Genomic DNA, 57671 nt, shown 5'->3' with positions numbered 1-57671 from the left:
ACGAAGGCTGAACGACAAAACCCGGCATTGCTGCCGGGCTTCAACTCGAACTCGCCAGCCTTGTTAAGGGTTCAGCTCGCAATCTGCAGATTGACGGCCTTCGGGCCCTTGCCGCGGCGATCCGGCTCCGTGTCGAAGCTTACCTTCTGGTTTTCCGTCAGACCGGCCAGGCCAGAGGCCTGAACGGCAGAAATGTGAACGAAGATATCGGCGCCGCCCCGGTCCGGCTTGATGAAGCCGAAGCCTTTGTCGGTATTGAAGAATTTTACAGTGCCAGTCTCTGCCATGCGTCAGGTCCTTTTCTCTCTGCCCGCCATCCACACGGGCAGCATCATAGCATTGCCCCCTTGCGGGAGGTGTTGGCAGGCAATTCTTGAAATTTGAGAAAAAGGTCCCCTCTACCTCGGCCTGTTCCAGGCAGGAGTTTCTCCCGCCATTTTCGGAACCGGCTGACCGGAATATTAGCGTTCCCGGCGCGCAAATACTTAAGGACTTCCCATGCTCGCAAAATGCCCGAACGCGCTGAGAGTGCTGCGTTTAAAGGATTTTGGCAAGCGAAAGTTTTTTAACGTGTCGTTCCGGGCACACCCCTGTAGATCTCCAATTTGCGCAAAAACGCAAAATTTCCTTCGTCGACAGGGAATGATTAACGTTTTATATCGTCTGCAATATAAGTTCCGAGCAGATTTTCCCAAAAATGCAACGCCAGCGCGTCTCCCGCATCGAATAATTTTTTTTCCGATGGGTGACTCGCCCATATCTGGACGGGTGATCACGCGGCTGGCAGGCGCCGCCGGGTGAACCCGGGCACGAGCTCGACCACAAGCATAGCGATAAACATTAGCGCGCAACCTGCATAACCTGTTGCCGGCATCGTTTCGCCGAGCAGCAGGGCTGCAAGTGAGGCACCGAAGAGCGCTTCGGAAGAAAGAAAGATCGCTGCCTGCGAGGGCGTCGTGTAGCGCTGGCCGATCACCTGCAGCACGAAAGCCACGCCGGAGGAGAAGATACCGACATAAAGGATCTCCGGCGCCGCGGCCTGTATCGCCGAAAGGCTGACCGGTTCGACGGCTGCGGCAACGGCCAGCGCACAGATCGCGGTGACGGCGAATTGCACGGCGGAGAGCGCGAGCGGCCTTCCGGTCTCCGAAACGGTCGTGCCGGCAAGGGTGATCTGGATCGCCCAGAAGACGGCGCAGACGACGGTCAGCAGATCGCCAGGCGCCATCGCCGAGAGATGGCCGCCGGACAGAAGGTAGATGCCGGTGATCGCCATCAGCGCGCCCGGCCAGATGATCCAATGCGGAGCACGGCGCAGGAAGAACACGGCGATCAGCGGCACGAAAACGACGTAGAGGCCGGTGATGAAGCTGGAATTCGTCACCGTCGTCGTCTGCAGTCCGACCTGCTGCGTGGCTGCACCGCCGAAAAGGGCAAGGCCGATCAGGATGTAGAGCTTGGCATGGCGCGCGCTTGTCTTCTCCGTTGCCTTGCGCGCTTCGAAAAGGACAAAAGGCAGCACGGCCAGGGTGGCGACGGCAAAGCGCAGGCCGATGAACCAGAAGGGGCCGATCGCCTTCATCGCCGTCGACTGCGCGACGAAGCCGCCGCCCCAGATGGCGGCTGCAAGCAATAGGAGGAGGTTCGCCTGAACGCGCGTCATGTCGTCCTCAATGGGGAAGGGAGATGTGCCCAAGCGGTTAGCAGTTGCGTTTCCTTTCGGCAAGGGTGAAGACTTCGTGTCGGTTGACGGAGATGAATGCATGCGACACGAGGAACGGAAGCCGGCCGGCGATGCGGCGGCGCCTAGTACGGCAGGTTATTCCGGCACGCCGCTTGTCAGGAAACTCGGCCTTGCACACGGGCAGACCGCCGCTCTTCTCGGCATTCCGGAAACGATCGGTGACATCTATGGCTTCGACGGTTTTGCTTCGGTCGTCCGCGTGCTTCCCGAGACGCCTCAGCGTGCGTTTGACTATGTGCATCTGTTTACGACCGAACGGCCGGCGCTGGAGGCTGTTGCGCCAGCGCTTTTCCGTGTCTTGAGGCGGGACGGCATGGTCTGGATATCCTGGCCGAAGAAGAGTTCACGCGTGCCGACTGACATCACGGAGGACGTAGTGCGGGCGGTTCTGCTCCCAACCGGTCTGGTCGACGTCAAGGTCTGCGCCGTCGACGAGATCTGGTCCGGGCTGAAGTTCGTCATCCGCAAGGAGCTGCGCGGCGCGTTGTGATCGCTCAGCCGTTACGGGCTTGCGCTCTTGAGACCCTGAGCAGCGCGCCGTTATCCTCGTCCGTCACCATCAGCAGCGCACCGTCGGGTGCGATGACAACGTCGCGGATGCGGCCGTATTCGCCCTCGAACAGGCGCTCTTCGGCAACAAAGGCGCCGCTATCGTCACGCTGCATGCGCGAGAGCAGCTGGAACTTCAGCGCCGCGACGAGGAAATTGCCGTCCCATTCCGGGAACATGGCGCCGCGATAGACGGCGAGCGCGCCGGGCGCAATTGAAGGATCCCAATAATGCAGCGGCTGTTCCAGCCCTTCCTTGGCGGTGCCTTCGCCGATTTCGGCGCCCGAATAGTCGCGGCCATAGGTGATGATCGGCCAGCCGTAATTCTTGCCGGCCTCGGGCTGGTTGATCTCGTCGCCGCCGCGCGCGCCGTGCTCTGCGGTATAGAGCTTGCCATCCTTGGCGTCGAAGGTGATGCCCTGCGGGTTGCGGTGGCCTTTCGACCAGATTTCCGGCAGCGCCTTGCCGCCGTCTTTGAACGGATTATCGGCAGGGATGCTACCGTCGGCATTGATGTGGATGATCGAGCCGGCATCGTCTTGCCAGTCTTGCGAGCGGTCGCGGTCGCCACGGTCGCCGACGCTGATGAACAGCGAACCGTCGCGGGCAATCGCGATGCGCGAACCGTACTGGATGTTGCCTGGCGTGAAGCGCCGCATGGTGAAAACAGGCGTCACGGCATGGAGCGTCTTTTCGTCAGTTGAAAGCGTGGCGCTGAAGGCCTCGGTGCCGGAGCCCTGGCTGTTGGCGATGGCGGCGGTGAAATAGAGTTTTCTGGATGTCGCAAAGTCCGGAGCGAGCGCCACGTCCATCAGGCCTCCCTGGCCACGGGCGCTGACCTTGGGCACGCCGCCGATCGGGTCTGAAATCTTGCCGTCGCGGACGATGCGCATGCGGCCAGGCCGCTCGGTCACGAGATAGGCCCCGTCGGGCAAGACCTCGACCGCCCAGGGATGTTCGAGGTCGTCGGCGAGCTTGTCGACCCGCACCACGAGATCCTGAGTCTTGATGGTGTCGGCTGCATCCGCCGATACGGTGCCGAACAGGACCAGTGCTGTGGCGAAATGGAGGGCGGATATTCTCTTCATCTTGCTTCCCTGCGGTCTCTCCAGGCTGAACGTGGAGTGGGCAGGGGAGGGCTTCAACCCTCATTCGACCTGCAGTAACGGCTTTGTGTTTACCGGTTGAACCGATCCCGTCGCCTGGTCATCGACCAATTCTGCCTCAAGGATGTAGCGCAGCGGCCCCTGTTCGGTGGCATTGAAGGGCCAGCAGGTGGTCAGCACCAGGCGGCGGCCATCGGAGGAGGGATCGATGCCGTTGGCATCCCACGGGGCGATGCGGCCCTCGCCGGCCTTGAAGGTCAATAGTTTGCCGTCGCGGCGAGTGACCTCGATCATATCGCCGGGCCTTATATACTGCAGCCAGCGGAAGTGCGTGTCGCGATGGGCGGCGATGACGGAGGTGCCTTCCTCGCCCGGTTGGGGCGTGTTGGCGAGCCAGGCCGGACCGAAGGCGAGAGCCTCGCCGGAGGCGCCGGAGAGCACGATCGCCTCCTTGCCGAGGCGCGGGGCGCGCACCTTGGCCTCGGTGGTAAAATCCGCCCAGGGCCAGGGTTTTGTTTCTTCGCCCCGCAATTCGGCAGCGAAGGCGCGTTTCAGCAGAACCTGGGAAAGCTCTGCCTTCGCCTTCAGCAGGAAGCCGTCGCCGATCAGCGCCAGACCATAGAGGGCAAGGCCGGCGATGGCAAAGGCAATTGCTTTTTCGATCGAGGAAAGGCGCCAGAGGAAGAAACCACCCTTCTTCTGGCGCATTTTCGGCCGATCATAGGCCGTGGCGGCGGCCATGGCGAGTTCCAGATAGGTCGGAAGCGGCTCGAATTCGGCCGCTTCCTCATTCTGGCTTGCGGAGAGCCTAGAGACCATTTCGCTTGACCCCGACCGCAATAATGCCCTTGAGGCGTCGCCGCCACACGGCAAGCCCGCTTGCCGCCGTCAGCGCCACGAGCAGCATGGTCAGACCGCGGATGATCTGCTCGTCGGCGCGCGTCGCCGTCTGCGGCAGGTTCACGGTCGTGCTTTTTTGCGCGATCATGGTGGCCGCCTTGGCGGTCGGGGCTGCGGCCATCATGTTTGCGATCTCAGGCGACGCGGCGAGCTCCCGTGTTTCGGCCGCAGCCTGCACCGATCCGGGGTTTCCTGTCGGCGTAGCCGAGCCATGGCGCTCCGTGCCGCCAAGAGGAGCAGGGGTTTCGCCGAGGACCTTATCAAAGTCCCAACCTTCCGGCAGGTTGAGCGGCAGCTTGGTTGAGCCGAGTGGCTGGTCGACCGGACGAGACGGAGTGACGTCGACGGCAACCAGGCTGGTGACGCGAGAGACGAGATGATGGGTGAGCGCCACGGTCTCGATATCCTTGTCGAGCGCGGCCGGATCCTGACGTTCATAGGCGCGCGCCTCGAAATCGTCGATCTTGCGCCGCGCCCAGAGCTTGGAAATGCCGTTGCCGTTGGCGGCATTGGCGATATCCATTTCGACGCGCCACGGCTGGTCGCCTGTCTTGCCGATGATCTGCAGCTTGCCGGCGGGCTGATCGTGAGGCACCTGCGCGGTCAGCACGACCGGCTCGCCGCTGTAGAGGTCCGGCATCGGGTTCGGCGTGATATCCTCGGCCTCGATGCCTTCGAAGGTGGCGGTGATATCGGTCATGGTTGGGTTCTGCAGCTTAGCGAAAAGCTCGCCCATGCGGCTTGCCACCTGATCGGTCGAGCCGATCGCCGTGAAGGTGCCGCGGCCGACTTCGGCGGCCTTGGTCATGAAATAGGTGTTCGGTGCCGAGCCGATGCCGACGGTGAAGACGCGGGCATCGGCTCGATTCGCGGTGATTTCCTCAAAAAGCTGCTGTTCGTTGCCGATCGCACCATCCGTCAGGAATATGACCTGGCGCAACGCTCCGCTTGCGACCGGTCCCTGGTTGCGCAGCGCAGCCTGCAAGGCAGGCAGCATTTCCGTGCCGCCGTCAGCGGTCAGGCCTCTGACATAGGCGATCGCCTTTTCGCGATTGTCAGGGGTGGCTGCGACGAGACCCTTGAAATAATCGGTCATCGTATCGTCGAAACGGATGACGTTGAAGCGGTCGTCTGGGTTCAGCTTGGCAATGGCAAGCGCCAGGCTCTGCCTTGCCTGCTCGATCGACGGGCCGGACATCGAGCCGGAATTGTCGATGACGAAGACCACCTCGCGTTTTGCCGGCGGCGCTGCCGTATCCGGGGCCGTGGGTGGGGTGACGAAGGCGAGCAGATAGGTCTTACCATCAATCACTTCGCGGAAGAGACCGGCACTCGGCATCTTGCCGGGAGCGGCCTTCCAGGTGAGCTCAAAATCCTTATCGGCGGGAACGGTGTCCGCCTTCAGGCTGATCGTCCTCGCCTGGTCGCCGTCCTGGCTGATATCGACCGCGTGGAACGAGGATTTGACGTCGCCAAGCGCGAAGCCGGCTTTCAGGTTGACTGTCAGCGCGACTGGATTGATCTTGGCGTTCTCACGCGGATCAAGCACGGAGGCTTCGATCTTGTCCCGGTTTTCCACGGGGTCGCGCGGCGTGGCAAAACCGGCGCCGTTGTTGAACTCGACGGTCTGGACGATCGGTGCCGGATTGTAACGCGGGGCGACGACCATCGGGAAGCGCAGCGAGAACTCGCCGCCCGACTGGTGGATCGTCTGCTGGTATTCGATCTGGACGACGATGGTTTCGCCGGGACCGATATTGGCGACCTGGTTGGTGAAGATGTTCGGCCGCTGCTGTTCGAGCAACGCCGTCTTCTTGCCCTCGGCCTTGGCCTGCTCGTAGATCTCACGGGCTTCCTGGCGCGGCTTGATCTGGCCTTCGATAAAACGTTCGCCGATCTGCATTTTCAGCGCGTCGACGGCGGAATTATCCGGCAACGGGAAAACGTAGGTGCCCTCGACCCAGCCCTGGCTCGGATTTTGAAAGCGCTGCGTCACCTTTACCCTGGCGATCGGGCCGGAGACATCGATGGCGACATCGGTCTTCAGCCGCGGCGCTTCGACATAGAAGCCCGGCTCCTTCGACGGAAAGAGCAGCGAGCCGCTGTTAACGTCGTTCGGCCGGACAAGAGCCGCGAGTTGGCCGGATGCCGGCTGTGCATCGGCGCGAGCGGCGGAGGCAAGCCCCAGCATCGCGGTGATGCAGGCGGCAAAAGCGGTGATGGCAACGAGACATGAAATGGAGATCCGACGCATGCGCATGCGCCTGATGGCAAACTCATCTTCCAGAAACATTGGCATACCCTCAATAACCAATTTCGGATGCCGGATGATGCGGCTTCGATCTCGGCGCGCTCGCGACGGAATTGCGGCGTGGTGCGGCATTTGTTGCGGCTTATTCATGGCAATGGCCGAATTCGACGATGCCACTGATTTCAGGGGATAAATCCGGACGACCTCAGAGATTGATTCAAGATCTCCGCATGGTGTTTCAACCACGTGACATAGGCCTCTCCGAAGGGGGCGGCGTGCTGGACGGGCGGTGCGGCGAACCGATCAATAAGAATCATGCCACCATGACGCCTTTCCGCTTGAAATGCCGTCATACATTGGACATAGAGCTAACCGCAGAACTCCGGTCCCGGCTTTCTGCCCGTTTCAACCATTAGGACCGTTATCATGGCTTTCCTTGCCGATGCTCTTTCCCGTGTGAAGCCTTCAGCCACCATCGCCGTCTCCCAGAAAGCGCGCGAGCTGAAAGCAAAAGGACGTGACGTCATTGGTCTCGGCGCAGGTGAGCCGGATTTCGATACGCCCGATAATATCAAGACGGCCGCCATCGACGCGATCAACCGCGGCGAAACGAAGTACACGCCGGTCTCCGGCATTCCCGAGCTGCGCAAGGCGATCGCCGCCAAGTTCAAGCGCGAGAACGGCCTCGACTATTCCTGGGAGCAGACGATCGTCGGCACCGGCGGCAAGCAGATCCTTTTCAACGCCTTCATGGCAACGCTGAATCCCGGCGACGAAGTCGTCATCCCGGCGCCTTACTGGGTTTCTTATCCTGAGATGGTGGCGCTGTGCGGCGGCACGCCGGTTTTCGTTTCGGCCACCCAGGAGCATAACTTCAAGCTCCAGGCGGCCGATCTCGAAAAGGCGATCACGCCGAAGACCAAGTGGTTCATCTTCAACTCGCCGTCCAACCCGACGGGGGCGGCCTATACGCAGGACGAGCTGAAGGCGCTGACGGATGTGCTGATGAAGCATCCGCAGGTCTGGGTGCTGACCGACGACATGTACGAGCACCTGACCTATGGCGACTTCAAGTTCGTCACGCCTGTGGAAGTCGAGCCGAAGCTTTACGACCGCACGCTGACGATGAACGGCGTCTCCAAGGCCTATGCGATGACCGGCTGGCGCATCGGCTATGCGGCCGGTCCGATCCAGCTCATCAAGGCCATGGACATGATCCAGGGGCAGCAGACCTCGGGTGCGACGTCGATCGCCCAGTGGGCGGCTGTCGAAGCGCTGAACGGCACGCAGGACTTCATCCCTGAAAACAAGAAGATCTTCGAAGGCCGTCGCGATCTCGTCGTTTCGATGCTGAACCAGGCCAAGGGCATTGTCTGCCCGGTGCCGGAAGGCGCCTTCTATGTCTATCCGTCCTGCGCCGGCCTGATCGGCAAGACGGCGCCGTCGGGCAAGGTCATCGAGACGGACGAGGATTTCGTTTCCGAGCTTCTGGAAACGGAAGGTGTTGCCGTCGTTCACGGTTCGGCCTTCGGTCTTGGCCCGAACTTCCGCATCTCCTACGCGACTTCGGAAGAGCTGCTCGAGGAAGCCTGCCGCCGCATCCAGCGCTTCTGCGGCGCTTGCAAGTAAGCGGCTTACTGTAACGCCGATTGAGGGCCTGCCGGTGACGGCCGGCCTTTTTCAATTGCTCTGACATTGACGATGTAGCCGCATGTAGCTACATTTGCCATCATGAAAACCGTCTCGATCCGCGATGCGAAGAACCGCCTGACCGAACTCGCCCGTGAGGTTGAGGAAGGTGAAACCATTGTCGTGACACGCAACGGCCGGCCGGTGTTCGATCTCGTGCCGCATCAAAAACGCGGCGGTTTGAACCTGGAGGCCGGCGAAGCCTATCTTCGTTCCAAGGGTATCACGCGCACGGAGATGTATATCGCCGACGACTTCGACGATCCTTTGCCGGAAGATTTTCTTCTCAAGCCGCTGCCGTGATCATGCGTCTGCTGCTTGACACGCACATGGTGATTGCAGTTGCCCAGAAGAAACTGGCGGAGCGTTTTCCGCGTGCCGAGCAGGTGCTTTCGGACGGTGCCGCCATCGGTTTCGTCAGCGTCGCCAGCCTCTGGGAAATTGCCATCAAGACAAGGCTTGGAAAATTGCAGCCCGGATTGCCGCTCGAGACCATTCCCGTTTATCTCGGGGAGACCGGGCTGACGATCCTGCCCATCGATATCGCGCACGTCATCACCGCCGCCAACCCCGAGCCGGAGACGCGCGATCCCTTCGATCGCTTGCTGCTTGCGCAATGCAAGGTCGAGGGGCTGCAGCTTGCGACAGTGGACCGGCTGCTCGTCGATCATCCATTGGCGCTGCGGCTCTAAGTTCACGTTCCGATTCAATATGCTCCTCATCTGAATCCGCTTTGCCTTGCAACTCGTTGAAATCCGATTCAAAACGTGACGCAGAGCGACGGTCCGGCGGGTGATCTGCGGTTGCGGGTTGGCATCAAACCAACTAGATATCCGGCATCAAGTTTAAATTGCCGCTTCGGGGGGGCTGGGATTTTGCAGCAGAGTGCCGTGATCGTCTGTTCGGATGTCAACATGCTGCCGGCCGCCTGCTGCACCCTGCTTTCGGTCAAGCGCAATCTCTCAGGTTCCACTGTTGAGTTCCTGCTTCTCGGCATCGACCTCAAGTCGAACGAGATCGCCGAGGTCGGAAATTTCGCGCGGCTGCACGACATGGGGATCAGGGTGCTGCCCTACAATACGCCGGATACGGCGCTGCAAGCGCGGGGTCGCTGGTCGGGGGCGACGCTGGCGCGGCTCTACATGGATCTGTACATTCCCGATCATGTCGAGCGGCTGCTCTATCTCGATGCCGATGTGCTTACGGTTGCGCCGGTCGACGATCTCTTCGCGATGGATCTGCGGGGCAAGGCGCTTGCTGCGGTCGACGACTATGTCATGGCCTTTCCCGAGAAGGCCGGGGCGCGGCAGCGCAAGATCGGCATGGGCCATGGCGGCCGCTACTTCAATGCCGGCGTACTGCTGTTCGACTGGTCCGTCTGCCGGGCGAGGGGGCTTTTCGCCAGGACCCGGGAAATCTTCGAGGAGCGGTCGCATCTGTTCGAGAACAATGACCAGGATGCGTTGAACGTCACGTTCGACCGCGACTGGCTGGTGCTCGATCCGCGCTGGAATACACAGACGGGCCTGCTGCCTTTCGTCGATCGGCCGGCCATCTTTCATTTCACCGGCCGGAAAAAGCCGTGGCAGGCCACCGTGCCCTGGGTGCACCGGCGGATGGCCAATCGTTATGCCGAAGATCTTCGCAACACACCCTGGGCGTCTTTCTGCAGGCAACCGTCGATGACGGACCGAGTGGCGGGCTTCCTCTCGCATGTGGGAAAGCAGATCGGCGGGCTGACGCGGCTTGCCCGGATGCGCGCCTATTTCAGCAACAGCTAGTCGGGCGGACCGCGTCGTCCTTGGAAAGTGCATGTGAGCCGATATGGAAGCAATCCCTAGCGATAACAAGGCTACGACCGCTCCGGACGGAGGCTTCAATTTCTTGACGCCGGAAGCGTGGAAGACGCTGTTGTCGGGCTATTCCCATGTCGTGCTGGTCGCAAACAGCGAGGCGGTCGATCTCGAACGGCTGCGGGGCGAATTGCCTGAGACGGTGCTCTACGTCTTCTTCAACAAGGTCTATAAGGTGCTCGACGAACCCTTCGTCGGCCATTCCATGCTGGTTGCCCGCAGCGACGTAATGGGCGCCCATATCGTCCATCGGCGCGAAGCGGCGGATGTCTTGCGCTTCTTTGGCGGCGACGATTTCCTCGGCGTCGTCAACATCCGGGTCTCCGTCGAGGAAAATCTCAGCGAAAAGAGCTGCTTCGAAGGCGCTGAGGCCCGTCACCTTGATCTGACACAAATGCTCGCCGATCTCTATCCGATCGGCAAGATCGCGACGAGCGGCTTTGCGGTAGCGCTGTGGCTCGCCGATCTGCAGCTGCCGGGCAATATCCTGCTTGCCGGCTTTTCGGCGAAGCGGAGCGAGAAGTGGAAGGTGTTCGACGTGCACGATTGGACGTTCGAGCAGATCTTCCTGCGTCTCTTTGCGCGCATGGGGTCGATCTCCATGGTGGGCGGCGTCGATGCCAGCCCCTATTCGGCGCTCGCCAAACGGTTTCCTGAGGTGCCGCCGGTCGAGATCGCGATGACTGCGGCCGAGGTCTTGTCGGAGCGGCTCGACAATACGAACAGCCAGATCGACAGGCTGATGTCCGTCACCAAATTCATCCGCGCCGTCGACAATTTCTTTCGGCGGTTCAAACCGAAAACCCGCAAGCAGCGTTTTCTCGATAAGTCGAAGGGATGACTGTCGCAGGCCTTTGCTTACAGGCGTGGGTGGCCAAAAACGCTGTTTCCGATACCAATCAATTCATCTCTCTATACTGGCGATCGAGGTGGACAATGGAACAACAGAACGTCCGAATTTTCGTGGGATTCGATCCCAAGGAAGTGGTTGCCTACCACGTTCTCGTGCAGAGCATCATCGAGAAGTCGTCGATCCCGGTCGAGTTCTCGCCCATTGCGCTCTCCAATCTTGGCGGGATTTTCACCCGCCAGCGCAACGCGCTGCAATCCACGGAGTTCTCCTTCTCGCGTTTCCTGACGCCCTATCTGAGCGGTTACGAGGGCTGGAGCATCTTCATGGATTGCGACATGCTGATGCGTGCCGATATCGCCGAGCTTTGGGCATTGCGCGACGAGCGTTACGCCGTCATGTGCGTCAAACATGATTACCAGCCGAAGATCGACACCAAGTTCCTCGGGCAGGCACAGACCAAGTACGAAAAGAAGAACTGGTCGAGCTTCATCCTCTTCAACAATGACGAATGCCGCGCACTGACGCCCGACTACGTCAATACCGCGACCGGGCTGCAACTGCATCAGTTCAAATGGCTGGAGAATGAAGAGCTCATCGGCGAATTGCCGGTGACGTGGAATTACCTCGTCAATGAATACAACTACCGCGAAGACGCCAAGAACGTCCATTTCACCGATGGCGGGCCGTATTTCGAGGAATACAAGAACGACGATTACGCCGAGGAATGGTTCGCAGCCCGCGAACGCCTGCTCTTTGCCCAACAGCCCGCCTAAACAGCCTGTTCTTGCCCTTCCCCCGCGGGGGCGGGAGCCTTCAGAGCCCCAGCGCCGTCAGCATGACGAAGGTGGCGAAGAGGATGAAATGCGTCATGCCCTCGATAGCGTTGGTCTCGCCGTCGTTGAGGTTGATCGCGGCGGCAATCAGCGTGACCGCCACCATCACCGTCTGCACCGGGGTCATCGCCATGATGAAGGGCTGGCCGGTATAGAGCGCGATCGCTTCCATCACGGGCACGGTCAAGATGACCGTCGACAGCGAGGCGCCCATGGCGATGTTGACCGTCGCCTGCATGCGGTTCCTGAGTGCCGCCCTTAATGCGGTCAGGATCTCGGGTGCGGCCGAAATCGCTGCGACGACCACGGCGGTCACGGCGATCGGCGCGCCGCTATCGCGCAGGCCTTCGGTCATGAAGGCCGCCATGAACTCCGCCAGCAGGCCGATAATGACGACGCCGACGAGAATGGTGGCGATCGAGATCGCGGCCGACTCGTCGGCGCCATGCTCGTCGGGACTTTCCTTCTTTCGTTCGGAGCGCGGGTAACTGTAGCTGAAGAAATAGCTGTGCTGGCCAACCTGCATGCGCAGGAAGAGGCCGTAAAGCGCGATCATCGCGGCGATGGTGAAGGCGGAATAATAGTGCCATTTGTCGCTGGGCACGAATTCCGGCACAATCATCGAGATGCCCATCGCGGTGAGGATCATCACGCCGTAGGTCTTGCCGGAATTGTCGTTATAGGGCTGTTCGCCGTGCTTGAGGCCGCCGAGCAGGGCGGCCAAGCCGAGAATGCCGTTGATATCGAGCATCAGGGCCGAATAGATCGTGTCGCGCACCAGCGTCGGCGAGCTTTCGCCACTCATCATGATGGCGAGGATGATGACTTCGACGGCAACGGCCGAGAGCGTCAGGATCATCGTGCCGTAGGGATCGCCGACCTTGACGGCGAGCAGCTCGGCATGATGGGCAACGCGGATCGAGGCGAGCACGATGGTGCCGACCAGGGCAGCGGCGGCAATCAGCGCGACGCCGCGCCCCATCTCGATCACTGCGTGTTCCAAGAGATAGGCGATCGCTGCAACGACAAGTGCGGCGACCAGAAACTTTTCCTCTTTAAGGCGTGACGCGATCCCCAAGCCTCTGCTCCTGTTCAGATTCATACATTTTATTTAAGTCCCTGATTTCGCCTATCAAGAAAGCCGCGGTCGAGTGCCATTTGCAGTCTTCGGCGTTTAATGGAATACTGAATGTCATCGGGGCCGGAAAGCAGATCGCGGCGTCCTCGAATTCTCGTCAAGCGGCCGCGATGATCCGGATCCTGTCCGGAAGCATGCGAATGCGCAACAAGAAGATGAGGAGACGAATGCATGATCAAGGTGGTCTACGAAGTCGTGCCGCATGACGGCGGCTGGGCCTACAGGCTGGGAGGTGTCTATTCCGAGGCATTCCCGACCCATGCCGAGGCGCTCGAAGCTGCACGCATCGTCGCGGCCGAACAGCAGGTCGGCGGCGATTCCGCCGAGATCAGTTGGCAGGACGAGAACGGCAAATGGCATGAGGAATATGCCGAGGGCGGCGATCGGCCGGAAACCGAGGTGGTGGACGGCTTGTGGAAGGACCGTACAGCCGAAGCCTCGCAAGGCATCTGAAGCTAACCATCGCCCGTCAATGCCCGCGCGACGATCGTATCGACGAATTCGCGCTTATGCGCAGTATAGCGGTCGCCGTCCATCCTGAATTCGACTGCCAGGCTGCGTTTGAGCGCGGCATAATCGGCCGCCGCTTGCGGATGCGCGATGAGATAATCCCGGAAAGCCAGTCTGTTTCGATGCGTGCCGTTGCCGGAAGGGCAAAGGTAGACCCGTTCTGCCGGCACCGAACCTCTCGATAAAAACGCCCAGACATCGTCGTCATAGCGGTTGCCGCGCGGCTCATAGCCTTCGGCCAGAAGCACGCGTGTGGCGTCCTCGATATGCTCGAGGCCGGGAAGAACGATGTCGAGGTCGATAAGCGGCTTGGCCATCATGCCCGGTATGGACGTGCTGCCGATGTGATCGATGGCGAGCGCCTGCGGCAGCAAGGTTAGAAGCTTGCCGCGGATACGCTGAAAGGCTTGCGGCCATCGCGGATCGCAGGGCACGAGTTCAACCGCATGGTGCTTTGTCATTTGCATCCCGCCGGGGTGCGCGTCCGATAAGACGCGTTAAGGAGGTTCTATTGCTTCGAAATTTGCGCATGATTCTTTGCGAAAATCGATTCTGATTTTTGCGATTATGCGCTGGTCGAATATCGGAGATAGTCCTGAAGCCCCTTGACCAATACGTCAAAGGTAGCGCGGCAGCGCGGCGAAGACTTCAGGCTCTCATGCATCGCCACCCACGTGCCGAGCGGTAGGCTGAAGGCATCAGGCAGGATGTGAACCAAGTCGGGATTTTCGCGCGCGAGTCCTGTCTGGCAGATGCCGATGCCAACGCCGGCACGGATCGCCGAAAGCTGGGCGAGGTTGTTGTCGGAGCGGAAGGAGAATTCGATGCCAGGCACCGCATAGCGTTTCATCACCATACGGACATAGGCCGTCTGCCGGTCGAAGCCGATGAGGCGGTGGTTTGCGAGGTCAGCCAAGGTTTGCGGAATGCCGTATCGTTCGAGATAGCGGCGATGGGCGTGAAAGCCGAGCGGGATATCGCCGATGCGGCGCACGACGAGTGCAGTCTGCTGCGGCTCGGCCATGCGCACGGCGATATCGGCCTCGCGGTTCACCAGGTCCTCGATCGTATCGGATGCCGAGAGCTCGATCTGCAATTCGGGATAGGTTTCCTGCAGCGGTCCGAGAATTCCGGGCAGCACTTCGACGGCGATGACCTCACTGGCGCTGATCCTGACCGTTCCAGCCACGCGCTCGCGCTGGCCGGATGCGGTGCGTAAAAGGGCGGCCGTGGTTGCCGCCAGCGTCTCGGCGTAAGGCCTCAGCGCCAGTGCGGCGTCGGTTGGCAGCAGCCCATTCGGCGAGCGGGTGAAGAGTTCGGCGCCGATCGCTAGTTCCAGTGCGTCGACATGGCGGCCTATGGTCGGCTGGGTCAGCCCCAGTTCGCGGGCGGCGGCCGACAGCGATCCCTGTTGGAGCACGGTCAGGAAACTGCGGTAGAAATCCCAGCTCGGTTCGGAGTTCATGTATTTTCGTATAGCAGATGCACTTCTTTCGTCAATTTCGTTTATCTCGCTCTGATGGCATGATCCTCTCATCCAATCGAAGGAGATGATTGTCATGAATAGCGAAATGAAAACGACGGCCCTCGTTCTCGGCGCCACCGGCGGTATCGGCGGCGCGGTTGCCCGCAGGCTGCTTGCGCGCGGCTGGCGCATCCGGGCGCTCAATCGTGATGCCGCCAAGGTGTCGAGGAACGAGCCAGCCTTCGACTGGATGCAGGGCGATGCGATGAATGCCGGCGACGTCCTGAAGGCGGCTGAAGGCGTCGGCCTTATCGTCCATGCCGTCAACCCACCCGGCTACCGCGACTGGGAAACGCTGGTGCTGCCGATGCTCGACAATACCATCGCCGCTGCTCGCGCCGTCGGCGCGCGAATCGTGCTGCCGGGCAACATCTATAATTTTGGTCCCGATGCCCTGCCGACGCCGACGGAAGAAAGCCCGCAGCATCCGACGACGAAGAAGGGGGCGATCCGCGTCGAAATGGAGGAGCGGCTGAAGGCGGCCTCGCAGTCCGGCGCCGGCGCCATCATCGTCAGGGCAGGGGATTTCTTCGGTCCAGGCACGACGGCCAACAGCTGGTTTTCGTCCGGTCTCGTGACCCCAGGCAAGCCCGTCGCCACGATCAGGAACCCGGGTCGGCGAGGCAGCGGTCATCAATGGGCCTACCTGCCAGACATGGCGGAAACCATCGCCCAGCTCATCGAGCGGGCCGATCGGCTGCCGCCTTTCTCCGTCTATCACATGGAGGGCTTTTGGGATGCGGACGGCATGCAGATGGCCGAAGCAATCAAGCGCGTCGCCGGCGGCAAAGCAAAGATCGGCGGCTTTCCCTGGTGGATCGTGCCGCTGGCGGCGCCCTTCGTTCCGGTGATGCGGGAGATCAAGGAGATGCGTTATCTCTGGAAGCTGCCGGTGCGGATGCGGAACACCAGGCTTGTGGCCGAACTCGGCAAGGAGCCGCAGACGCCGATCGACGAAGCGGTCAGGACTTCGCTCGTGGCACTTGGCTGCCTGCCCGATTCGCACCATCAAGCCGCGGCAGACCTTATCGGGCAGCCGTCGCAGAACGCGGGTTAGCTCTCGAGTTCGGCCAGCGCGATCCGGGCGACCGTCAGGGCGGTTTCTGCCTGCTGAATATTCGGATCACCGAGGAACCAGGCGGCGGAAAGGCCGGAATAGGCGGCGATCCATTGGAGCAGCCGCTTCGGTTCCAGCTTCGCGTCCGTTGAGACGATGTCGAGCTGGCGGCGGAAACGGGCAGGATCGGTGATTGTTGGCAGTTCTTCGTTGGCGAAGATATTGGCGAAATCGAAGCCGCGCTCGCCGTACAGCCGCTTCGGATCGATCGCCAGCCAGCCGCGCGCCTCGAAATCGAGAATGTTGCCGTGATGGATGTCGCCGTGGAGGATGGTGACATCACGCTGATCGGCAAGGAGGACGTTGGCGATCGCCGAGCAATCGGCAAACGTGCCGCCATGCTTGCCCGCTGCCGGTTCCAGATCCCGAAACCAGCGGGTGAGAGGGATGGGATCGGGAGGTGGTTTTTCGCGCGGCGCATGCAGCCGTGCCGCCGTGCCGCAGAGGATGCGGCTTGCCTCATCGTCCTCGCCGTTCATTGCCATGGCAAGCAGCGAGCGTTTTCCCGTCGCCCGTTCCAGCAGCACGGCGTCGCCCTCATGGGCGTAGACATAGGCTGCGCCGTCACCGTCCCACCACTGCATCAGAAGAGCGCCGTATCGTTCGTCGATATCTGCCGCGACTTTCAGCATGGCGGGCTTATCCCGCCAGAGGACCGGGAGCAGGCGGCTTGAATGGGTGATGATGGGCTCGCCGTCTGATATTAGCGACCAGCGGTCAAGATAGGGAGCGAACATGGCGGCACCCTACAAAAACCCGTCGAAAATGGAAATCCCGCCTTTCGGCGGGATTCGCGTTCGCGTGTGAAAGCTTCAAGCGACCTTTTCGAGGATGGGATAGTCGATATAGCCCTTGCCGGTGCCGCCGTAGAAGGTCGACTGGTCGGGCGTGTTGAGCGGCAGATTGTGTTCCAGGCGCTCGACGAGATCGGGATTGGCGATGAAGGGCTTACCGAAGGCGACGAGATCGGCGCGGCCGCTTTCGACGGCGTCGATCGCCAGATCGCGATCGTAGCCATTGTTGACCATCCAGTCGGCCTTGCCGCCGGCCTCTTCATAAGTCTGGCGCAGCGCCTTGTAATCGAAGGAGGGATTGTCGCCCTGCTTGTAGTCGCGGTCGCCGCCGGTCTGACCTTCGATGACATGGATATAAGCGAGATCGTATTTGGCCAGGCCTTCGACGACATGGGTGAAGGTCGCCTGCGGATTGGAATCGTAGCTTTCGCCTGACGGCGTCACCGGCGAGATCCGGATCGCCGTGCGGCCCGCGCCGATTTCCTTCACCACGGCGTCGACGACTTCGAAGGTCAGGCGGGTGCGGTTTTCGATCGAGCCGCCATATGCATCAGTACGGTCATTGATACCGTCGCGGATGAACTGGTCGAGCAGGTAGCCGTTGGCGCCGTGGATCTCGACACCGTCGAAGCCGGCGTCGATCGCCGCACGGGCAGCCTTGCGGTAATCCTCGATGATGCCGGGGATTTCGGCGGTATCGAGCGCGCGCGGCTCGGAGGTGTCGGCAAAGCTGCCGGTGCCGTCGGCATTGACCAGGTAGGTTTTGGCTTTGGCAATGCGATTGGTCGCGGAAACTGGCTTGCCATCGTTCGGCTGCAGCGTCGTGTGCGAGATGCGGCCGACATGCCACATCTGGACGACGATCTTGCCACCGGCTGCGTGAACGGCGTCGGTGACGCGCTTCCAGCCGTCGAGAGCCTCTTTGCTGTAGAGACCAGGCACGTTGGCATATCCCTGGCCCTGATGGGTGATCGCGGTTGCTTCGGTGATGATCAGGCCTGCTGTGGCGCGCTGGCGGTAGTATTCGACGTTGAGGTCGTTAGGAACTGCGCCCGGCGAGCGGTTGCGGGTGAGCGGCGCCATGACGACGCGGTTCTTGACTGATATGTCGCCGACTTTCGCGGGTTCGAAAAGCTTGGCCATGATGGTCCTTTCTTTTGCGGGAGGATCACTCGGCAGGGGCGAGGGCGGCCCGGCCCCTGGCGGAGAGATAGGTGAGCGCCGTCGCGCCGAGGCCGATCAGGGCCATCAAGGCTGCGGCGAGCGGAACGCGGGTGAGATCGAAGCCGGCGTCGATGACGAGGCCGCCCACCCAGGCGCCGAGCGCATTTCCGGTGTTGAAGGCGCCGATGTTGATCGTGGAGACGAGATTCGGCGCATCCTTGCCGTAGCCGACGACGCCGACCTGAAGCGCCGGCACGGCGGCAAAGCTTGCCATCGCCCAAAGGAAGAGGGTGATTTCGGCCGGGATGAAGAAGCGGCTCGTATAGCTGAAGGCGATCGAAGTGATGGCGATCGCGGCGAAGACGCCGGCAAGCGTTGCGCCGAGCCGCCAATCGGCAAGCTTGCCGCCGACGAGGTTGCCGATGGTCAGCCCAAGGCCGATCAGGAACAGCGTCCAGGTGACGCCTTCCGGCGACACGCCGGTGATGTCGCGTAGCAGCGGCGCGATATAGGTGAAGAGGGCGAACATAGAGGCGGCGAAGAAAACGGTGGTGGAGAGCGCCAGCCACAGGCGGCCATTCCGCAGGGCTGCGATCTCACGCAGAATGCTGCCGTTTTCTTGCTGCCTATCCTTGGGCAGGATGACGATCAGGCCTGATATGGTGACGATGCCGATGACAGTGACGATGACAAAGGTGGCGCGCCAGCCATAGGCTTGGCCGATCGCGGTGCCGAGCGGCACGCCGAGAACATTGGCAAGCGTCAGGCCGGTAAACATCAGCGCGACGGCGCGGGCCTTTCGGTCTTCGGCAACGAGGCCGGCGGCGACCACCGAGCCGATGCCGAAGAAGGCGCCGTGGCAAAGTGCCGTCACGACACGGGCGATCATCAGCACCCAATAGTCGCTCGCCAGTGCGCAAAGCAGGTTGCCGGCGATGAAGAAGGCCATCAGCGCAATCAGGGCGGTGCGGCGCTTCAGCTTCGCGGTCGAAATCGCCATCACAGGTGCCCCGATCGCGACCGCAAGGGCATAACCGGTCACCAGCCATCCGGCCTGCGGGATGCTGACCGAGAGATCGGCGGCAACCTCCGGCAACAGACCCATGATGACGAATTCGGTGGTGCCTATCGCAAACGAGCTCAAGGCAAGAACGAGGAGGGCGAGAGGCATTCTAGAGGTCCTGCGTCAGCTGCTTGAGGAAGGCGGCGATGGTTTCTTCGTTGCGCTTGTAAAAGATCCACTGGCCGACGCGTTTGGTGGTGACGAGGCCGGCGCGATGCAGCGTGCCGAGATGGGCCGAGACCGTCGACTGCGACAGGCCGCAGCGCTCGAACTGGCTGGCGCAGACGCCCATTTCAAAAGGATGCTCCTGCGAGGGGAAATGCTCCTCGGGATTTTTCAGCCAGTTCAGAATGTCCATCCGGGTCGGATGGGCGAGCGCCTTGATAATTTCGTCTTTATCCATCGTGGTTCGCCGAATTATAAATCGTTTCTGACCGATATATCAATCGTCTGACTTCGATATGCAAATCACGGAGGCGTGAGGCGTTGAGTTTTATTGAATGAGCAAATTTTGGGCAAAAAAAGAGGGCCACTGGAAAACCAGGGCCCTTATAATTGTGAAGGTCAAAAAACCTCCAGAGGGGAACAGCTAATGCGGTGGTACTGGGAGAGAAACCACAAGGTGCATCAGCTGAGGTCGATATGGTGCTTCCTTGAGCAGGTTTCAATGCTTTTTTGTGCATGTCTGCTATGCGCCGCACAAATTTTTTGCGGTGCGGCATTTCGTTGAGGAAGAAAGGCAAAAAAAGAGGGCCACTGGAAAACCAGGGCCCTTATAAGTGTGAAGGTCAAAAACCTCCAGAGGGGAACAGCTAATGCGGTGGAACTGGGAGGAAAAGCCACCATGTGCATCAGCTATGTGCGATATGGTGGTTTAATGGGCAAACGGCAACCCTCATTTGTGCATGCCAGTCATGCGTGTTCTGCATAGTCGGCAATTCTTCAATAAAACCAAGCTTAAAAGTTCCAGTTTCTGGCCTTGCTGACGATGAAATCGCGGAAGGCCTTCAGCTTGGCGGCGTTCTTGATCTCGTCGGGATAGCAGAAATACGTGTCGAAGGAAGGGACGTCGGCGTTGATCGCCAGTTGAATCAGGCCTGGGTCGCGGCCGACGATGTAATCCGGCAGGCAGGCGACGCCAATGCCGAGCAGGGCAGCGCGTTTGATCGAGGTCTGGCTGTTGATCTGCAGATGCGGAATACGCTTGTTGTCGGACGAGCGACCGGCGACCTCAAGCCAGTTGACGTCGAGCAGGTAGCTTGGCGCCGGCTCGCCGAAGGTGATGATGCGGTGACTGTCGAGATCCTCGACCTTTTGCGGCTCGCCATGACGATTGATGTAGGACGGGGCCGCATAGACGTGCATGTGCACGGTGAAGAGTTTGCGCTGGATGAGGTCGGATTGCTGCGGCTGGCGCAGGCGGATGGCGCAGTCGGCATGACGCATGTTCACATCCACTTCCTCGTTGTCGAGGATCAGCTGGATCTGCACATCGGGATAAAGCTGCAGGAATTCCTGGATCTTGTCGGTCAGCCAGCCCTGGCCGAGGCCGACCGTCGTCGTGACGCGCAGCTTGCCGGATGGCGTCTCGGTCGTCTCGGTGAGCTGCATCTTCACGGTTTCGAGCTTCAGCAGCACGTCATGGGCGGTGCGGTAAAGCAACTCGCCCTGTTCCGTCAGAATCAGGCCGCGTGCATGGCGGTGAAACAGCTTGGTGCCGACATCCTGCTCCAGGGCGCTGACCTGGCGGCTGATGGCGGATTGGGACAGATGCAGTTTATCCGCCGCATGCGTGAACGAACCCGCCTCGGCAGCTGCGTGAAAAATACGCAGCTTGTCCCAATCCAATGGCATTCCCCCACCCCTCATGCCGATCTTACTCCGCGGCCACGGCGACGGGCATGTGGCCCGTCAAGTATCGCTCGGCTTCAAGTGCAGCCATGCACCCCAAGCCGGCGGCAGTGATCGCCTGGCGGAATGTGTCATCCGTCACGTCGCCTGCTGCATAGACCCCCTCCAGGCTGGTCGCGGTCGAATCCGGCGCAGTCCAGAGATAACCATTGTCCTTCAGCTTCAGCTTGTCTTTGAAGAGCTCGGTTGCCGGCGCATGGCCGATCGCGACGAAGACGCCATCGATCGCCACTTCGGTGATCGTGCCGGTTCTGACATCGCGCAGGCGCGCGCCGGATACGGATTGCGGCATCGGCGGCTTGGCCGGCGTGCCGGTAATCTCGCCCACTTCGGTATTCCACAGCACCTTGACATTGTCCTTGGAGAACAGGCGTTCCTGCAGAATCTTCTCGGCTCGGAAGAAGTCGCGGCGGTGCACTAATGTCACCGACTTGGCGATGTTGGAGAGATAGAGCGCCTCCTCGACGGCGCTGTTGCCGCCGCCAACCACAATCACATCCTTGTTGCGATAGAAGAAACCGTCGCAGGTGGCGCAGGCCGAAACGCCAAAGCCCTGGAAATGCTGCTCGCTCTCGATGCCGAGCCATTTGGCCTTGGCGCCGGTGGCAATGATCAGCGTATCGGCGGTCCAGACCTGGCCGCTGTCGGTGCGGGCGACGAAAGGACGCTGGTTCATGTCGACTTCGGTCACGAGGTCGTTGACGATCTCGGCGCCGACATGTTTTGCCTGCTGCAGCATCTGTTCCATCAACCAGGGACCTTGGATCGGATCGGCAAAGCCCGGATAGTTTTCGACATCAGTGGTGATCATCAGCTGGCCGCCCTGTTCGAGACCGGCGATCAAAACCGGTTTCAGCATGGCGCGCGCGGCATAGACCGCGGCGGTATAGCCTGCGGGTCCGGAACCGATGATGAGCACCTTGGTATGGCGGGCGGGCATGTCATTTCCTTTCGACTGGCAGGAGGGCGGCGGCTAATGAGCGATTGCGGCCGTTTCGCGGTCCTGCGCCATTTATGAACGTCCAATGCTTTTATTCAAGGGCAGCCTTGCGTTACCAACAAGGCAAATCGCCCAGATGTGCAAGAATCCGTCATCGGCGTGAAACTTTCTTGCGTATTCCGCGGCTTTATATAGAAGCTCGCCGCGGAGAATTAAAGAAAGGCAATGATGTGGGTCGTGCGGAACTCGACGTCATCGATATAAAGATACTCCGGGAGCTGCAGGCCGACGGCCGCATGACCAATGTGGAGCTTGCCGATCGCGTCGGCATCTCGGCGCCGCCGTGCCTGCGCCGGGTGCGCAAGCTCGAGGAAGCCGGCATCATCGAGGGCTATCACGCGATGCTGAATAGCCCGAAGCTCGGATTCGACCTCGTCGCTTTTTGCATGGTGGGCCTCAAGCATCAGTCGGAAGGCAATCTCAAGGCGTTTGCCGCCGCCACCGCCGAATGGCCGCTGGTGCGCCAGGCCTGGATGGTCTCCGGCGACAGCGATTTCCTGCTGCATTGCGTGGCGGAGAACCTCACCCGCTTTCAGGATTTTGTCATCGAGGTGCTGACGGCGAACGAACATGTCGATACCGTGCGCACCATGCTGACGATCCGGCAGGTGAAGAAGCTGGGACTGGTGGAAGTCTAACGCCACTCGGCAGATCAAACATCATCGACAACTACTTGCGCGAGATATAGCCGCCCCGGTTGATGCCGTGGCGCTGGAGTTTGTCGTAAAACGTCTTTCTCGGAATGCCGAGCGCCTCGATGGTGCGGCGGACGTCGCCGTCATTGGCCGACAGCGCGTCGCGAATGATCTCCGCCTCGTAGCGCTCCAGCCGTTCGGGAAGCGTCGCATCCGTCGGCTGCGGAGGGACCGCTGCCGTTCCACCGCCTTCCACGCCAAGCACGACGCGTTCGGCATAATGCGAGAGTTCGCGGACATTCCCCGGCCATGTGTGCGAGGCGAGATGCTGCCGCACATCCGGGGAAAGCGGCGGGACATCGCGACGGAAACGCTCCGCGGCGCGAGCGGCGAAGTGGGAAAACAGCAGCGGAATGTCGTCGCGGCGTTCTCTCAGCGGCGGAATGGAGATCGTCACGACGTTCAGCCTGTAATAGAGATCCTCGCGAAAATCGCCGCGCACCGAAGGATCCCCGAGGTCGATCTTGGCGGCCGCGACGACGCGAAGATCGACCGGACGCACCTCATTGGTGCCGAGCGGCGTGATCTCGCGCATCTCCAGCACCCTCAGCATCTTGACCTGGGTGGCGGCCGGCATGCTTTCGATCTCGTCGAGGAACAGCGTGCCGCCGCTCGCATGTTCGATGCGGCCCGTGCGGCGCTTCTGGGCGCCGGTAAAGGCGCCGGCCTCGTGGCCGAACAGTTCGCTTTCGATGACGGTTTCGGGCAGGGCGCCACAATTCAGCGCCACGAAATTGCCCTTCCGGCGGTGGCTCCACTGATGCAGGATCTGGGCTACCACTTCCTTGCCGCTGCCCGTTTCGCCTGCGACAAGCACGTCCACATCGGTATCGGCGATGTGGCGAAGGATGTTTCTAAGATTTTCCATGGCAGGCGTCTGGCCGATCAGCGGCAAATTCTCCTGCGCATCTTCGGCTGCTTTCCGCAGCATGCGGTTTTCCAGAACAAGCCGCCGCTTCTCGCTTGCGCGACGCACGCTCTGGACGAGCCGATCGGCTGCGAAGGGCTTGGCGATGAAATCATAGGCGCCGTCCTGGATCGCCTGAACGGCCATGGGAATATCACCGTGGCCGGTCATCAGGATTACCGGCAGGTCGGCATCGACGCTCTGGAGCGTGGCGAAGAGTTGCAGTCCGTCGATCTCCGGCATGCGGATATCGGTGACGACGGGGCCAGCAAAGTCCGCCGACAGATCCGCCAGCGCGGCTTTCGCGCCATCATAGGCGGAAACGGAAAATCCTGCGAGTTCGAGCGTCTGCGCGGTGGCGCGGCGCAGGTCCTCGTCGTCGTCGATCAGCGCAACAGGGGTCGGCGTTTCCATGATCTCAAGCCTTCCTTAGCTGAACGATGAACCGGGTTCCGCTATTGCCGCTTAAAACCTCCATCCGGCCGCCATAGTCGCCGACGATATCCTTGGAGATCACCAGGCCGAGGCCGAGACCGCTTTCCTTCGAGGTATTGAACGGCGTGAACAAGCCCTTCCGAATATCAGGCGGGATGCCGGGACCGTTGTCGTCGACCGTGACCGTTACCATCCCTGCATCGGTGTATGTTCTGACCTCGACGCGACCCTCTCCGGCCTTCGGCGCTACCGCCTCCAGGGCATTCTGAAGCAGATTGATCAGCACCTGCTCGAGACGGATCCGGTTTCCCATCACCTGCAGTTCGGCGGGCGGCAGGTCGATGTCGAGCGTATCCATGCGGCCGGCAAACCGGCTGCGCAACAGCATCACGGCGCCCTCGATGACGTCCTTCAATCCGGTTGGTTCGGCGCTGCCGCGGCCCTTGCGCGCAAAGGTCTTCAATTCATCGGTGATCGAACCTATGCGTTCCGTCAGCGCCGCAATATTTTCGAGATTTTCGCCGGCAGGCGCCGTCTGGCCGCGATCGAGGAAGGTGCGGGCGTTATCGGCATAGGCGCGGATGGTCGCGACCGGCTGGTTGATTTCATGGGCGACGCCGGCGGCCACCTGACCCAGGATGGCCAGCCGGTTGGCCTGCACCAGATCCTGTTGCACTGCCTGCAGCTTCTGTTCCGTGCTCTTGTGGCCGATGATTTCAGCCTGCAGCCGGTCCCGAGCCTGGCTGAGATCCAGCGTCCGCTCGACTACCCGCCGTTCCAGTTCCTCCCGCGCCTGCTGTTCGCTGGAGATCCGCAGGGTGATCATATGGCGGCGGCGCAACAGGAAGGCTGCTCCGGCCAGCAGCGGCAGGAGTATCAGCAATGCCAGCATGCGGGCTTCGCGAATCCCCGCATCGACGGATGACCCCAGCGCCACCAGATGCTGCAAATGCCATCCGGTCGCCGGCACCGACGTTGCGACATCGAGAAACCTGGTTTTCCCGGCATCGCCCGGCATGACGATCTCGACGATATCGAGCCCGTCGCCGAGATTTCGGACCATGTCGAGCGGTAGAGGCTGAAGCGGCGCAGCGCCGAATTGAAGGCTTTCGCGGATCGCCGTCAGCCGGTCTTCGGCGATCCGGCCGATCGTCATGAACCGCCATGACGGGATGCTGGTGATGAGGACAATGCCGCGCTCGTCAACGACGTAGGACGGGGTGCCCGAGGCGTTCCAATCCGCCTCGACGTCGTCGAATTCGACCTTGACCACAACGACGCCCAGCAGGCCATTGCTGCCCGAAATCCGCTGGGAGATATAGAGACCCGGCTTCTTGCTGACCGTGCCGAGCGCGAAGTGCTCGGCCTGTCCTCTTTCGGCCGCCCCCTGAAAATACTCGCGGAAACGATAGTCATTACCGACGAAGCTCGTCGGTTCGCGCCAGTTGCTGGCCGAAACCGCCATGCCGTCCTTGTCGATGACATAGATGACGGCGGCCTTCGTGCCCGCCGTCAGCATTTCCAGCTTCTGACTGAGCCGCTCGAATGTGCCGGCATCGTTTCCCGCTAGCGCCGCGGCGAGAGCCACGTCCTGCGACAGCACGAAGGGAAGCGCTCGGTATTTTTCGAGAACCGTGCGCAGCAAAGCCGCATTCAGCCTCGCATCCATGCGGGCCTGTTCCTCGAGGGCAGCCTCCGCCCGATGCCGGCCGATCTCGCCGCTTACCCACAGGCTGGCCACGACGGCGACAAAGGCGAGCACAGCATAGGCCCACCATGTCCGGCGGATGCGGTGATGCAAGGGTAGAGAAGGCCACAATTTCGGCGACACGGACATGGCAGATTTGTGCATTTTTCTGCACGAAACGCAAACGCATTTGTGCGGATTTCCGCATTTCTTAATTAGTTATCCGTAGTTTGATAAATTTTTTTGTAACGAAATCAATTGTTTGTCTGGTGGCGTAAAACTGGCACGCCGATTGCGAAAGGAATGCCAACAACGGCTGAGCTGTTGGACTTGAAGCGAACGGCTCGGGAGGCCGGAGTTCGTTCCGGACGAGCCATTAGGAGGATATCATGATCGCAGCACCAATCGATGCAGTTGCAGGCAGCAAGGGCAAAAAGCCCTTTTATAGCCATCTTTACGTCCAGGTTCTCGCCGCCATCGCCGCCGGTATCCTGCTCGGCCATTTCTATCCCGAATTCGGCACCCAGCTGAAGCCGCTTGGTGATGCCTTCATCAAGCTCGTCAAGATGATCATCGCCCCGGTCATCTTCCTGACGGTCGCGACCGGCATTGCCGGCATGAGCGACCTGCAGAAGGTCGGCCGCGTCGCAGGCAAGGCGATGCTCTACTTCCTGACCTTCTCGACGGCGGCGCTTATCATCGGCATGATCGTCGCCAATGTCGTCCAGCCCGGGGCCGGCATGAACATCGATCCGGCCTCGCTGGACCCGGCGGCGGTCGCCAGCTACGCCGCAAAGGCGCATGAGCAGAGCGTCGTCGGTTTCCTGACCAACATCATCCCGACGACGATCGTCGGCGCCTTTGCCGATGGCGACATTCTGCAGGTGCTGTTCTTCTCGGTGCTCTTTGGTATCGCGCTCGCGATGGTCGGCGAAAAGAGCGAACCGGTCGTCAACTTCCTCAATGCCCTGACTGCGCCCGTGTTCAAGCTTGTCGCCATCCTGATGAAGGCTGCCCCGATCGGTGCGTTCGGCGCCATGGCATTCACCATCGGCAAGTACGGCGTCGGGTCGATCGCCAACCTCGCCATGCTGATCGGCACCTTCTACCTCACCTCGCTGCTCTTCGTCCTCGTCGTTCTCGGCGCTGTTGCCCGCTACAATGGCTTCTCGATCGTGGCGCTGCTGCGCTACATCAAGGAAGAACTGCTACTGGTCCTCGGCACGTCGTCTTCGGAGGCCGCCCTTCCGGGACTGATGAACAAGATGGAAAAGGCCGGCTGCAAGCGCTCGGTTGTCGGTCTCGTCATCCCGACAGGCTATTCCTTCAATCTTGACGGCACCAACATCTACATGACGCTGGCGGCGCTGTTCATCGCCCAGGCAACCGGCATCCATCTCTCCTGGGGTGACCAGATCCTGCTGCTCTTGGTGGCGATGCTGAGCTCCAAGGGTGCCGCAGGCATCACCGGCGCCGGCTTCATCACGCTTGCCGCGACGCTCTCCGTCGTGCCCTCCGTGCCGGTCGCCGGCATGGCGCTCATCCTCGGCATCGACCGCTTCATGTCGGAATGCCGGGCGCTGACCAACCTCGTCGGCAATGCGGTTGCAACGATCGTCGTGGCGCGTTGGGAAAACGAGCTGGATACGGCGCAGCTTGCTGCGGCGCTGGGTGGCCAGAGCGGAGAGGATACTTCGGCTGCCGGGTTGCAGCCGGCCGAATAACCAGCCGGACTGTTCGCAGTCCTAGAATTCTTGCAACGGCCCGTTATCCGACGGGCCGTCCTCTTTTCCGCCTCAGCTGCGATTGTCGCCGAGAAGGCTGTTGTAAACGGCGCCGATCGCGCTCGCTTCCTTCTCCAGCGCGAAATTCGCCCTGACATGCCGCAGCGCATTCTCGCCATGCGCGATCGCCAGAGCGGGTTCTGCGATGTAGGGCGCGATTGCCCGCGTCAGCGCTTCGCCATCGCCGGCGGCGACGACCGAGCCTGTCTCGCCCGTGACGATGAGTTCGGCATAGGCGCCCGCATCCGATGCCACCACCGCGGTGCGCGAAGCCATGGCTTCGAGCGGCGTCAGGCCGAAGCCTTCGTTGCGAGAAGGGGCGACGTAAAGCGTCAGGCGGCGATACCAGACCTTGATGTCAGGCACTTCGCCGAGAAAGAGGATGCGGTCGCTCAGCCCGGCGGCGGCGACATCCGCCTTGAGACTGTCTGCGAATGCCGCGTGCTCCGCGGTCACGCGGCCGGAGACGACGGCCGTCCATTGTGGGTGCTGCGGCAGCAGTTCGATCATCGCCCTGACGAAAAGATCAGTGCCTTTCTGATGGCGCACGCGGCCGAAACAGCCGACCAGATGGCGGCCGGGCAGGCCGGTGGCGGCGATGCCGTCCTCTGCGGTTTCCGGCGGATGGAACAGCGCAAGGTCAACGCCGTGCTGGATGACCGTGTGCGGCACCTCGAGGAACGAGCCGGAACGGTCACTGGTCGCGATGACAGCGTCCATGCGGCGGATCAGCCATTTCGTATAGGCGGTGTGGCGGCGTTGCGCCGCCGAGGTGAAGAGAAGCTTCAGCGGCATGCGCGTGAGATGGCGAAGCAGGATGCCGACGGCCATCTCGTTGTTGCGGCGAGCGTGCCAGATACGCCGGCGCCGGCGCGCAGGCGGGCGCCAGAGGCCGAGGAGCTGCCGCCATTTAAGTTTCGGCAGGTCCTCCGGCAGGCCGGGACCGAGTGTCGCGATCTTGATGCCGAGCCGGATCTGGCACGGGATGAGCTGGACGATGGTCGACGTGACGCCGGAGAGCCGGCGCTTGAAATTAGGCGCGATGATCTCGACGTCACGAATATCCGGCAAGGGAGGGGTCTCGCGGCTGGCGGGCGATCAGCCCCAGGAAACCTGAAGGATCTCGTAGGCCTTGGAGCCACCCGGCGCGTTGACCTCGATGGAATCGCCGACTTCCTTGCCGATCAGCGCTCGGGCGATCGGCGAAGAGATGGAGATGCGGCCGGCCTTGACGTCGGCTTCCTGGTCGCCAACGATCTGGTAGGTCTTTTCTTCCTCGGTGTCCTCGTCGACGAGCTTCACCTTGGCGCCGAACTTGATCTTGTCGCCCGACATCTTGGTGAGGTCGATGACCTCGGCGCGCGCCGTCAGGTCTTCCAGCTCGCTGATGCGGCCTTCATTGTGGCTCTGGGCTTCCTTGGCGGCGTGGTATTCGGCGTTTTCGGAAAGGTCGCCATGGGCACGGGCTTCGGCGATCGCCTCGATGATTCGCGGGCGCTCCTCCTGCTGGCGCCAGCGCAGCTCTTCCTGCAGCTTGACGAAACCGCCCTGTGTCATCGGTACCTTTTCAACCATTTTTCTGTCCTTCAATCCTTGTATCCGCACAATCAGCGGCGAACACAAAAGAAAACAGGTTCCGAAGGGGAGCTTCGGAACCGTGCCACAATCTTAGTCGGACGCTTATAGCAGATCGCCAAGGCCGATTTCCAGAAAATTCGCATGAAAGAAACGCGGCCCGCCCCAACATCAGGTGATGCGCCTCAAAATTGTGCAGGAGGCGGATGGTCCGGCCCATCCTTGGCCGGTGGGCGGTCCGACCATGGCTCTATCGTGAAGCTTCCCTGCCGCGGCAGGTTCGGGGACAGATTTCCGCGATCGATCACCGACTGGTGGATGACCGCACCGTCAGGAATGAAACGGCGATCCTGGAGCGGCAGGTAGATCCCTTCCCTGTTGCCGCGCTTGCGCCAGGAGGTTTCGGGCACGCGGCGGGGAATATATTCGAGAAGCCGCCATCCGGCGGTCATCGAATGGTGCGGATTGGCTTGCGCGTTCGGGGCCACGTAGTTCTGGATCGGCCTGCTGTTGTTCCCGAGCACGACTGCCTTGACCGTCTGGTCGATATAGTCGAGGCCGGTCTGCTTGGTTTCACTGATCATCCATTCGAGCGGGATCTTGATGATGCCGCTTTCCTTTTCCGGGTAGCCGCCGCCGACGTCGCCGTGGACGCCGGCAAACCAGACTTCCTTGACGTTCTGCGGCACCGGCTCCTTCGGCCGGAATGGCCCGCCCCAATATTCCTGCCCCGGCGTCCAGGGCATCGGGTTGAACATCGTCCGCCGCTCGTCGATTGCCATGGCATGGCGCACCCATTCGACGCTCGGATTCTTCCTGGTGAAGGGCAGGGTCCTTAGCTGCGGCAGCCATTTGCCCATCTCGATCACCGAGGCTACGGTATCGAAAAGCCCGAGCAGTTTGATCTTCGGCCGGTGGGTCTTCAGCGTCCTTTCATAGAGCCGCATGCTGGAAAAGGCCGATGGAGCATCATCGTCGGTCGCGCCGGCGAAGCCGCCGGCCTTCGCTTCGTTGTCGGAGATGCCCTTGTAGGTCCTGTAGGCATAATCGATGAGATTGACATGGTGCCGGCTGACGATGCCCAGCGCATGAATGAAGCCGGCGAGAACCCGGGCGCCATAGGCGCCGCGGCTGAAGCCGAAGATATGGATGCGGTCGCTATCCTCACCGCTGCCGCGTGGCGCGTGCTCATAATTGTCGACGATGAAGCGGTAGGCTTCCTTGACGTTCTGGTCGAGACCCCACCCGGTCGCCAGGCCCCAGACTTCGATGCTCTTGCGATAGGCCCTGGACCAGGCATTGGCCGCGCCAAATGTGCCGACACCGGGATCGTAGTAGACGATTTGCGTCGACGAACGTTTCAGAACGCCGAAAAGCCTGAGGATATTGGTGCGGTCCGCCGCAATCTCATTCGACGTGCCATCGAAGAGGATGACGATATTCTTGCTCATGCTCGCCCCCTGTTTGCGGGAATGCTAACATGATCGCGAAAGATGTGCATCGGACGAAGCGCGAAGGCCGCGCCTTGTTTCTCATTCGAATTCGGGACAGGAGCAGGCGCGCGCGCTGCGCCCGCCTGTGGACCGATCTCAGGCGAAGTAGCTTTGCAGCGGCCGCACTTCCAGATTGCCGGCCTTCAGCGCCTTGATCGCTTGGGCGGCGGCCTCGGCGCCTGCCATCGTCGTGTAATAAGGCACCTTCTGCATCAGCGTCGCACGGCGCAACGACTTGGAGTCCGAGATCGCCTTGTTGCCATCGGTCGTGTTGATGACGAGCTGGACCTGGCGGTTGCGGATCGCGTCCTCGATGTGCGGACGGCCTTCCAGCACCTTGTTGATCTTGGTGGCGGTGATGCCGTTTTCGGCGAGGAAGCGGGCGGTGCCGCCGGTCGCCAGCACCTTGAATCCCTGTTCGACGAGGATGCGAATCGCCGGGAGAACGCGCGGCTTGTCGGCGTCGCGCACGGAGACGAAGACCGTGCCGTCACGCGGGAGCTCGACGCCGGCGCCAAGCTGCGACTTGGCGAAGGCCAGCGCAAAATCGGTATCGAGGCCGATGACTTCGCCGGTCGAGCGCATTTCCGGGCCGAGCAGCGTGTCGACGCCGGGGAAGCGGGCGAAGGGGAAGACGGCTTCCTTGACGGCAATGTGCTTCAGCTTGCGCGGATCGGGCTTTTCACCATAGGCGGCGAAGGTGGCGTCGAGTTTCTCGCCGGCCATGACGCGGGCGGCGATCTTGGCGATCGGCGCGCCGATGGTCTTGGCGACGAAGGGCACGGTGCGCGAGGCGCGCGGATTGACTTCGAGAACGTAGACGGTGCCGTCCTTGATGGCGAACTGGACGTTCATCAGGCCGCCGACATTGAGCGCCTTGGCCATAGCCTTGGCTTGGCGTTCGAGTTCGTCGAGCAGTTCGACCGACAGCGAGCGCGGCGGCAGCGAGCAGGCGCTGTCGCCGGAATGGATGCCGGCTTCCTCGATGTGTTCCATGATGCCGGCGACATAGACGTCGGTGCCGTCTGAGAGGCAGTCGACATCGACTTCGATGGCGTTGCTGAGATAGCTGTCGAAGAGCAGCGGGTTCTTGCCGAGCAGGGTGTTGATCTGGCCGGTCTTGTCGTTGGGATAGCGCTGCTTGATATCCTCAGGTACCAGTTCAGGCACGGTATCGAGCAGGTAGCTCTGCAGCTGGCCTTCCGAATGCAGGATCTGCATGGCGCGGCCGCCGAGCACGTAAGAGGGACGCACGACCAGCGGGAAGCCGATTTCGGTGGCGACCATGCGGGCCTGCTCGACCGAATAGGCGATGCCGTTGTTCGGCTGGTTGAGGTCGAGCTTCATCAGCAGCTTCTGGAAGCGGTCGCGGTCCTCGGCAAGGTCGATCATGTCGGGCGCGGTACCGAGGATCGGGATGCCGTTCTTTTCCAGCGCCTCGGCAAGCTTCAGCGGCGTCTGGCCGCCGAACTGGACGATGACGCCGACGACCTCACCCTTTTCCTGTTCTGCCCGCAGGATCTCGATCACGTCTTCGGCCGTCAGCGGCTCGAAATAGAGGCGGTCCGACGTGTCGTAGTCGGTCGAGACGGTTTCCGGGTTGCAGTTGATCATGATCGCTTCATAACCCGCATCCTTCAAGGCGAAAGCGGCATGGCAGCAGCAATAGTCGAACTCGATGCCCTGACCGATGCGGTTCGGGCCGCCGCCGAGGATGACGACTTTCTTGCGGTCGGAAATCTCGGCCTCCGAGCGGGCGGCGCCGACGAAGGGCGTTTCGTAGGTCGAATACATGTAGGCCGTCGGCGAGGCGAATTCGGCCGCACAGGTGTCGATGCGCTTGAAGACGGGGCGGACGTTCAGGCTGTTGCGGAATTCGGCGACTTCCTTCGGGCGCTTGCCGGTCAGCGTCGCCAGGCGCGCGTCGGAAAAGCCCATGGCCTTCAGCATGCGCAGGTTGGCGGCATCCTGCGGCAGGCCCTGCTCGCGGATACGGGCCTCCATCTCGACGATCGCCTTCAGCTCGGCGATGAACCAGGGGTCGATCTTACAACCTTCGTGGACTTCGGCTTCGCTCATGCCCTGGCGCAGCGCCTGGGCGACCATGCGCAGGCGATCGGGCGTCGGTGTGCCGATTGCAGCGCGGATGGCGTTCTGGCTGGATTCGCCCTCTTCAAAGCCGGGGATCTCGATTTCGTCGAGGCCGGTCAGGCCGGTTTCCAAGCCACGCAGCGCCTTCTGCAGCGATTCGGCGAAGGTGCGGCCGATTGCCATGACTTCGCCGACCGACTTCATCGCGGTCGTCAGCACCGGCGAGGCGCCGGGGAATTTCTCGAAGGCGAAACGTGGGATCTTGGTGACGACGTAGTCGATCGACGGTTCGAAGGAGGCAGGCGTTGCGCCGCCGGTGATGTCGTTTTCCAGTTCGTCGAGCGTATAGCCGATCGCGAGCTTGGCGGCGATCTTGGCGATCGGGAAGCCGGTGGCCTTGGAGGCGAGCGCCGACGAGCGCGAGACGCGCGGGTTCATTTCGATGACGACGAGACGGCCGTCTTTCGGATTGACGGCGAACTGGACGTTCGAGCCGCCGGTCTCGACCCCGATCTCGCGTAGCACCGCGATCGAGGCGTTGCGCATGATCTGGTATTCCTTGTCGGTCAGCGTCAGCGCCGGCGCGACGGTGATCGAATCGCCGGTATGGACGCCCATCGGGTCGATGTTTTCGATCGAGCAGATGATGATGCAGTTGTCCGCCTTGTCGCGGACGACCTCCATTTCATATTCCTTCCAGCCGAGCACCGATTCCTCGACCAGCACTTCGGTGGTCGGCGAGGCATCGAGACCACCGCCGACAATCTCGAAGAATTCCGAGCGATTGTAGGCGATGCCGCCGCCGGTGCCGCCGAGCGTGAAGGAAGGGCGGATGATGGCGGGCAGGCCGACATGATCGATCGCCTGGGCAGCAATCGCCATGGCATGGCTCATGTAACGCTGCTTGCGGTCGCTCTCGCCGAGGTTCCACTGGTTTTCCAGCTCGTCCAGCGCCGTGTCGAGGGCGGGGCCGGAAAGGCTTTCACGCAGCTTGACGCGCTCGGCCTCGTGCGTCTTGCGGTCGAGGTCCTTGATGTCGGTGGCATTCGCCAGCATCGAACGTGGGGTTTCCAGCCCGATACGGGCCATCGCCTCGCGGAACAGCGCGCGGTCCTCGGCCATGTCGATGGCGGCGGGCTTGGCGCCGATCATCTCGACATTGTAGCGGTCGAGCACGCCCATGCGCTTCAGCGAAAGCGCGGTGTTCAGCGCCGTCTGGCCGCCCATGGTCGGCAGCAGCGCATCCGGGCGCTCCTTGGCGATGATCTTGGCGACGACTTCGGGGGTGATCGGCTCGACATAGGTGGCGTCGGCAAGACCCGGATCGGTCATGATCGTCGCCGGGTTGGAGTTGACGAGGATGACGCGGTAGCCTTCCTCTTTCAGCGCCTTGCAGGCCTGGGTGCCGGAATAGTCGAACTCGCAAGCCTGGCCGATGACGATCGGTCCCGCGCCGATAATGAGGATCGATTTGATATCTTGGCGCTTCGGCATGAGTGCTTCCGTTTTCTGGCTGCGCAGAAAGCCGGCCAGGGTGGGAGATCACCGGGTCGGGTCGCGCATGCTGGGTCTTTTCAGGCTAGAAGCGGCTTATAGGCAAATGTATTTGCAAACGGAACCCCATAAATCGCGGAATCGACAGGAATCCAACACGGCGCGAAGGGCTACTTCTCGTCAGACACGACCAGCACCTGGATTTCGCCGTCACCCGCCGGATTGGTGAGGGCGTCGGGCGCTTCCTCAAGTCCGATCCGTCTGGATTCGGCGGCTCAACCATGATCCTGTCACAGGAAGAGATCCAGTGGTGCGTCCGTGGGTGAAATGTTCAATCATGCGGGTCTGCCCGCTGATTTACGGGAACAATATCATGCCCGTAAAAGTTCGCGGCTGAGAAAAAACTGGAGACTGTGATGGTAGATCCTAAAGACAAAGAACCGGCAGAAGGCTCGCGGGAGACAGTGGATAAGGAGTTGGCGCGCCAAGAGGAGGGAAAGTGGCCAGGCATCGCCCACAAAGGCGCCGGACAGAAAGGACCACCGCAACCACGCTCAACGAACAAGTAAGGCCGCCGAGACGTTTGTTTTCGGTGCGAATGAAGTCGCTGGAATTCCGGCCGCCGACGGATATATAGATTGCTTGAGTGCAAGCAGGGGCATTGCCGGGGAGAGCGAAGATGGAATGGAGAGGCCGGCGTCAGTCCGACAATATCGAGGATCGCCGTGGCGATCCGACCGGCGGCGGTTTCGGCCGCGGCGGCGGCTTTAATTTCCCCTCCGGCGGCGGCGTTCGCCGGGCCGGCGGTGGCCTCAGCATCGGCACGATCATCTTCCTCGTCGTCATCTATTTTATCTTCAAGGCGATGGGTATCGACCTGATGCAGGTGCTCGATACCGGCGGCACGACGAGCGGTCCCGGCTACGAGCAGAGCCAGTCCGGCGGCACGCGCACGCCTGCCAATGACGAGATGACCGCCTTCATGCGCACCGTTCTTGCCGAGACCGAAGATACCTGGCAGGGCATTTTCCAGGCGCAGGGCCAGAATTACGAGGAGCCACGCCTCGTGCTGTTCTCGGGCTCGACGGCTTCGGCCTGCGGCTCGGCATCGGCGGCAACAGGTCCGTTCTACTGCCCGAGCGACCACAAGGTCTATCTCGACACCGAGTTCTTCCGGGAGCTTTCCGACCGGTTCGGCGCGTCGGGCGATTTTGCCGAGGCCTATGTCGTTGCCCACGAGGTCGGCCATCACGTGCAGAACTTGCTCGGCATCCTGCCGAAGTTCAACCAGGCCCGCCAGCGCATGAGCGAGGCCGAGGCCAACAAGATGTCCGTGCGCGTCGAGCTGCAGGCCGACTGCTTCGCCGGCATCTGGGGCAAATATACCCAGCAGAAGGGCCTGCTGGAGTCCGGCGACTTGGAGGAGGCGCTGAACGCCGCCCAGCAGATCGGCGACGATACGCTGCAGAAGCGGTCACAGGGTTACGTCGTCCCGGAAAGCTTCAACCACGGCACCTCGGAGCAGCGCGTCAGATGGTTCAAGCGTGGCTTCGACAGCGGCCAGTTGTCGGCCTGCGATACGTTCTCCGGGCCGATTTAGGAGTGGAGAGGAAGGGCGCATGGCACAACACTCATCGCGGCCCTCCCGATCCGTCCTTATTTCTCGCTGTCCATATGCTGCAGCATGTGTTCGGGATAACGCCCACCCGCGGCCGCATCTTTCGGCACGGCGCGTTCGATGATGGCGAAATCTTGCGGTGAAAGATCGACGGCGCGTGAGCCGAGCGCCTCCGTCAATCGATCGCGGCGGCGAGCGCCGATGATCGGGACGATATCCTTGCCCTTGGCGGCAACCCAGGCGATGGCGATCTGGGCGACAGAGACGCTCTTTGCCTCGGCAATCTCACGCAGCTTCTCCACCAGAGCGAGGTTCTGCTCGATATTGCCTTCCTGGAAGCGCGGGCTGTAGGCGCGGAAATCGCCGGCCGTCCCACCGTGGCCCTTTTGCCAGTGGCCGCTGATCAGGCCGCGCGAGAGCACGCCGTAAGCGGTGATCGAGATGCCGAGTTCGCGTGTCGTCGGCAGGATCTTCTCCTCAATGCCGCGCGAGATCAGCGAATATTCGATCTGCAGGTCGACGATCGGGGCGACAGCGGCGGCGCGACGGATGGTATCGGCGCCGACTTCCGACAAGCCGATATGCCTGACATAACCCGCCTTGACCATGTCGGCGATGGCACCGACCGTGTCTTCGATCGGCACGTTCGGATCGAGGCGGGCAGGACGATAGATGTCGATATAGTCGACGCCGAGGCGCTGCAGCGTATAGCTGAGGAAGTTCTTCACCGCGACCGGGCGGGCGTCAATGCCGTTCCAGCCGCCGACGGGATCGCGCAAGCCGCCGAACTTGACGCTGATGACGGCGTTTTCGCGCCTGCGGCCCTTCAATGCCTCGCCGATTAGCATTTCGTTATGGCCCATGCCGTAGAAATCGCCGGTGTCGAGCAGGTTGATGCCGGCATCGAGGGCGGCATGGATCGTCGCGATGCTTTCTGCGCGATCGGACGGGCCGTACATGCCCGACATGCCCATGCAGCCGAGGCCGATGGCCGAGACATCGGGTCCGGTCTTTCCCAAACGATAGGTCTGCATTGTCTTCTCCATCTTCTGCGCCGCGGCGCGATCGCATATCCGCGCCGGGCGTCGTCATCGATGCTGCCGTTCTACCGCTTTCGCATTCGGGCGATAATCGGAGAGTATCAAACAGGCTGTGCGGGGGAATGCACAATGACCGGTCTCTCTTGTGATCTGGATGCCGTCGCGGCGATTGCAAGAGAACGCGTTGCCCGACGATCCGCTGGGCGGCTCTCGATTTTCTGAAGCTGGAACGGCAGCGCGCGCCCTCCGGTTGAGATCTCTCATAAATTCCCGTACAGCATTATCAAAAGCTTTGAAATGTTCACGGATTGTTTCGGTTTCTTTTCTGAGCTATGTCACTTTCTCGGCGACGAGATCGTCTTTTCAGGACCAACCGCTGTAGAGATGCCTCATGCTTGACCCGAAATTTGTTCGCCGCGGCCTTTTCCTGGTCTTCATCATCCTTTTCCTCGACATTATCGGCATCGCCATCATCATGCCGGTGCTGCCCGCCTATCTGGAGCAACTGACCGGCGGCAGCGTCAGCGATGCGGCGATCGACGGCGGGTGGCTGATGCTCGTCTATGCCGGCATGCAATTCCTGTTCGCGCCGCTGCTCGGAAACCTGTCCGACCGTTTCGGCCGCCGGCCGATCCTTTTGCTTTCGGTGCTGACCTTCGCGATCGACAATTTCATCTGCGGCATCGCCACCAGCTTCTGGATGCTGTTCGTCGGCCGCGTGCTTGCCGGCATCAGCGGCGGCAGCTTCGCCACCTGCTCGGCCTATATCGCCGACATCAGCACGGAGGAGAACCGGGCGAAGAATTTCGGGCTGATCGGCATCGCCTTCGGCGTCGGCTTCACCATCGGCCCCGTCGTTGGCGGTGTCCTCGGCGAATTCGGCCCCCGTGTGCCATTCCTCGGCGCGGCTGCGCTGTCGCTTGTCAATTTCATCGCCGCCTGCTTCCTTTTGCCCGAAACGCTGGAGGCGAAGAACCGCCGCCGGTTCGAATGGAAACGCGCCAATCCGCTCGGCGCGTTGCGCCAGATGCGCCATTATCCCGGCATCGGCTGGGTCAGCCTCGTCATGTTCCTGTTCTTCCTGGCGCATGCCGTCTATCCCTCGGTCTGGTCGTTCGTCTCAACCTATCGCTACGGTTGGAGCGAGGGACAGATCGGCCTGTCGCTCGGCATTTACGGCATCGGCGCCGCGACCGTCATGGGGCTGGTTCTGCCGCGGATCGTGCCGGTGCTCGGCGAGTGGAAAACCGCTCTTCTCGGCCTCTGCTTTTCAGCTGCAGGATTGACCGGCTATGCCTTCGCCTGGGAGGGCTGGGTGGTTTACGTTGTCATCGTCGCGACCGTCATCGAAAACGTCGCCGACCCGCCGCTGCGCAGCATCGCCGCCGGCATGGTGCCGCCGTCGGCGCAGGGCGAGCTGCAGGGCGCGCTGACGAGCCTCAGCAGCATCACCACCATTGTCGGGCCACTGATCTTCACGCAGATGTTTTCCTACTTCACGCGGCCCGAGGCGCCTGTCACTTTTGCCGGCGCGCCGTATCTCACGGCCGCCGTGCTCATCCTTCTGGCCGCCGGGGTATTCCTCACAAGGGTTCGGGTGAGGGAGCCGGCCGAGGCGCTGGAAGCCACGGGCTGACTGATCAGAAATGGTGATGCGATGATGAATTTTTCATCATCTGCCTCATTTGGGGTAGTTCTTTGCAGGGCTTTGATCTAAGCCCGGATGGTATTTCGCCGCAAGCTGCGGCGACGCATATTTCAATCACAGGACTGGTGTCATGGACACGCCGATCGACGTGCGCAGGCTTGCGCCGACAACCGATAATCGTTGGGGCGCACATTTCCGCGCCACGCTGGCGCTCGGCGTTCCGCTGATCGGCGCGCAGCTTGCCCAGCTCGGCATCAACACCACCGACGTGATGATCGTCGGCCGCCTCGGCGCCGAGCATCTGGCGGCAATGGTGCTTGCGGCACAGTTCCTGTTCACGATCCTGATCTTCGGCTCGGGCTTTGCCATCGCCGTCATTCCGATGGTGGCACAGGCCTATGGCCGCGGCGACCTCGTCTCGGTGCGCCGGTCGCTGCGCATGGGTCTGTGGGTGGTGATCGCATACTGGGTCATCATGCAGCCGGCCTTCTTCAACTCGGAGGAGATCCTTCTCTTCGCACAGCAGAAGCCCGAGGTGGCCAAGCTCGCTCACGGCTACATCATGATCGGCCAGTTCGGCGTGTTGCCGGCACTGCTTTTCAATGTCATGCGCGCCCTGGTGAGCGCCATCGGCAAGGCGGGCATCATCCTCAACGTCACCATCGCCACGCTGATGATGAACGCGATCTTCGCCTATATGCTCGTGCTCGGCCATTTCGGCTTTCCGGCGATGGGGCTCGAAGGTGCTGCAATCGTTTCGGTCGCCGTGCAGACGGCCGGCTTCCTGTTCATCCTGGCTTTCGTGCAGCGGCGGGAAGAGACGCGGCGCTACGAGATCTTCGTGCGGTTCTGGAAGCCCGACTGGCATGCGCTGCTGGAGGTCATCCGGCTCGGCTTCCCGATCAGCGTCACCATCCTTGCCGAAGTCAGCCTGTTCACGGTGGCCTCGCTCTTGATGGGCTATATCGGCACCATCGAGCTCGCCGCTCACGGCATTGCCCTGCAATGGGCCTCGATCGCCTTCATGATCCCGCTCGGCCTCAGCCAGGCGGCGACGGTGCGCGTCGGCGTCGCGCATGGGCAGGGCGATTATCAAGGGCTGGTGCGCGGTTCGATCACGGTGCTCATCCTCGCCTGCGCCATTTCGGCGGTCGGCAGCGTGCTCTTTGCCACCATGCCGCAATTCCTCGGCAGTTGGTTCCTCGACGTCAACTCGCCCGAGGCGCCTAGGGTGCTTGCCTATGCCGGGCCGCTGATCGTCGTTGCCGGACTTTTCCAGCTCGTCGACGGGCTGCAGGTGATTGCCAATGGATTGCTGCGCGGCCTCAAGGACGCACGCGTGCCGATGGTCATGGCGTTGATCGCCTACTGGCCGATCGGCTTCTTCCTCGCCTGGGCCTTTGCCTTCCCGCTGGGTTTCGGTGGCATCGGCATCTGGTTCGGCTTCCTCGTCGGACTGGCGGCCGCCGCCGTCATGCTCTGCGCGCGCTTCTACCTTCTTCTTCGCCGGGAGGCGGAACTGGCCCACGCCTGAGCCGGCCGCCTCTGCGGTCAGGCCGCGACAGGCTTGTAGCCGGCGATATCGGCGCGAATGCCGAGACGCGCAAACATTTCCTGCGGATCGAAATTGGCGGCCTTGTGGGCCGCAGCGACGGCGGCCCGCGCGCGTTCGACGACCTCTGTATTTTCCCATTCGGCAATCGTGACGAAATTGAATTCGCCCGGACCGGCGACCTGCTCCAGCACCCTGTGATCGATGAAACCGTCCTGCGCTTCCAGCAGCTTGTGGGTCATCATCACTCTGACGAGAAATTCTTCTCGCGCCGCCGCCGGCACGATGAACTTGTCTACTCGAAAGAAAGCTCCGTTCATCCAGTTTTCTCCTGCATCAGATGTCTGCAGGCAGATCTGTAATTCCTCAAGTTAAGCTGAGGTCAAGAGGCGGATAAAGAAAAAGGCCCGGCCGCTGCATAATTCCTCAAATCGGAATCGATGTAAGGAATTATGCAGCAATTCAAAGTGTTACAGCGTCCTTTGCGCTGAAAAGACGCGCGGCGCTCTAAGCGGCCCCATCGGAAATCGGTGTTGCTTGAAATCAGCGTTCGGCGAGCGCCGGTTCGCCCTTCTTCTCGCGCACCATGTTGATGAAGCGGCGGAAGAGATAGTGGCTGTCCTGCGGGCCGGGAGAGGCTTCCGGGTGGTGCTGGACCGAGAAGACCTGCTTGCCGAGGACGCGCAGGCCGCAATTGGTGCCGTCGAAAAGCGAAATATGAGTCTCTTCAACGCCATCGGGCAGCGACTTCGAGTCTACCGCGAAGCCGTGGTTCATCGAGACGATCTCGACCTTTCCTGTGGTATGGTCCTTGACGGGATGGTTGGCGCCATGATGGCCCTGATGCATTTTCTCGGTCTTCGCGCCGAGTGCCAGGCCCAGCATCTGGTGGCCGAGGCAGATGCCGAAGACCGGGATATCGGTTTTAATAAGCGTCTTGATCACGGGCACGGCATATTCGCCGGTTGCCGCCGGATCGCCCGGGCCGTTCGACAGGAATATGCCGTCCGGCTGCATGGCGAGCACATCTTCGGCGCTCGTTGCGGCCGGCACGACCGTCACTTTGCAGCCGAGGCCGGCAAACAGGCGTAGGATGTTGCGCTTGACGCCGTAATCCAGGCAGACGACGTGGTATTTCGCGTCCGTCGCCTTGAGTTCACCGTAACCTTCATTCCACACCCACGGCGTTTCGACCCATTGCGAGGACTGGCCGGACGAGGCGATCTTGGCAAGGTCGAGACCTTCGAGGCCGCTCCAGGCTTTGGCTTCGGCCTTCAGCGTCTCGATGCCGAAGACGCCGTTCGGGTCGTGGGCGATCACCGCGTTCGGAGCGCCGTTCTCGCGGATCCAAGCGGTCAGCGCGCGCGTGTCGATGCCGCAGAGACCGATGACGCCGCGGGCCTTCAGCCATTGGTCGAGGTGCTTGGCGGCGCGGTAGTTCGAGGGGTCCGTGATGTCGGCCTTGAAGATGACGCCGACGGCGCCATGGCGGGCGGCGGGGGTCAGATCCTCGATGTCTTCATCATTGGTGCCGATATTGCCGATATGCGGGAAGGTGAAGGTGACGATCTGGCCGAGATAGGAAGGGTCCGTCAGGATCTCCTCGTAGCCTGTCAGCGCGGTGTTGAAGACCACTTCGGCCGGCACCTTGCCGGTGGCGCCGATGCCCTTGCCTTCGATGACCGTGCCGTCGGCAAGAACGAGCAGGGCGGTCGGCTTTTCGATTGTCCAGGGTGCTGTCGCGGTCATCTTCATCCCGTTTCCGGCAGGTGGGCGCGTTGCCGCGGCTCGCCGCCTTTTGATCTCGCAGGCGTGTGGACGCGGCAATGCCGCGCGCTTCAGGCCTGATCACGAATTTTGGTGCAGGTGGCGGTAAATAGCCACGCAATCGCTTAGCGTCAATCTTTGTAGCCGAGATTGCCGCCGTTTTCCTGCGCTTTATCGCACTGACCGCGCAATTTATTTGATCCCCCGCATCAGCCTGGTTTATGAAGCGGCATCAAAACAGGAGTGAAGACCATGCTGCGCGATCAACTCGCCACCCAGCTGAAAGAGGCGATGAAGGCCAAGAATGCGGAGCGGCTGTCCACCGTCCGGTTGATTCAGGCCGCGGTCAAGGACCGCGATATCGCCAATCGCGGCATCGGCAAGGAGCAGGCGAGCGACGACGAGATCCTTCAGATTCTCGCCAAGATGGTGAAGCAGCGCGACGAATCGGCAAAGATCTACGAGGAGAATTCCCGGCCGGAGCTTGCCGCCAAGGAGCGCGCCGAAATCACCGTCATTCAGGATTTTATGCCGACGCAGCTTTCGGACAGCGAAGTGCGCGCCAACGTGTCGGCGGTCATCGCCGAAATGGGTGCCGCAGGCGCCAAGGACATGGGCAAGGTGATGGCGGCGCTCAAGGAGCGTTACGCCGGCCAGATGGATTTCGCCAAGGCGTCGGCGACCGTCAAGGAACTGTTGAACGGATAAGCCTCAGATGGCGCGTCTTGCCTGCGGTTTGTCACGGACCGCAGGCCCGAGCACCGCTTCGGCGGCGGCATCGATGATGGCGAATTTCGCCGCCTGATAATTCCAATATTCGCGGATGAAGTGGGCCGACAGCCAGAAGTCGCCCTTGCGGGAGGGTTCGGTCCAGCCAATGCTCTCCATGGTCGCCGCCTGCATCAGAAGGCGCTTCAGGTGGGTGTTGGAGATCATGAACTGTTCGCGGATTTCCCTGAGCGACAGAGGGCCGAGTACGACGCGGTCGGCCGTCCTTGGAAATTCGGGAAGGCGCGAGATCAGGTAGTCCATCACCAGCCCGCCGGAATTCGCCCAGTTGAAGAGGTTGAAGGTGGCGCCCGGATTGCGGACCGCCTCACTCCCGATGATCGCCCTTGCGATCAGCGGCTGGATCGCTGCCATCATCGCCGAGGGATCGGCGGTGATCTTATTGGCGCGCTCACCACCGTCGAGACCGTCGAGGATCATCATATGGGCGACGAGCCATCGGGCGAAATGCTGCTCGGCGATTTCGGTGGGCTCCAGGTAGCGTGTGCGCTTATCGGGACCGGGAACCGGTCGCAGGAAGCGATAGGCCAGCATTTCCTGTATGAAGGCCGCAGCCGTGTTGCGGCTGGCAATATCGTTCCTGACTGCAAAATCGATGAAGCGGCCGGAATAGAGGCCGCCGCTCTTCCCGTCGTCGGAATAACCGTAATGAAGCGCGAAGCCGGCATGGGCCATCAGCCAGCGCTGCTGCGCGGCGAAGATCGAGGCGATGCGCGGGCTCTCGCGATAGATGGCGAGCATCTGATCGGCGCAATGAAGGATGGCCGCGAGAAAGCGGTCGTCTGCTGCAAGATTGTCCGCGGTAAAAGCCATTTGGAGAGGTCCAGGGAGTTCGGCGCATCCATCTTTCATGCGAGCGCCGCCTGTCAACGGTTTTGTCAATAAGCGGTTAATTTCAAAAGGAGAGTCGTCGCAAGAGAGCACAAAATTTAAGAAGGCAGGAGCTGGGGGCGCTCCTGCCTTCTTGCTCTTTGCGTCCGCCGGCACGCAGGGCCGAAGCCCAAGCCGGAGGGTATTTGCAAAGGCACCCTTGCGAAGCGGCGCCGGGGGTAGGGATGGTGCTTCGCTCGGGGATCGCTTTGTTGAGATCGAACCTATTGCGGTGCAGCGGCATATTCAAATTACAAAAAAATAATAATTGCCGGAAACGGTGGTTTAAGAGGCGTCGAGGCGGACTGTCGGGAAGTGGCGAGCAGAATGATGAGGCGCAATCATCTGAAGGGGTAATCCATTGTTTCAAAAATATTTTTTCTCACCTCTGTTGGATGCCGCCGCTCTTGCCGAAGCTTTTCTGACGGCGGAATTCTGGCTCTGAAGGGACAATAATGTCGCACCCTGTCGCAGGGGGCGATAACGTGTTGTTGATTGGATAATCGGAACCGCCGATGACCGCCACATAGCCTGTGAATAGCGGGTTTTCATGACAAGTTTCGTGGCATGGAGCGGAAAAGCAGCTTATATGGAGGTTGGCCAAGAGGTATAAATGCGCTTTTCCAACACCTTTCTCGATGATATCCGCGATCGCGTTCCGATTTCGAACGTGATTTCGCGCCGCGTCAGCTGGGACAAGCGCAAGACCAACGTGTCGCGCGGCGATTACTGGGCCTGCTGCCCGTTCCATGGCGAGAAATCGCCGAGCTTCCATTGCGAGGACCGAAAGGGCCGCTACCACTGCTTCGGCTGCGGCGTCACCGGAGACCATTTCCGCTTCCTGACCGAGCTGGAGGGCCTGAGCTTTCCCGAGGCGGTGCAGCAGATCGCCGATATGGCCGGCGTGCCGATGCCGCTTGCCGACCCTGTGATGGAGAAGCGCGAGAAGGAGCGCGGCTCGCTGATCGACGTCATGGAAATGGCGACACAATTTTTCCAGGATCAGCTGCAGACGGCGAACGGGGCGAGGGCGCGCGCCTATCTGCGCGACCGCGGATTGACGGGGCGCACCATCGAGACCTTCCGTCTCGGCTTTGCGCCTGACAGTCGCAATGCGCTCAAGGAATTCCTCGCCGGCAAGGGTGTCTCCAAGGAGCAGATCGAGGCCTGCGGCCTGGTCGTCCATGAAAACGTGCCGGTTTCCTACGATCGTTTCCGCGACCGCATCATGTTCCCGATCCTTTCGTCGCGGGAAAAGGTGATCGCTTTCGGCGGCCGCGCCATGTCGGCCGATGCGCCGGCGAAATATCTGAACTCCAACGAGACGGAGCTCTTCCACAAGGGCAATGTCCTTTACAATTTCGCCCGCGCGCGGCGCGCGATCCAGGGACCGGGCCGCAGCGACGGTCAGGACGACGATGCGACCGGCACGATCATCGCCGTCGAAGGCTATATGGATGTAATCGCGCTCTATCAGGCGGGCATAGAGAATGCTGTCGCGCCGCTCGGCACGGCGCTTACCGAAAACCAGCTCGAGCTGCTCTGGAAGATGGTGCCGCAGCCGGTGCTCTGCTTCGACGGCGACGGCGCCGGCATCCGCGCTGCCAACCGCGCCGCCGAACTGGCATTGCCGCATCTGAAGCCCGGCCGTTCCGTTCGCTTTGCGCTTCTGCCCGACGGCAAGGATCCCGACGATCTGGTGCGCGATGATGGGCGCGCGCCTTTCGACAAGGTGATGAGCCAGGCAAAGCCGCTCTCCGAGATGCTTTGGAGCCGGGAGATCAATACCGGCAAGTTCGACACGCCCGAGGCGCGCGCCGAGCTCGAGGCGCGGCTGAAGCAATTGGTCGCTGTCATCGCCGACGAGAACGTCCGCCGTCACTACCAGCAGGATATTCGCGATCGGCTGAACGTCTTCTTCCAGCCGCAGTTCCAGAACCGCAATAATGGCGATCGCCGCGGCGGCTTCAACGGCAATGGCAATTACCGGACGGGCCGCGACAATGCGGGCAAGGCCGGGCCAAAAAGCCCGAGCGTCATTTCCGAAAGGCTCGCCCGTTCAGGCCCGGTGCGTGGCCACCAGAACAATACGGCACTGCGGGAAAGCGTGCTGGCGCTGACCGTCGTCAATCACCCCTCGCTGATGATCGACGATTATGACGAGATCGCCGCGATCGAATATGACAGCCGCGAGCTGCAGCGGCTCTGGTCGGCGATGCTGGGGGCGGCCGCGGCTGTCGCCGGCCCGCATCTGACACGCGAATATCTGACCGAAAGGCTGGAATTCGAAGGCTTCGGCCCGCTCATCAAGAGCCTCGACCAGCAGGTGCGCAATGCCCGGCTGTGGATCGCGACCGAGGAGGCGGCGATGGAGGATGCGCGTGAGGGATACCGCCAGGCGCTGGCCTCCCACAAGCGGGCGAAGGCGCTGCGCCGGCAGAAGATCGAGCTCGAGCGCGAAATCGCGCTGGCGACCGAAGCCGGCGACGGCGAGGCGATTGTTCAGCTGATGCGAGCGCAGCAGGAAGTGCATTTCGAAGGGGTGCGCCTAGAGAACCAGGAGGCCATCATCGATGGCTTCGGCGTGCTTTCCGGCCGCGTCAAAGGGGCGGCGAACCACTGATGTCGCTGACCGAACGAAACGAACCGGACTTTTCCGCTTCCGGCGCGCTGTTTTCTTCCGGCCGCTCGCCGCTCGATATCCTCAAGCAGGTCTACGGCTATTCCTCCTTCCGCGGCAAGCAGCAGCAAGTCGTCGAGCATGTGGTTTCCGGCGGCGATGCGGTCGTGCTCTTTCCCACGGGTGCCGGCAAATCGCTGTGCTTCCAGATCCCGGCGCTCTGCCGCGACGGCGTCGGTATCGTCGTTTCGCCGCTAATTGCGCTGATGCGCGATCAGGTGGAGGCGATGAAGCAGCTCGGCATCCGGGCGGCCGCGCTCAATTCGTCGCTGTCGCGCGAGGAGTTCGTCGAGGTTCGCCGCGCGCTTTCGGCAGGCCAGCTCGACCTTCTCTATGTGACGCCCGAGCGCATTCTGACCGATGGTTTCCGCGAGCTGATCGCCAACGAGAAGATCGCGCTGTTTGCCATCGACGAGGCCCATTGCGTCTCGCAATGGGGTCATGATTTCCGGCCGGAATATCGCGCTCTCGGCCGGCTTGGCGAGCAATATCCCGGTGTTCCCAGAGTGGCGCTGACGGCGACGGCCGATCCGCATACGCGCGACGACATCATCGAGCGGCTGGGGCTCGATGCTGCCGAAATCTTCACCACCAGCTTCGACCGACCGAACATTGCCTACGAGATCGTCGAGCGCGACCAGCCGCGCCAGCAACTGCTGAGGTTCCTGTCCGGCCACAAGGGCGACAGCGGCATCGTCTATTGCCTGTCGCGCGCCAAGGTCGAGGATACGGCGGAATGGCTGAACGGCCAGGGCATTCGCGCCCGTGCCTATCATGCCGGCATGGACAGGGCGGTTCGTGACGCCAATCAGGATGCCTTCTTGAAGGAAGAGAATCTTTGCCTGGTCGCCACCGTCGCCTTCGGCATGGGCATCGACAAACCGAACGTGCGTTATGTCGCCCATCTCGACCTGCCGGGCTCGGTCGAAGCCTATTATCAGGAGACAGGCCGCGCCGGCCGCGACGGCCTGCCGTCCGAAGTCTGGATGGCCTATGGCATGGCCGACGTCATCCAGCGCGGCCGGATGATCGACGAGGGCAGCGCCGCCGCGGAGATCAAGCGGGTCGAACGCGCCAAGCTCAACGCATTGCTGGCGATCTGCGAGACCGCCTCCTGCCGCCGTCAGGCAATTCTTGCCCATTTCGGCGAAGCGCATGCCGGACAATGCGGCAATTGCGACACCTGCCTGAAGCCGGTTGAGACCTGGGAGGGCACGGAGGCGGCGATCAAGGCGCTGGCGGCCGTCTACCGCACCGGCGAGCGTTTCGGCACTGGCCATGTCGTCGATGTCCTGCTCGGCAACGTCAACGAAAAGACCGAACGTTTCGGCCATGCCGAAATGCCGGTCTTCGGCGCCGGCAAGGATATTCCGGCGCGCGCCTGGCAGTCGGTCTTCCGCCAGTTGCTCGCCATGGGGCTGATCCGCGTCGACCACGAGGCTTTCGGGGCGCTGAAGCTGGAGCCGGAGGCGCGCGCCGTCTTCAAGCACGAGCGGCAGGTGTTCTTCCGCAAGGACCGCCCGGCCTCGGAACGGCGCACGAAGAAGGCAGAGCGCAGCGAACGCAAATCGGGACTGTCGGGCGCAGACGGCGGTCTTTTCGAGGCGCTCAGGGCCGAGCGCATGGCGATCGCCAAATCGCTCGGCGTGCCGCCCTATGTCGTCTTCCCCGATACGACGCTGATCGCCTTCGCCACGGAGCGACCTCGCAGCCGCAAGGAGTTGCTCGCCATATCAGGCGTCGGGCAGGCGAAGCTCGAACGTTACGGCGATGCCTTCCTCGAGATCATCCTGGCGCGGGACAACGGCTGAGCAGACCCGTCTGATCCTTGAGATCGGACGAGGGGGCATGGTATTCCTGCTCTTAAGGGAGGAGTGCCGATGGCCCAGAATATCTACGACCGACCGGAATTCTTCGCCGGATACAGCGGCATGAGACGATCCTTGTACGGGCTCGACGGAGCATCGGAGTGGCCGGCGGTGCGCGCGTTGCTGCCCGATCTTTCCGGCAAGCGTGTTGTCGATCTCGGCTGCGGCTTCGGCTGGTTTTCGCGTTTTGCCGTGAGCCAGGGTGCTGCAAGCGTGCTTGCGCTCGACATCTCGGAAAAGATGATCGCCAGAGCGAGGGCCGATACGGCTGACGCAGCGATCACCTACGAGATCGCCGATCTCGAGCGTCTCAGACTTGCTCAAGCCTCCTTCGATTTCGCCTATAGCTCGCTGGCGCTGCATTATATCGAGGATTTCGCCGGTCTCGCCGCGACGGTCTATCGCGCGCTTTTGCCGGGATCGCAATTCGTCTTCACCATCGAGCATCCGATCTTCATGGCGCCGACCAATCCCGCCTGGGCCACCGATGCCGAAGGGCAGCGCATCTGGCCGCTCGACCGCTATTCCGTCGAAGGTCCGCGCACCACCGACTGGCTCGCCAAGGGTGTCGTCAAGCAGCATCGCAAGCTCGGCACCACGCTCAACACCTTGATCGCGGCCGGTTTTGCCATTCGCCATGTCGAGGAGTGGAGCCCGAGCGAAGATGAGCTCCAAGACAATCCAGACTGGGCCGAGGAGCTGGACCGGCCGATGTTCCTGCTGATTGCGGTTCAGCGCTGAGAAGACAAACGGGCGGCAATATGCTAACCCGGCGGGCAAACGGAAATCTCCGGGAAAGGCCGTCCATGACCTCGCAATTTCTCTCCCATCTCAGCAACGAGATCTCGGCGCTGAAGGATGCCGGCCTCTACAAATCCGAGCGCGTCATCAGCTCCAAGCAGGCGGGCGAGATCGCGATTTCCACCGGCGAGCGGGTGCTGAATTTCTGCGCCAACAACTATCTGGGCCTTGCCGACAACGAGGAACTGGCCGAGGCCGGCAAGCAAGCGCTCGACCGATACGGCTACGGCATGGCCTCGGTGCGTTTCATCTGCGGTACGCAGGAAGAGCATAAGCAGCTCGAGGCGCGCATCTCCTCCTTCCTCGGCATGGAAGACACGATCCTCTATTCCTCCTGTTTCGACGCCAATGGCGGTCTCTTCGAAACGCTGCTGTCGGAAGAGGACGCGATCATCTCCGACGCGCTGAACCACGCCTCGATCATCGACGGCGTCAGGCTTTCGAAGGCCAAGCGCTTCCGCTACGCCAACAACGACGTGGCGGCACTCGAAGAGGAACTGAAAAAGGCCGAAGGCAGCCGCTTCAAGCTGGTTGCCACCGACGGCGTCTTCTCGATGGACGGAATCATCGCCAATTTGGGCGGTGTCTGCGATCTCGCCGAGAAATACGGTGCGATGGTCATGGTCGATGACAGCCATGCCGTCGGTTTCGTCGGCAAGAACGGTCGCGGCTCTGCCGAACATTGCGGCGTCGAAGGCCGGATCGACATTATCACCGGCACGCTGGGCAAGGCGCTCGGCGGCGCCTCGGGCGGCTATACCTCTGCCAAGGCCGAAGTTGTGGAGTGGCTGCGGCAGCGCTCGCGGCCCTATCTGTTCTCTAACACGCTGGCGCCCGTCATCGCCGCCGCCTCGCTCAAGGTGTTCGACCTTATCGAAAATGGCGATGCCTTGCGCAAGCGCCTTTCCGACAATGCCGATCTGTTCCGCACCGAAATGACCAAGCTCGGCTTCACGCTTGCCGGCGAAGGCCATCCGATTATCCCCGTCATGCTGGGTGATGCCAAGCTCGCCCAGGATATGGCAAGCCTGATGCTGAAGAAGGGGATCTATGTGATCGGCTTCTCCTTCCCCGTCGTGCCGAATGGCCAGGCCCGCATCCGCACGCAAATGTCGGCGGCGCATTCGCGGGCGGATGTGGAGCGGGCAATCGCGGCCTTTGCCGAGGCAGGGCGGGAACTGGGTGTGATTTGAGAAAGGCTTTCCCCTTCTCCCCAGCGGGGAGAAGATGTCCGTCAGGACAGATGAGGGGGCGGAGCGAAGCGACGTTTCGAGCGGCAAGCGAGGAACAACGTAAGGTTTATATGGCGTGCCGTGCCGCCCCCTTGTATCTGCATGTTAGATTTTATGTGCGATGGAAGCGATTGAGCCTCTGGCTGGGTGGCCACCCAGCCAGAGGCGTGACGAAGTCGCCCGTTTCCCCCTCCGGTTACAACCGTGGATGAGCCTGGGATCTTCGTCATCGTCACGTACGACCGAATAGTCGCTTGGCTTCAACCGCACGCACAAGGCAGGTTACCGTGAACAGAGTTATATGTGGAGTGGATGTTTCGAAGGACTGGCTGGATGCGTTTATCCGCCCGTCCGGGGTTTTTGAGCGTTTCAGCAACGATGCGGCCGGCATCGGCGCGCTGGCTGCGCTCTGCCGGGAGCAGGGTGTCGAGCTCGTCGTCATGGAGGCGTCGGGCGGCTACGAGCGTTCGGCCTTCCTGCTGTTGTGGGAGTTGGGGATCGCCTGCGCGCTTGCCAATCCGCGCCATGTGCGCCGCTTTGCCGAGGCCATGGGCTTTCTGGAAAAGACCGACCGGATCGATGCGGCGATGATCGCCCATTATGCCGAGGCCAGGCGGCTGTCTGCCCTGCCGCCGCCGAAAGCCGCGCAGCTGCGGCTGTCGGCGCTGATGACGCGGCTGTCTCAGGTCACCAGCGATCTGACCGTCCAGAGGCAGCGCCGCAGTGCTGCCCGCGATCAGCAGAGTGTGGCAAGCCTCGACGAAGTGATCGCGCTTCTGGTGCGCCAGAGCCGCACCCTTGAGGGCGAGATTGCCTCGATGATCGACGACGATCCGCTCTGGGCCTGCCTCAACCAAGCCTTTCGCTCGATCAAGGGGGTGGCGGACCGTACCGTTGCCCGGCTGATGGCCGAACTGCCCGAAATCGGCCGAATCTCCAACAAGGCGATCGTCAAACTGGCCGGCCTGGCGCCGATTGCCAACGATAGCGGCAAACGCAGCGGACCCCGGCCGGTGCGCGGCGGGCGCTCCGGACCGCGTGGCATCCTGTTCCTGGTCGCCGCCACCGCGGCCAGGTACGATCCGCATTTGGCTGCCTTCAGGCAAAGGTTGCAGAGCGCTGGCAAGCCAAAAATGGTTATCCGCATTGCGCTCGCCCGAAAACTGCTGGTCATTCTCAATGCAAAAGCACGGGATGCGCGAAGAGAATTCGAATGCGCAACTTGACAACCCAGATAGTCGCTCATCCGCCCTACGGCACCTTCTCCCCGACGGGGAGAAGAGGGAGTAGCGAAGTCGAGCACCAGAACAAGGGCGGATATTGTCGATGTCGAACATGATGAAGGCGCTGGTCAAAGCGAAACCGGAGGTCGGGCTTTGGATGGAGAATGTGCCTGTGCCTGAGGTCGGGCCGAACGATGTGCTGATCCGGGTGAAGAAATCGGCGATCTGCGGCACCGACGTCCATATCTGGAACTGGGACCAGTGGGCGCAGAAGACCATTCCCGTGCCGATGGTGGTCGGCCATGAATTCTCCGGCGAGATCGCCGAGATCGGCTCGGCGGTCACCCGCTATCATGTCGGCGAGCGGGTCTCCGGCGAGGGGCATATCGTCTGCGGCAAGTGCCGCAACTGCCGGGCGGGCAGGGGGCATCTCTGCCGCAACACGCTCGGCGTCGGCGTCAACCGCCCGGGCTCCTTCGGCGAATTCGTCTGCATTCCCGAAAGCAATGTCGTGCCGATCCCGGATGATATTTCCGACGAGATCGCCGCGATCTTCGATCCGTTCGGCAATGCCGTGCACACCGCGCTTTCCTTCGATCTCGTCGGCGAGGACGTGCTCGTCACCGGCGCCGGGCCGATCGGCATCATGGGCGCGCTCGTCGCCAAGCGATCCGGCGCCCGCAAGGTCGTCATCACCGATATCAATCCCCACCGGCTGGAGTTGGCGCGCAAGCTCGGCATCGACCATGTCGTCGACGCATCGAAGGAAAACCTCGCCGACGTGATGAAGGCGATCGGCATGACGGAGGGATTCGACGTCGGGCTCGAAATGTCGGGGGCCGCACCTGCCTTCCGCGACATGATCGACAAGATGAACAATGGCGGCAAGATCGCCATTCTCGGCATCGCGCCGGCGGGCTTCGAGATCGACTGGAACAAGGTGATCTTCAAGATGCTCAATCTCAAGGGCATCTACGGTCGTGAGATGTTCGAGACCTGGTACAAGATGATCGCCTTCGTCCAGGGCGGCCTCGACCTTGCGCCCATCATCACCCACCGGATCGGCATCGACGATTTTCGCGACGGCTTCGAGGCGATGCGGTCGGGCAACTCCGGCAAGGTTGTCATGGACTGGATGTGAGGGGTCGAACGGTTTTTGCCGCCGGCACAACAGCAAAACCGGCAGAAAATCCTGCGTATAAGACCGCGCGGCGGGCAAAATTCTTGCTGCCCTTGTCTTTCGTTCGCAGCATCTTAAATAAGGGTTCGCAATCGCTGCCGCGGTTCAAAGCCTGTGGATAAGGCTTTTTCCGTATTTTTGTGGGCTTTTTTTCTGGAAAAGCTTGACGAGAACAAAAAATGTGGGAATCACCGTTCGACTTGTTGAATGGTGAACTGGGTCAAGGCGGATCGCGCAACCATGGCCGGAAATCCAAAAGCAAGAAAGCTTTGCTGTCCGGTGCCGGTAATCGTGGTTAATCAGGCTTTAAATGTCATCCCGTTAGGTGGGCAAAGGTGATTCGAGGGCGGCGCGTGCGGCGCGTCAGGCCCTGAGACAGCCCGTTCACCGTAGCGAGATTGGATAGCGTCAGGAAGGCGACGATATAAATGGCAACCAAGGTCAAAGAGAACGAAGACGCGGAAGTCGAACGCGACGGCGCAAGCGACGGCCCTCTTCTCGATCTTTCCGACGACGCGGTCAAGAAGATGATCAAAGCCGCCAAGAAGCGCGGCTACGTGACCATGGACGAGCTCAATGCGGTCCTGCCGTCCGAAGAAGTGACGTCCGAGCAGATCGAAGACACGATGTCGATGCTGTCCGACATGGGCATCAACGTCATCGAAGACGAGGAAGCCGAGGAAGCCGGTGCTTCCGGCGGCAGCGATGACGACGACGCCGGCGGCGAGGAGGAGAGCGAAGGCGGCGAACTCGCGCCTTCGAGCGGCACGGCGCTAGCGACCGCCAAGAAGAAAGAACCGACCGACCGTACCGACGATCCGGTTCGCATGTACCTGCGCGAGATGGGCTCGGTGGAGCTTCTGTCCCGCGAGGGCGAAATCGCGATCGCCAAGCGTATCGAGGCCGGCCGCGAAACGATGATCGCGGGCCTCTGTGAGAGCCCGCTGACCTTCCAGGCGCTGATCATCTGGCGCGACGAGCTCAACGAAGGCACGACGTTGCTGCGCGAGATCATCGATCTCGAAACGACCTATTCCGGCCCTGAAGCCAAGGCTGCACCGCAGTTCCAGAGCCCGGAGAAGATCGAGGCCGATCGCAAGCTCGCAGAAGAGAAGGAAAAGACCCGTCGCGCCCGCTCCGGTGACGACGACATCACCGATGTCGGCGGCGAAGGCCTGCCTCCCGAAGAGGAGGAAGAGGACGAGGACGAATCCAACCTTTCGCTGGCGGCGATGGAAGCCGAGCTTCGCCCGCAGGTGATGGAGACGCTCGATACGATCGCCGAGACTTACAAGAAGCTGCGCAAGCTGCAGGACCAGCAGGTCGAGCAGCGGCTGTCGGCTTCCGGCACGCTGTCCACTGCCCAGGAGCGCCGTTACAAGGAGCTCAAGGATGAGCTCATCAAGGCCGTCAAGTCTCTGTCCTTGAACCAGAACCGCATCGACGCCCTGGTCGAGCAGCTCTACGACATCAACAAGCGCCTCGTTTCCAACGAGGGCCGCCTGCTGCGTCTGGCCGAATCCTATGGCGTCAAGCGTGACTCCTTCCTGGAACAGTACCAGGGCGCCGAGCTCGATCCGAATTGGATGAAGTCGATCGGCAATCTGGCCGCCCGCGGCTGGAAGGAATTCGCCAGGGGCGAAAACACGACGATCCGCGACATTCGCCAGGAAATCCAGAATCTGGCGACCGAAACCGGTATCTCGATCTCGGAATTCCGCCGCATCGTCCATATGGTGCAGAAGGGCGAGCGCGAAGCGCGTATCGCCAAGAAGGAAATGGTCGAAGCGAATCTTCGCCTGGTCATCTCCATCGCCAAGAAATACACGAACCGCGGCCTGCAGTTCCTCGACCTCATTCAGGAAGGCAATATCGGCCTGATGAAAGCGGTCGACAAGTTCGAATACCGCCGCGGTTACAAGTTCTCGACCTATGCGACATGGTGGATCCGTCAGGCGATCACCCGTTCGATCGCCGACCAGGCCCGCACGATCCGCATTCCGGTGCACATGATCGAGACGATCAACAAGATCGTCCGCACGTCGCGCCAGATGCTGCACGAGATCGGCCGCGAGCCGACGCCGGAAGAACTGGCGGAAAAGCTGGCCATGCCGCTCGAAAAGGTCCGCAAGGTCCTGAAGATCGCCAAGGAGCCGATCTCGCTCGAAACCCCGGTGGGCGACGAAGAGGATTCGCATCTCGGCGATTTCATCGAGGACAAGAACGCGCTGCTGCCGATCGACGCCGCCATCCAGGCGAACTTACGCGAGACGACGACCCGCGTTCTTGCCTCGCTGACACCACGCGAAGAACGTGTTCTGCGCATGCGCTTCGGCATCGGCATGAACACCGACCACACGCTCGAAGAAGTCGGTCAGCAGTTCTCGGTCACCCGCGAACGTATCCGACAGATCGAGGCGAAGGCGCTGCGCAAGCTGAAGCATCCGAGCCGCTCCAGAAAGCTGAGAAGCTTCCTCGACAGCTAAGGCTTCGGCCACGTCGTTCTGATTGGAAAAGCCGGGCTTCGCGCCCGGCTTTTCCTTTTGTGATTAATACCAATGATCCCGGCATCTTTCTTGTCCCTCCAGGGTGACAAGCCTATAATCCGGCTACGGGGGAAGGCATCGATCGCAACCCGCGATCGCGAGCTGACGTGTGCCTGCGTGAACGAATCCTCCGCTAGATCCGGATAGTTTCAGGCCGGACAGGCCTGAAATCTGAATTCGGATCCACATCAAAGAAATAGAGCGTGACGTCGTCCGAAAACGGCTGACACTTTTCGGCGCCATGCTCTGGGAGGTGCGACATGACCACTTACATTCTTTTGATCAATTGGACGGATCAGGGCATCCGCAATGTCCGCGACTCGGCAAAACGGCTCGATGCGGCGAAAAAATTGCTCGCCGGCGTCGGCGGCTCCTTCAACCAGTTCTTTCTGACGATGGGCGGGCACGACATGGTCGCCGTCTGCGAGGCGCCCGATGACGCAGTCATGGCGCATTTTACCCTCTCGCTGGCGATGGGCGGCAATGTCCGCACGGAGACGCTGAAGGCGTTCCCGGAGGCCGCCTACCGGGATCTCATCGGCTCGCTCGGGTAGCTAGAGCCTTTCCGGGTTAGATTGCAGCATTCTGTTGGCTCAAACGGAGTCGGATGGTCGACCGGCCGGCGCGCGTCGTAGCCCATCTCTACGGCCAAGCCGGCCGATCGATCAGCCGGCCCGTTTCAGCCAACCCGAAGGGCCGGGCATCTTTCCGCCAGGATCAGAGGCGATCGGCTCGGACGTACCTTGGGGTATGCCCGTCGCCAATCGCCTCTGCCCTGACGAAAACCTGCTCCGGCAGAATGCTTCAATCTAACCCGGAAAGGCTCTAGGGCCGGCGATCGTCGATCTTAGACGTTGCGGAGTACTCGCTGCGCTGGCAGTGTTGCGGCGTGCTTCAATTTCCGCGGCAGGCTCCGGCCCGACTTTTCGGCAAGCTCATGATGAAAGCGCTCCTCAGTTTCATGATCGTCATCGATCGCCCGACAGCCGCTTCCTGACCGATGGAACTGGCGGCGGGCAAATGGGATGACGGGATGCAGCGGGGCGCTGCGGCGTCGTTCGCGCTGCATGCCATCGCGATCCTGGTCCTTCTGCTGCTGTTGCCGAAGGCCGAGCCGCCGCTGCCATCGCCGGATGACGGCCTCTCGGTGGAGATCGTCCCGCAGGCTGCGGAACCGCTGAACATGCCCGAGCCTGTCAAGGCGCCTTCGCCGGAACAGGCAAAGCCTGAAGCGGCAAAACCCGAAGCCGAGCCGGCGGCGCCGGTTACAAATAATCCGCCTGCTGCGGCAATGCCATCTGTGGCACCGATCACTTTGCCAATGCCAAAGCCGGCGGAATTCGTCGAGGCAAGACAGCTGTTTTCCGACAAGGTCCTAGCCGATCGACGCAGCCGCCGCGCCCGCGAGGCGCTACGTGGTCTTGGTGGTAGCGAGCGCAATCTGCAGCTCTGTGACCTCGAGGCGCTGGAGCAGGTGCGCCGGGCGCAGCCGGCCATGGCGCCGGATGCGCTTGCGCCCTATGCGATGGCGGCGGAGCAGGTCAGCGGCAACAATGTCGAGGTGAAGGGCGGCGCCTTCCGCAGCAAACGGAAGTGGTACAACATTCAGTTCAAATGCGAGCTCGATGCCGGCTCCGGCAAGGTGGTGTCCTTTGCCTTTCTCGTCGGCGATGCCATTCCGCAAGGCGAATGGCAAGAGCACAATCTGGTGGCCGACGATGGAGCCGCCGACCAATAACTCTCGCCGCTGCTGCGATCACGCGGTTTTTTTCTTTTGTGGCTTGATGCTGCCGGCTTTAGAGGCCACATCGCTGCTGTGACAGAAGAAGACGTAGAACCGGCGGAAACGCAGCACGAAACGGGAAAGCAGCGGCCTGAAATCCGCTGGGGCGTCGTCGCGTCCGTTGCTGCGCATATTCCTATCCTTGCTCTTCTGATTTTCGGGCTGCCGAAGATCGAGCCGAAGCCTGCCGAAGACGAAAGCGTGAAGGTGGAGCTCGTTCCGCCGCCGGAGGACAAGAAACCGGAGCCCAAGGAAAAACCACCGGAGCCGAAGCCGCCGGAAGAGGCCAAGAAGGAACCACCTCCGCCTCCGCCGCCTCCACCACCGCCACCACCGCCACCGCCGGCCGGCAAGACTCCCGAGCAAGCCAAGCCGAAGCCTATGCCGACTCTGAGCCCTGTCATCGAGTTTGGCGAGAGGAATAGCGGCCCCGAAAAGTCGTTGGCGGGAAACTCTCCTCAGGGCGAAACCAAACCCGCAACAACTCCGCCGCAGCACGATGCCGAACCGGAGCAGATGCCGACAAAGGCTGCTGCAGAAAAACCAAAAACTGAGGAGCCTCCGTCAAAGCCGGTGCCGGACGATGTGAAGCTTCCTGAGGTCGCGATGACTGACGTTTCCCCAGAGCGTAATGGGCCGCCGACAGGCGTCTCTGGCGAAGCCAATACAAGTATCGAGCGGGCCAAGCCGCCGGAGCAGCAGACCGCTGAGAAACCGAAAGTGATAGCTAAAGACGATCTGCCCAAGGCAAAAACTCTGTTTTCACGGACGGAAGATGGCAGTTTGTTTGCGCAAACTGCGGTCAGCGGTCTTCCGCGCAAAGAGCGAGTGGCCACGCTTTGCGCCACCGAGCTTCAGGGCCAACTCGTTCACGGTTCGCCGCGTTATTTCCCGTCCGCATTGCCTAGTTTTG

49 protein-coding genes (1 of these 49 cut by a window edge) are annotated in these 57671 nt (G+C 61.4%); 25 read left to right on the top strand and 24 right to left on the bottom strand.

Going from position 1 to position 57671, the window contains the following annotated elements; translation table 11 throughout:
* Positions 1-71: 71 nt before the first annotated feature.
* Positions 72-287, bottom strand: a complete 216-nt coding sequence (locus N2600_RS15450) for a cold-shock protein (RefSeq protein ID WP_260109131.1) — start codon at positions 285-287, stop codon at positions 72-74.
* Positions 288-772: 485 nt separating this feature from the next.
* Positions 773-1663, bottom strand: a complete 891-nt coding sequence (locus N2600_RS15445; RefSeq protein WP_260109130.1) for a DMT family transporter — start codon at positions 1661-1663, stop codon at positions 773-775.
* 100 nt (positions 1664-1763) lie between these two features.
* Here N2600_RS15445 and N2600_RS15440 point away from each other — a divergent pair, with 100 nt between their 5' ends.
* On the top strand, positions 1764-2234 hold the full coding sequence (locus N2600_RS15440; protein ID WP_162116540.1) for a DUF3052 domain-containing protein: 471 nt from the start codon (positions 1764-1766) through the stop codon (positions 2232-2234).
* Positions 2235-2238: 4 nt separating this feature from the next.
* Here N2600_RS15440 and N2600_RS15435 read toward each other — a convergent pair whose 3' ends face one another.
* Genes N2600_RS15435 through N2600_RS15425 form a run of 3 tightly spaced genes read right to left on the bottom strand, consistent with a single transcriptional unit; the run spans position 2239 to position 6592 of the window.
* Positions 2239-3381, bottom strand: coding sequence for a PQQ-dependent sugar dehydrogenase (locus N2600_RS15435; protein ID WP_260109129.1), 1143 nt, complete (start codon positions 3379-3381; stop codon positions 2239-2241).
* 60 nt (positions 3382-3441) lie between these two features.
* Entirely contained in the window at positions 3442-4218 is a 777-nt protein-coding gene (locus N2600_RS15430) for a class GN sortase (RefSeq protein ID WP_260109128.1), read from the bottom strand.
* Positions 4208-6592, bottom strand: a complete 2385-nt coding sequence (locus N2600_RS15425; RefSeq protein WP_260296714.1) for a marine proteobacterial sortase target protein — start codon at positions 6590-6592, stop codon at positions 4208-4210. The genes N2600_RS15430 and N2600_RS15425 overlap by 11 nt, the downstream gene beginning before the upstream one ends.
* A gap of 384 nt (positions 6593-6976) precedes the next feature.
* Here N2600_RS15425 and N2600_RS15420 point away from each other — a divergent pair, with 384 nt between their 5' ends.
* The 6 genes from N2600_RS15420 (at position 6977) to N2600_RS15395 (ending at position 11718) form a co-directional block, all read left to right on the top strand.
* Complete coding sequence (locus tag N2600_RS15420) at positions 6977-8179, top strand: pyridoxal phosphate-dependent aminotransferase (RefSeq protein WP_003561278.1); 1203 nt, start codon at positions 6977-6979, stop codon at positions 8177-8179.
* Between the two features lie 102 nt (positions 8180-8281).
* Entirely contained in the window at positions 8282-8542 is a 261-nt protein-coding gene (locus tag N2600_RS15415) for a type II toxin-antitoxin system Phd/YefM family antitoxin (RefSeq protein WP_011652922.1), read from the top strand.
* A gap of 2 nt (positions 8543-8544) precedes the next feature.
* Positions 8545-8931, top strand: coding sequence for a type II toxin-antitoxin system VapC family toxin (locus N2600_RS15410; RefSeq protein ID WP_260109126.1), 387 nt, complete (start codon positions 8545-8547; stop codon positions 8929-8931).
* 198 nt (positions 8932-9129) lie between these two features.
* Complete coding sequence (locus tag N2600_RS15405; protein ID WP_260109125.1) at positions 9130-10020, top strand: glycosyltransferase family 8 protein; 891 nt, start codon at positions 9130-9132, stop codon at positions 10018-10020.
* A 43-nt stretch (positions 10021-10063) separates the two neighbouring features.
* Positions 10064-10933 (top strand): 3-deoxy-manno-octulosonate cytidylyltransferase, encoded by an 870-nt coding sequence (locus N2600_RS15400; RefSeq protein WP_260296711.1) that lies wholly within the window; start codon positions 10064-10066, stop codon positions 10931-10933.
* A gap of 95 nt (positions 10934-11028) precedes the next feature.
* Positions 11029-11718 (top strand): glycosyltransferase, encoded by a 690-nt coding sequence (locus tag N2600_RS15395; protein ID WP_260109123.1) that lies wholly within the window; start codon positions 11029-11031, stop codon positions 11716-11718.
* A gap of 40 nt (positions 11719-11758) precedes the next feature.
* Here the strand turns inward: N2600_RS15395 and N2600_RS15390 are convergent, their stop codons facing one another.
* Positions 11759-12856, bottom strand: a complete 1098-nt coding sequence (locus N2600_RS15390) for a calcium:proton antiporter (protein ID WP_260109122.1) — start codon at positions 12854-12856, stop codon at positions 11759-11761.
* Positions 12857-13087: 231 nt separating this feature from the next.
* On the opposite strand from N2600_RS15390, the gene N2600_RS15385 reads away from it, so the two are divergent.
* Positions 13088-13369 (top strand): DUF2188 domain-containing protein, encoded by a 282-nt coding sequence (locus N2600_RS15385; protein WP_017965291.1) that lies wholly within the window; start codon positions 13088-13090, stop codon positions 13367-13369.
* A gap of 2 nt (positions 13370-13371) precedes the next feature.
* Here N2600_RS15385 and N2600_RS15380 read toward each other — a convergent pair whose 3' ends face one another.
* Positions 13372-13887, bottom strand: coding sequence for a GrpB family protein (locus N2600_RS15380; protein WP_260296708.1), 516 nt, complete (start codon positions 13885-13887; stop codon positions 13372-13374).
* A 104-nt stretch (positions 13888-13991) separates the two neighbouring features.
* Entirely contained in the window at positions 13992-14891 is a 900-nt protein-coding gene (locus N2600_RS15375; RefSeq protein WP_017965289.1) for a LysR family transcriptional regulator, read from the bottom strand.
* Positions 14892-14985: 94 nt separating this feature from the next.
* Here N2600_RS15375 and N2600_RS15370 point away from each other — a divergent pair, with 94 nt between their 5' ends.
* Positions 14986-16008, top strand: coding sequence for an NAD-dependent epimerase/dehydratase family protein (locus N2600_RS15370; protein WP_260296707.1), 1023 nt, complete (start codon positions 14986-14988; stop codon positions 16006-16008).
* On the opposite strand, the gene N2600_RS15365 is transcribed toward N2600_RS15370, so the two are convergent.
* The 6 genes from N2600_RS15365 to trxB all read right to left on the bottom strand — a co-directional run bounded on the left by N2600_RS15365 (position 16005) and on the right by trxB (position 21940).
* Positions 16005-16805, bottom strand: a complete 801-nt coding sequence (locus N2600_RS15365) for an aminoglycoside phosphotransferase family protein (protein WP_260109118.1) — start codon at positions 16803-16805, stop codon at positions 16005-16007. The genes N2600_RS15370 and N2600_RS15365 overlap by 4 nt on opposite strands.
* Before the next feature lie 75 nt (positions 16806-16880).
* On the bottom strand, positions 16881-18005 hold the full coding sequence (locus N2600_RS15360) for an alkene reductase (protein ID WP_017965286.1): 1125 nt from the start codon (positions 18003-18005) through the stop codon (positions 16881-16883).
* A 25-nt stretch (positions 18006-18030) separates the two neighbouring features.
* Complete coding sequence (locus tag N2600_RS15355) at positions 18031-19197, bottom strand: MFS transporter (protein WP_260109116.1); 1167 nt, start codon at positions 19195-19197, stop codon at positions 18031-18033.
* 1 nt (position 19198) lies between these two features.
* Positions 19199-19492, bottom strand: a complete 294-nt coding sequence (locus N2600_RS15350) for an ArsR/SmtB family transcription factor (protein ID WP_011652911.1) — start codon at positions 19490-19492, stop codon at positions 19199-19201.
* Between the two features lie 554 nt (positions 19493-20046).
* On the bottom strand, positions 20047-20943 hold the full coding sequence (locus N2600_RS15345) for a LysR family transcriptional regulator VtlR (protein WP_026154247.1): 897 nt from the start codon (positions 20941-20943) through the stop codon (positions 20047-20049).
* A gap of 22 nt (positions 20944-20965) precedes the next feature.
* A complete protein-coding gene (gene trxB, locus N2600_RS15340) occupies positions 20966-21940 on the bottom strand; it encodes a thioredoxin-disulfide reductase (protein WP_260296706.1) in 975 nt (324 codons plus the stop codon).
* Positions 21941-22170: 230 nt separating this feature from the next.
* Between trxB and N2600_RS15335 the strand changes: the two genes are divergently transcribed.
* Entirely contained in the window at positions 22171-22638 is a 468-nt protein-coding gene (locus N2600_RS15335; RefSeq protein WP_003541645.1) for an Lrp/AsnC family transcriptional regulator, read from the top strand.
* Between the two features lie 31 nt (positions 22639-22669).
* Here the strand turns inward: N2600_RS15335 and N2600_RS15330 are convergent, their stop codons facing one another.
* Together N2600_RS15330 and N2600_RS15325 are read right to left on the bottom strand one after the other, a co-directional pair.
* Positions 22670-24016, bottom strand: a complete 1347-nt coding sequence (locus N2600_RS15330) for a sigma-54-dependent transcriptional regulator (protein WP_260296703.1) — start codon at positions 24014-24016, stop codon at positions 22670-22672.
* A gap of 4 nt (positions 24017-24020) precedes the next feature.
* The gene (locus N2600_RS15325; RefSeq protein ID WP_260296702.1) at positions 24021-25889 is read right to left on the bottom strand and encodes an ATP-binding protein; all 1869 of its coding nucleotides are present in this window, start codon (positions 25887-25889) and stop codon (positions 24021-24023) included.
* 224 nt (positions 25890-26113) lie between these two features.
* On the opposite strand from N2600_RS15325, the gene N2600_RS15320 reads away from it, so the two are divergent.
* On the top strand, positions 26114-27448 hold the full coding sequence (locus N2600_RS15320; protein WP_260296701.1) for a dicarboxylate/amino acid:cation symporter: 1335 nt from the start codon (positions 26114-26116) through the stop codon (positions 27446-27448).
* A gap of 72 nt (positions 27449-27520) precedes the next feature.
* Here the strand turns inward: N2600_RS15320 and N2600_RS15315 are convergent, their stop codons facing one another.
* The 4 genes from N2600_RS15315 to carB all read right to left on the bottom strand — a co-directional run bounded on the left by N2600_RS15315 (position 27521) and on the right by carB (position 34161).
* The gene (locus N2600_RS15315) at positions 27521-28579 is read right to left on the bottom strand and encodes a glycosyltransferase family 4 protein (RefSeq protein ID WP_260056473.1); all 1059 of its coding nucleotides are present in this window, start codon (positions 28577-28579) and stop codon (positions 27521-27523) included.
* 27 nt (positions 28580-28606) lie between these two features.
* Complete coding sequence (gene greA / locus N2600_RS15310; protein ID WP_017965278.1) at positions 28607-29083, bottom strand: transcription elongation factor GreA; 477 nt, start codon at positions 29081-29083, stop codon at positions 28607-28609.
* Between the two features lie 185 nt (positions 29084-29268).
* Positions 29269-30534, bottom strand: a complete 1266-nt coding sequence (locus N2600_RS15305) for a T6SS phospholipase effector Tle1-like catalytic domain-containing protein (RefSeq protein WP_260296696.1) — start codon at positions 30532-30534, stop codon at positions 29269-29271.
* 138 nt (positions 30535-30672) lie between these two features.
* On the bottom strand, positions 30673-34161 hold the full coding sequence (gene carB / locus N2600_RS15300; protein ID WP_170262663.1) for a carbamoyl-phosphate synthase large subunit: 3489 nt from the start codon (positions 34159-34161) through the stop codon (positions 30673-30675).
* A 679-nt stretch (positions 34162-34840) separates the two neighbouring features.
* Here carB and ypfJ point away from each other — a divergent pair.
* Positions 34841-35761 (top strand): KPN_02809 family neutral zinc metallopeptidase, encoded by a 921-nt coding sequence (gene ypfJ / locus N2600_RS15295; protein ID WP_017965273.1) that lies wholly within the window; start codon positions 34841-34843, stop codon positions 35759-35761.
* Positions 35762-35817: 56 nt separating this feature from the next.
* On the opposite strand, the gene N2600_RS15290 is transcribed toward ypfJ, so the two are convergent.
* Positions 35818-36813 carry an aldo/keto reductase gene (locus tag N2600_RS15290; protein ID WP_162116561.1) on the bottom strand — a complete coding sequence of 332 codons (996 nt, stop codon included), beginning with the start codon at positions 36811-36813 and terminating at the stop codon, positions 35818-35820.
* Between the two features lie 397 nt (positions 36814-37210).
* Here N2600_RS15290 and N2600_RS15285 point away from each other — a divergent pair, with 397 nt between their 5' ends.
* Positions 37211-38455, top strand: a complete 1245-nt coding sequence (locus tag N2600_RS15285) for a TCR/Tet family MFS transporter (RefSeq protein ID WP_017965271.1) — start codon at positions 37211-37213, stop codon at positions 38453-38455.
* A gap of 142 nt (positions 38456-38597) precedes the next feature.
* Positions 38598-40001 (top strand): MATE family efflux transporter, encoded by a 1404-nt coding sequence (locus tag N2600_RS15280; RefSeq protein ID WP_260296694.1) that lies wholly within the window; start codon positions 38598-38600, stop codon positions 39999-40001.
* A 17-nt stretch (positions 40002-40018) separates the two neighbouring features.
* Here the strand turns inward: N2600_RS15280 and N2600_RS15275 are convergent, their stop codons facing one another.
* Together N2600_RS15275 and carA are read right to left on the bottom strand one after the other, a co-directional pair.
* A complete protein-coding gene (locus N2600_RS15275) occupies positions 40019-40339 on the bottom strand; it encodes an antibiotic biosynthesis monooxygenase family protein (RefSeq protein WP_170254874.1) in 321 nt (106 codons plus the stop codon).
* A gap of 223 nt (positions 40340-40562) precedes the next feature.
* Positions 40563-41768, bottom strand: a complete 1206-nt coding sequence (gene carA / locus N2600_RS15270) for a glutamine-hydrolyzing carbamoyl-phosphate synthase small subunit (protein ID WP_260296692.1) — start codon at positions 41766-41768, stop codon at positions 40563-40565.
* Between the two features lie 270 nt (positions 41769-42038).
* Here carA and N2600_RS15265 point away from each other — a divergent pair, with 270 nt between their 5' ends.
* Positions 42039-42494: a GatB/YqeY domain-containing protein gene (locus tag N2600_RS15265; RefSeq protein ID WP_017965267.1), complete on the top strand. Its 456-nt coding sequence runs from the start codon at positions 42039-42041 to the stop codon at positions 42492-42494.
* Positions 42495-42497: 3 nt separating this feature from the next.
* On the opposite strand, the gene N2600_RS15260 is transcribed toward N2600_RS15265, so the two are convergent.
* Positions 42498-43388, bottom strand: coding sequence for a hypothetical protein (locus tag N2600_RS15260; RefSeq protein ID WP_260296690.1), 891 nt, complete (start codon positions 43386-43388; stop codon positions 42498-42500).
* Between the two features lie 670 nt (positions 43389-44058).
* Between N2600_RS15260 and dnaG the strand changes: the two genes are divergently transcribed.
* The 10 genes from dnaG to N2600_RS15210 form a co-directional block, all read left to right on the top strand.
* The gene (dnaG, locus tag N2600_RS15255; protein ID WP_260109106.1) at positions 44059-46068 is read left to right on the top strand and encodes a DNA primase; all 2010 of its coding nucleotides are present in this window, start codon (positions 44059-44061) and stop codon (positions 46066-46068) included.
* Entirely contained in the window at positions 46068-47936 is a 1869-nt protein-coding gene (gene recQ, locus N2600_RS15250; RefSeq protein ID WP_260296686.1) for a DNA helicase RecQ, read from the top strand. The genes dnaG and recQ overlap by 1 nt, the downstream gene beginning before the upstream one ends.
* Positions 47937-48005: 69 nt before the next feature.
* Complete coding sequence (locus N2600_RS15245) at positions 48006-48734, top strand: class I SAM-dependent methyltransferase (protein WP_260296683.1); 729 nt, start codon at positions 48006-48008, stop codon at positions 48732-48734.
* 65 nt (positions 48735-48799) lie between these two features.
* The gene (locus N2600_RS15240) at positions 48800-49987 is read left to right on the top strand and encodes a glycine C-acetyltransferase (protein ID WP_260296680.1); all 1188 of its coding nucleotides are present in this window, start codon (positions 48800-48802) and stop codon (positions 49985-49987) included.
* A 326-nt stretch (positions 49988-50313) separates the two neighbouring features.
* Complete coding sequence (locus tag N2600_RS15235) at positions 50314-51252, top strand: IS110 family transposase (RefSeq protein WP_260109994.1); 939 nt, start codon at positions 50314-50316, stop codon at positions 51250-51252.
* Between the two features lie 100 nt (positions 51253-51352).
* The gene (gene tdh / locus N2600_RS15230; protein ID WP_011652887.1) at positions 51353-52390 is read left to right on the top strand and encodes an L-threonine 3-dehydrogenase; all 1038 of its coding nucleotides are present in this window, start codon (positions 51353-51355) and stop codon (positions 52388-52390) included.
* Positions 52391-52857: 467 nt separating this feature from the next.
* Positions 52858-54915: an RNA polymerase sigma factor RpoD gene (rpoD, locus tag N2600_RS15225; protein WP_017965213.1), complete on the top strand. Its 2058-nt coding sequence runs from the start codon at positions 52858-52860 to the stop codon at positions 54913-54915.
* Between the two features lie 320 nt (positions 54916-55235).
* On the top strand, positions 55236-55529 hold the full coding sequence (locus tag N2600_RS15220; protein WP_017965212.1) for a GYD domain-containing protein: 294 nt from the start codon (positions 55236-55238) through the stop codon (positions 55527-55529).
* 446 nt (positions 55530-55975) lie between these two features.
* Entirely contained in the window at positions 55976-56713 is a 738-nt protein-coding gene (locus tag N2600_RS15215; protein ID WP_260296678.1) for a DUF930 domain-containing protein, read from the top strand.
* Positions 56714-56749: 36 nt separating this feature from the next.
* On the top strand, positions 56750-57671 hold the 5' portion of the coding sequence (locus N2600_RS15210; protein ID WP_222386516.1) for a DUF930 domain-containing protein. The gene runs 182 nt beyond the window's last position; 922 of the gene's 1104 nt are visible here — the first part of the coding sequence; it begins with the start codon at positions 56750-56752; its stop codon lies off the right edge, out of view.

Origin of the sequence: Rhizobium sp. WSM1274, from assembly GCF_025200775.1 — a bacterium.
Lineage (GTDB): Bacteria > Pseudomonadota > Alphaproteobacteria > Rhizobiales > Rhizobiaceae > Rhizobium > Rhizobium leguminosarum_I.
The sequence above is the reverse complement of the archived record's forward strand: the minus strand, read 5'-3'. Positions and strand labels throughout refer to the sequence as shown.

Bases quoted from the DNA above. Each gene is read 5' to 3' on its own strand.
- N2600_RS15450 (WP_260109131.1), bottom strand. From the start codon at position 287: ATGGCAGAGACTGGCACTGTAAAATTCTTCAATACCGACAAAGGCTTC.
- N2600_RS15445 (WP_260109130.1), bottom strand. From the start codon at position 1,663: ATGACGCGCGTTCAGGCGAACCTCCTCCTATTGCTTGCAGCCGCCATC.
- N2600_RS15440 (WP_162116540.1), top strand. From the start codon at position 1,764: ATGCGACACGAGGAACGGAAGCCGGCCGGCGATGCGGCGGCGCCTAGT.
- N2600_RS15435 (WP_260109129.1), bottom strand. From the start codon at position 3,381: ATGAAGAGAATATCCGCCCTCCATTTCGCCACAGCACTGGTCCTGTTC.
- N2600_RS15430 (WP_260109128.1), bottom strand. From the start codon at position 4,218: ATGGTCTCTAGGCTCTCCGCAAGCCAGAATGAGGAAGCGGCCGAATTC.
- N2600_RS15425 (WP_260296714.1), bottom strand. From the start codon at position 6,592: ATGTTTCTGGAAGATGAGTTTGCCATCAGGCGCATGCGCATGCGTCGG.
- N2600_RS15420 (WP_003561278.1), top strand. From the start codon at position 6,977: ATGGCTTTCCTTGCCGATGCTCTTTCCCGTGTGAAGCCTTCAGCCACC.
- N2600_RS15415 (WP_011652922.1), top strand. From the start codon at position 8,282: ATGAAAACCGTCTCGATCCGCGATGCGAAGAACCGCCTGACCGAACTC.
- N2600_RS15410 (WP_260109126.1), top strand. From the start codon at position 8,545: ATGCGTCTGCTGCTTGACACGCACATGGTGATTGCAGTTGCCCAGAAG.
- N2600_RS15400 (WP_260296711.1), top strand. From the start codon at position 10,064: ATGGAAGCAATCCCTAGCGATAACAAGGCTACGACCGCTCCGGACGGA.
- N2600_RS15395 (WP_260109123.1), top strand. From the start codon at position 11,029: ATGGAACAACAGAACGTCCGAATTTTCGTGGGATTCGATCCCAAGGAA.
- N2600_RS15385 (WP_017965291.1), top strand. From the start codon at position 13,088: ATGATCAAGGTGGTCTACGAAGTCGTGCCGCATGACGGCGGCTGGGCC.
- N2600_RS15380 (WP_260296708.1), bottom strand. From the start codon at position 13,887: ATGACAAAGCACCATGCGGTTGAACTCGTGCCCTGCGATCCGCGATGG.
- N2600_RS15375 (WP_017965289.1), bottom strand. From the start codon at position 14,891: ATGAACTCCGAACCGAGCTGGGATTTCTACCGCAGTTTCCTGACCGTG.
- N2600_RS15370 (WP_260296707.1), top strand. From the start codon at position 14,986: ATGAATAGCGAAATGAAAACGACGGCCCTCGTTCTCGGCGCCACCGGC.
- N2600_RS15365 (WP_260109118.1), bottom strand. From the start codon at position 16,805: ATGTTCGCTCCCTATCTTGACCGCTGGTCGCTAATATCAGACGGCGAG.
- N2600_RS15360 (WP_017965286.1), bottom strand. From the start codon at position 18,005: ATGGCCAAGCTTTTCGAACCCGCGAAAGTCGGCGACATATCAGTCAAG.
- N2600_RS15355 (WP_260109116.1), bottom strand. From the start codon at position 19,197: ATGCCTCTCGCCCTCCTCGTTCTTGCCTTGAGCTCGTTTGCGATAGGC.
- N2600_RS15350 (WP_011652911.1), bottom strand. From the start codon at position 19,492: ATGGATAAAGACGAAATTATCAAGGCGCTCGCCCATCCGACCCGGATG.
- N2600_RS15345 (WP_026154247.1), bottom strand. From the start codon at position 20,943: ATGCCATTGGATTGGGACAAGCTGCGTATTTTTCACGCAGCTGCCGAG.
- trxB (WP_260296706.1), bottom strand. From the start codon at position 21,940: ATGCCCGCCCGCCATACCAAGGTGCTCATCATCGGTTCCGGACCCGCA.
- N2600_RS15330 (WP_260296703.1), bottom strand. From the start codon at position 24,016: ATGGAAACGCCGACCCCTGTTGCGCTGATCGACGACGACGAGGACCTG.
- N2600_RS15325 (WP_260296702.1), bottom strand. From the start codon at position 25,889: ATGCACAAATCTGCCATGTCCGTGTCGCCGAAATTGTGGCCTTCTCTA.
- N2600_RS15320 (WP_260296701.1), top strand. From the start codon at position 26,114: ATGATCGCAGCACCAATCGATGCAGTTGCAGGCAGCAAGGGCAAAAAG.
- greA (WP_017965278.1), bottom strand. From the start codon at position 29,083: ATGGTTGAAAAGGTACCGATGACACAGGGCGGTTTCGTCAAGCTGCAG.
- N2600_RS15305 (WP_260296696.1), bottom strand. From the start codon at position 30,534: ATGAGCAAGAATATCGTCATCCTCTTCGATGGCACGTCGAATGAGATT.
- carB (WP_170262663.1), bottom strand. From the start codon at position 34,161: ATGCCGAAGCGCCAAGATATCAAATCGATCCTCATTATCGGCGCGGGA.
- ypfJ (WP_017965273.1), top strand. From the start codon at position 34,841: ATGGAATGGAGAGGCCGGCGTCAGTCCGACAATATCGAGGATCGCCGT.
- N2600_RS15290 (WP_162116561.1), bottom strand. From the start codon at position 36,813: ATGCAGACCTATCGTTTGGGAAAGACCGGACCCGATGTCTCGGCCATC.
- N2600_RS15285 (WP_017965271.1), top strand. From the start codon at position 37,211: ATGCTTGACCCGAAATTTGTTCGCCGCGGCCTTTTCCTGGTCTTCATC.
- N2600_RS15280 (WP_260296694.1), top strand. From the start codon at position 38,598: ATGGACACGCCGATCGACGTGCGCAGGCTTGCGCCGACAACCGATAAT.
- N2600_RS15275 (WP_170254874.1), bottom strand. From the start codon at position 40,339: ATGAACGGAGCTTTCTTTCGAGTAGACAAGTTCATCGTGCCGGCGGCG.
- carA (WP_260296692.1), bottom strand. From the start codon at position 41,768: ATGACCGCGACAGCACCCTGGACAATCGAAAAGCCGACCGCCCTGCTC.
- N2600_RS15265 (WP_017965267.1), top strand. From the start codon at position 42,039: ATGCTGCGCGATCAACTCGCCACCCAGCTGAAAGAGGCGATGAAGGCC.
- N2600_RS15260 (WP_260296690.1), bottom strand. From the start codon at position 43,388: ATGGCTTTTACCGCGGACAATCTTGCAGCAGACGACCGCTTTCTCGCG.
- dnaG (WP_260109106.1), top strand. From the start codon at position 44,059: ATGCGCTTTTCCAACACCTTTCTCGATGATATCCGCGATCGCGTTCCG.
- recQ (WP_260296686.1), top strand. From the start codon at position 46,068: ATGTCGCTGACCGAACGAAACGAACCGGACTTTTCCGCTTCCGGCGCG.
- N2600_RS15245 (WP_260296683.1), top strand. From the start codon at position 48,006: ATGGCCCAGAATATCTACGACCGACCGGAATTCTTCGCCGGATACAGC.
- N2600_RS15240 (WP_260296680.1), top strand. From the start codon at position 48,800: ATGACCTCGCAATTTCTCTCCCATCTCAGCAACGAGATCTCGGCGCTG.
- tdh (WP_011652887.1), top strand. From the start codon at position 51,353: ATGTCGAACATGATGAAGGCGCTGGTCAAAGCGAAACCGGAGGTCGGG.
- rpoD (WP_017965213.1), top strand. From the start codon at position 52,858: ATGGCAACCAAGGTCAAAGAGAACGAAGACGCGGAAGTCGAACGCGAC.
- N2600_RS15220 (WP_017965212.1), top strand. From the start codon at position 55,236: ATGACCACTTACATTCTTTTGATCAATTGGACGGATCAGGGCATCCGC.
- N2600_RS15215 (WP_260296678.1), top strand. From the start codon at position 55,976: ATGGAACTGGCGGCGGGCAAATGGGATGACGGGATGCAGCGGGGCGCT.